This is a genomic window from Vibrio frigidus, from assembly GCF_042465995.1.
Taxonomy (GTDB): Bacteria; Pseudomonadota; Gammaproteobacteria; order Enterobacterales; family Vibrionaceae; genus Vibrio.
Map to the genome: position 1 here is coordinate 230,685 of NZ_JBCDMC010000003.1, position 57,671 is coordinate 288,355.

Here is a 57,671-nt window from a genome sequence, read left to right on the forward strand (position 1 = left end):
TGGGTGAGGAAAGCGTTCGTCTAGATATTCCATAATGATCTTCGAGTCATAAAGTGCTAACTCGCGATCAATTAGAGTTGGTACTGACTTATACGGGTTAAGCTCAATGAGTTCATTAGGCAAATTGGCATCATCAACCAATTCGACTTCAACACTTACCCCTTTTTCAGCTAAAACGATACGAACCTGATGACTATAAAGGTCAGATGCGCTTGAAAAAAGAGTCATTACAGAACGTTTATTGGCAGCTACAGCCATCGAGAACTCCAGTACACTTACAAACAGAAAAAAGAATGGAGACTATTGTCTCCATTACATGAAAATTAGCACGGTATGATAGCACAATTAGTGCACGTCGCGCCAATACTCTTTCTTAAGTAGAACCACGACAATGGTAAACAGAACAAGGAATCCCATCACCCACCAACCTAGAGCTTCACGCTCTAACTTCACTGGGTCACCTGAATATTCAAGGAAATTTACGATGTCGCGTACAGCGCTATCATATTCACTTGTACTCATTTCACCGCTGCCATCTGTCTCGACTCCAACAACAGATGTTTTCTCGACACCATCAATGCTATGCGTCTCAACTATTGCTGTTGGGATCCCTTGAAGCTCTTCAAGTACATGTGGCATACCTACGCTTGGAAAAACAATATTGTTCACGCCAAACGGACGAGATGGATCGGCATAAAACGAACGTAAGTAGGTATACAACCAATCCGCACCACGCACACGAGCAACAAGTGATAGGTCTGGAGGTGGAGCACCAAACCATTTAGCCGCTGAATCATCAGGAATGGCATTCTCCATTAACTGACCTATTTTCGCTTCAGGATCAAACACCATATTTTGTTTCATCAAATCCAATGGAATATCTAGATCTGTAGCAACACGTTGATAACGTTGATATTGTGTTGAGTGACACCCAAAACAGTAATTCATAAATAACTTGGCGCCATTTTGTAGAGACGCTTTATCGCTAATATCGTTATTTGCTTTATCTAAATGAACACTGCCACCGCTCGCTAGAGCCAAAGATGGTAACAATGCAAAAAGTACTACAATCCACTTCTTCATTTGAATGTCACCCTTTCTGGTAATGGTTTCGTTGCTTCACGTTTACTGTAAATGAACAGTAATACAAAGAACATGAAATATCCTAATGAGAATAAGCGAGCCAAGAACGTATACAAATCTGTAACAGGCAACGCACCTAAGACACCAAGGGCTATGAAGCTCACCGTGAATTGAGCGATGTTAAATAAGTGGAACTTACTACGATAGCGATATGAACGCACCTTGCAACGGTCTAACCATGGTAGCAAGAACAACACAATAATAGCGCCACCCATTGCGACAACACCTAATAGCTTGTCAGGTACAGCACGAAGAATCGCGTAGAATGGTGTGAAATACCATACTGGAGCAATATGCTCTGGTGTTTTAAGTGGGTTCGCTGCCTCAAAGTTAGGTGGCTCAAGGAAATAGCCGCCCATTTCAGGGTTAAAGAACAACACATAACAAAACAGGAATAAGAACCCAGCAATACCAATAAAGTCTTTTACTGTCCCATAAGGATGGAATGGAATGGAATCGATAATGTCGTATTTCTTTGTGTAATACTCATGGAATTTAAATGAACTTTCGTAATCGTCGCCCATGGTTCCTTTAGGCAATTTCGTTTCAATGCCATCTGGATTATTTGAACCTACTTCGTGTAGTGCTAAGAGATGCAATACAATCAAGAGAAGAAGAACAATCGGTAGTGCAACAACGTGAAGTGCAAAGAAACGATTCAATGTTACCCCAGAGATCACATAATCTCCGCGAATCCACAATGTTAAATCATCACCTATAATAGGTATCGCGCCAAATAGGGAAATAATGACCTGCGCTCCCCAATAAGACATTTGTCCCCAAGGGAGTAAGTATCCCATAAAGGCTTCTGCCATCAGCACAAGGAAGATTAACATACCGAAGATCCACACTAATTCACGTGGCTTTTGGTATGAACCATAGATAAGTCCGCGGAACATATGCAGATAAATAACAATAAAGAACGCTGAGGCACCGGTAGAGTGCATATAACGCAGCAACCATCCGTAGTCGACATCACGCATGATGTATTCTACAGAAGCGAACGCACCATCACCTGATGGTTCGTAGCTCATTGTTAACCATATACCGGTAACAAGTTGGTTAACCAGCACGAGCATGGCTAATGAACCAAATAAGTACCAGAAGTTAAAGTTTTTCGGCATCGGATATTCTGACAAATGCTTTTTATACGCATTTATTGAAGGCAGACGCTTTTCAAACCATTCAGCTAATCCTTGCATTAGGCTTCTCCCTCTTCATCAACACCGATAATAATTCTGGTATCCGTCAAATACATATGCTTTGGAATAACCAAATTATAGGGTGCAGGTACACCTTGGAATACTCGTCCAGCCATATCAAACTTAGAGCCGTGACATGGGCAGAAAAATCCAGAACTCACCCCTTGAACTTGCTCACTAAAACTGTCAGGTAAATAGGTTGGTGAACAACCAAGGTGGGTACATATTCCAACCGCTATGAAATACTCAGGCTTAATTGAGCGATACTCATTCTGAGCATAAGAAGGTTGTTGCTCTTCGTTTGAAGAAGGATCACTAAGTTGACTGTCAGCATCTTTCAATGCAGACACAACGGATTCAGCTCGACGAACGACCCAAACAGGCTTACCACGCCATTCGACGCGGACCATTTGACCTTCTTCGAGTTTACTTATGTCGACTTCAACGGGCGCACCCGCTGCTTTCGCTTTTTCACTTGGGTTCCAAGATTTAATAAAAGGAACAGCTACGGCTGCAGCTCCCAAACCACCAACAACAGCTGTTGTTGCAGTTAAGAAGCGCCTACGTCCACTGTTTAAAGGCGCATTGCTCATATCCAGCATATCTCCCATTTGCCCAACTTTATCATTATGCTTTGAGTAGGGCATGGCTAACAGAAATTAAAATTATTGTATTTATAACGGTGCATGATAAGTAAATTTACACCTTTTGTTAACATTTATAACAAAAATTCGCTCATTGGTTCACAAAAAACTGAATAGATTCAAGATCTAGCTATGAATTAATATCACGTTAGTGTTTTGTCTCACAGTTGTTCTATTTAACCTGAGCTTTCAATAGTGGGTATTATTCCCCTAAATGAATCAAAGTTGACACTTCAATGCCGAATGTTTTGTCATTATCACGGCACAATTATGAAGTCATCGGGAGTTATCACACACAAACTTAACGCCGAGAAGAATGAAAAGTGCGTGATTGAAATAGGTCGTTTATCCTTTGTCAAGGTTATTGAATTGACCTTTAAATATTGGACCAATAACGTTTTAAACGAATATTTCGTACGAAATAACTGAATTTTTGATACAAAAAAGCTCGGTATAAAACCGAGCTTTTGGTGCCACAATTCGGCCGAAGCCTGACGTAATATCCCGAAGGAAGATTAACGCTTTGAGAACTGTGGGCGACGACGTGCTTTACGTAGACCGACTTTCTTACGCTCAACTTTACGTGCATCACGAGTAACATAACCCGCAGCGCGTAGAGTAGGACGTAATGTTTCATCGAGCTCCATAAGAGCACGAGTAATGCCGTGACGGATCGCGCCAGCTTGACCAGAAATACCACCACCTTTAACAGTGATGTAAAGATCCAGTTTTTCTAACATATCAACTAACTCAAGTGGTTGACGAACAACCATACGAGAAGTTTCACGACCAAAGTAAACATCAAGGCTACGCTTGTTGATTACGATGTTACCACTGCCTGGTTTAATGAAAACGCGAGCAGCTGAGCTTTTGCGACGACCAGTGCCGTAGTATTGATTCTCTGCCATTGTCATAATCCCCGATTAGATGTCTAATACTGTTGGTTGTTGAGCAATATGGTTATGCTCAGTACCAGCGTAAACTTTTAGCTTACGGTACATAGCACGGCCAAGAGGACCACGTGGCAACATACCTTTAACAGCAAGTTCAAGAACCATCTCTGGTTTCTTATCAATCAATTTTTCGAAAGTAATTGATTTTAGACCACCAGGGAACTCAGAGTGACGGTAATACACTTTACCTTTAGCTTTGTTACCAGTTACGGTAACTTTCTCAGCGTTGATAACGATGATGTAATCACCAGTATCTACGTGAGGTGTGTATTCAGCTTTATGCTTGCCACGAAGGCGAGACGCAATTTCACTTGCAAGACGACCAAGAGTTTTACCTTCAGCGTCTACAACATACCAGTCACGTTTTACTGTAGCTGGTTTAGCAACGAAAGTTTTCATGCTAATAATAACCCGTTAATTAAATATTACACACAAGGAGTAGTTATACTCCCACTGTCTAAGAGCCCATATCATCACCCCTTCGAGTGTTGGCACTCTCGGCCATATTTTGGAAAAAATAGACCTGCAGTAACGGTGGGTCGCAGGATTATAGAGAAGTGTGAGGGAAAAATCATCTTTTTTGTGACTAAACATCAAAAAAAGCACAGAACAATCTTAACTGCCTTTTAAGCTAAATGTTCTTTAGCCAAATAATCATGGCTTTGCATCTCAACTAAACGAGATAAACAACGTCTAAATTCGAACGCCAGTTGGCCTGAAGAGTAGAGATTATCCATATCTACCTCAGCAGAGATTATCAGTTTGACGTTTCTTTCATAAAACTCATCCACTAACGCGATAAATCGTCTCGCGGCATCATCAAGTTGAGCATTCATTGGAACCATACCGGACAACAACACGGTGTGATAAATACGTGACATCTCAATATAATCATTCTGACTTCGACTTGTCTGACACAACTGCTCAAACGTAACGAAAAGCACACCATCACAAGCTCGCCTGACCGGGATATTCCTATGATTAATTTCAATTTCAAAAAGGGTATTTTTGCAGTCGGTTGTCAACTGCCCATAATATCTATTCAGATTATTCTCAGCCGCATCATCAAGAGGATAATGGTAGATCTCCGCCTGCTCTAAGGTTCTTAATCGATAATCCACACCACTATCAACGTTCACAATTTGACAATGTTTTTCAATCAAATCAATTGCAGGTAAGAAGCGAGCTCGTTGCAATCCATTTCGGTACAAATCTTGAGGTGGGATATTAGAGGTCGCCACTAAAACAACCCCTCTTTTAAACAACGCCTGAAATAGTGTCCCTAAAATCATCGCATCAGTAATATCTGAAACAAAAAACTCATCGAAACAGATAATATCGGTGTCCGATTTAAATATATCCGCAACCTTCTCAAGTGGATCCGATATTTCAGATAGATTTTTCATCTCATCGTGGACACGTAGCATAAAACGATGAAAATGCACCCTCATTACCCTAGAGTCTGACATTGTCTCGCAAAAAGTATCCATCAAATAGGTTTTTCCTCGACCTACGCCTCCCCACATATAAATACCTTGCGGCAGTGTTGACGGTTCGTTCTTTTTTCCGATTAAACGTTGTAGCCTGCTCAATTGCGGTTTTGGGCTTTCCAAGTAATCTTTATAAAGATGAAAAAGTTGGTCGAGCTGTTGTACTGCGTTGCTTTGCGCAGCATCTTTTTGAAAACCGAACTCTTCAATATCCTTTCTATACTTCTCTATTGGCGTCATCTACTTCACTACCTAAAACTATTACTTGTTATACAAAACCCTATTCTATTACGTATCTTCTTTATCCAATCGCATACTCATAGTAACATGAGAAATAAGCGTGCGTAATTCGTATGTAAACAATATGTTATCCCCGACTATTTAGAAAGGAGCTGTTATGCCTTGGATTTACGGACTTGTAGGCCTTCTCGTAGGGGCGATTTTGGGTATTGTCATTTCGCGAATCAAAACCCCTCAGTACAAAAAACATCAACACATGAAAAAGGAGCTCGCGACAACCAAGTTCGAACTGGAACAGCAACGACAAGAACTGACTGACCATTTTTCACAAACAGCTGAACTACTTGATGTATTAGGAAAAGATTACACCAAGTTGTATCAGCATATGGCGAATACATCTTCGGAATTGCTGGCTAACGTACCTGAGCAAGACCAACCTTTTGCCAATAAGCTCACCCAAACTGTATCGGAGTCAGAACAAGAGACCAATATACAACCTAAAGATTACGCTAAGGGTGCAACGGGGTTACTGACACCAGAGAAGAAAGAAATAATTGAGGCACCAGAGGCAGTCAAAGCGTCTAATTAAACGTCGTCTACTCTTCACGGTAATTTTATTTCGTGTTTAATTTGAACTAGAGTCAAGTTTTTGAGTCATAAACTCCATAACAATAAAGAGGAGTAAACGATGAAAAAATCTATGCTTGCCTTAAGTGTATTGGCTCTAAGTTTAAACACTGTCATCACCCCAGCACCTGCTTTTGCAGCACTTCCCCTCAGTGTAGGGAATGAACAATTACCGAGTCTTGCTCCAATGTTAGAACATGTTACTCCGGCCGTTGTTAGTATTGCTGTGGAAGGAAAACAGACGTCGAAGCAGCAACTACCGGAATCTTTTCGGTTTTTCTTCGGCCCCGACTTCCCGTCAGAGCAACTTCAAGAGCGTCCGTTTAGAGGATTAGGCTCAGGTGTCATTGTTGACGCAAAAAAAGGTTATATCGTAACCAATTACCATGTCATTAATGGCGCTGACGAAATTAAAGTCAAATTGCATGACGGTAGAGAGTATGACGCCGAACTTGTCGGTGGTGACCAGATGTCCGATATCGCACTACTAAAGCTAGAATCAACCAAAAACCTCACGCAGATCAAGGTTGCCGATTCAGATAAACTTCGAGTTGGTGATTTTAGTGTCGCGATAGGTAACCCGTTTGGCCTCGGTCAAACCGTTACATCAGGTATCGTATCGGCTCTTGGTAGAAGCGGATTGAACATTGAAAATTTCGAAAACTTCATTCAAACGGACGCCGCAATTAACAGCGGTAATTCTGGTGGTGCATTGGTTAACCTACGTGGCGAGCTTATCGGTATCAATACGGCCATTTTAGGTCCTAATGGTGGCAATATAGGTATCGGCTTTGCGATTCCTTCCAATATGGTTATTAATCTCACGGATCAAATTCTAGAGTTTGGAGAGGTTAAACGCGGCATGTTGGGCGTTCAAGGTGGGGAAGTAACGTCAGAGTTAGCTGAAGCACTGGGTTATGAGGCGAGCAAAGGCGCATTTATTAGCCAGGTTGTTCCGGATAGTGCCGCCGACAAAGCGGGTTTAGAAGCCGGAGATATCATTGTCAAAATCAATGGCAAAGAAATTAAAACCTTTAGTGGGCTTAGAGCGAAAGTTGCTACGCTTGGGGCAGGAAAAGAGATTACCCTTAGCGTTATTCGCGACGGTAAAGAGAAAAAATTCGACGTAACGCTCGGAGAAGCCTCTGATAGCAAAACCAAGGCAGAAACTTTACACGACGGTCTTAAAGGTGCTGAACTTGCTAACACAACGACAGATGACACGGTTGAAGGCATAAAAGTAAGTTCGGTTGAGAAAGGGTCTTCTGCAGAGGTGTTCCAACTTCAACTGGGTGATATCATTGTTGGTGTAAACCGTCAACGAGTGCACAACCTTGGTGAATTAAGAACTGTATTAGAGAAAAAACCAAACGTACTCGCACTCAACGTTCAACGTGGCGACCGTACCATATACTTAGTCGTTCGATAACGAAGTACTCGTCATCAATCCTAATGGGAAGGTTGCTTTGTAATCTTCCCTTTCTTTTACAAACACCTATCTGTATCCTTATCTTTTACGAGTTATCGTACCTATACTTAAATATCGTGGTTTTGCTTTTACAGCATTAGGGGATACATGCTGAATTTTTTGTTACGTTCTGTTGGTTTAGGCTTAGTAACTGCGTTGATTGTTTTACTCGCCGTACCCTCGCTAAGATCGAATATTATTCCAAAAAATATTGTTGATAACGTTGGTGCTTTTCAAGAGCTTCGAGTTTCATTCAGTGATGCAGTTCTCCGAGCGGCACCTGCTGTCGTCAATATCTATAGCCGAAAATACACGGCGGAAGATCGCTCTACATTAAAAACTCAAGGCCTTGGGTCGGGTGTTATTGTTAGCGACAAAGGCTACATCATTACTAACTTCCACGTGATAGCAAAAGCCGATCAGATTATCGTCGCACTGCAAGATGGCCGAATAGCGAACGCGCAACTTGTTGGCAAAGACCGTCGTACCGATATCGCCATATTGCGTATTGAAATGACAGAGTTACCAACAATACCACTCAATTCAGACTATGACGCACATGTAGGTGATATCGTATTGGCGATAGGTAACCCTTATAATTTGGGTCAAACGACCACCTTCGGTATTATCTCAGCGACTGGACGTTCTTCTATCAGCGCCGATGGTAGACAAGCCTTCATTCAAACCGATGCCGCAATCAACCAAGGTAATTCTGGTGGTGCTTTAGTTAATACCTATGGTGAGTTAGTTGGTATTAATACCGCATCGTTCCAACAGGCAACCGACCTAGAAACCTACGGAATCTCCTTTGCAATCCCTTACGCCTTGGCAGATCGTATCATGCAAAAAATTATAGCTGATGGACGAGTTATTCGAGGTTACATCGGTGCTGATGGCCAGGATGTTAATACGATGACATCACGGTTACTAGGTGGCGATTACGTTGGGGCCATTATAATCTTAGGCATCGCCCCCGAAGGTCCGGCGGCAGATGCAGGTTTATTGAAGAACGATGTTCTTCTGAGTATCAATGAACAAACCATCCATGGTCGTCAAAGTGTAATGGACATCGTGGCCGATCTTCGACCAGGAACCACCGTTAATGTGACCATCCTTAGAGATGGCGAAACACTCTCTGTTCCGATTATAGTTGGCGAGTCAACCGACCCAGAATAAAGGTGTAATACCTATGCGTCGTCATCGTTATCTTCATTAAAAGACACCAACAAAAAGCCCAACTCGTCGAGTTGGGCTTTTTTAATATTCATCTGTTGCTTAAGGGTTATTCTTCAAGGCTAGGCGTTTCTACTGTTGGCCCTATTTCAATTTCGATATTGGTCACCCGTTGAAGGCCTCTTGGCAACAAGTTACCTCTGCGTCCCCTTTCCCCCTTGAAGTTTTCAAGATCGGCAGGTTTCAGACCCAATTTACGTTTCCCAGCATGAAGCGTAACTTTTGCCCCCTGAGGCAAAGCGATTAAATGAGAAACAATCTCTTCTCGTACTTTCGCTTTCGCCGCAGGAATATTGATTATCTTGTTACCTTTACCTTTGCCCAACTGAGGTAGATCTTTGATTGGGAAGATCAACATTCTACCTTGGTTGGTTATTGCCAATATGTCATCTTCATCAAGGTTATTCACAGGTTTAGGCGTCAACACCTCAGAATTTGTCGGCAGACTAACCAATGCCTTACCACTGCGATTCTTAGAAAGTAGATCGGCGCCTTTACAAACAAAGCCATATCCAGCATCGGAACCAACGAGCCAAAGCTGTTCGTTTTCACCCATAATAACCTGACGGATAGATGTCCCTTCAGCGACATTCAAACGCCCTGTAATTGGTTCACCTTGACTTCTAGCCGATGGTAACGAATGTGATTCCAACGAATAACTACGACCATCTGAGCCTAAAAATACCGCCTGTTGACTACTTTTACCACATGCTTGTGCAAGATAACTATCGCCCGATTTATAGTTCAAATTCGAGGCATCAACATCATGGCCTTTCGCATGTCGTATCCAACCTTTGTCAGAAAGAACCACCGTAATAGGTTCACTAGGTACAAGATCTCTTTCTGTTAATGCTTTAGCTTCAGCACGCTCAATCAACGGAGAACGTCTGTCATCACCGTACTTTTCTGCGTCCGCTTGAATCTCTTTTTTAAGCAGAGTGTTCATACGTCGCTCAGAACCGAGTAACAGTTGTAACTTGTCGCGCTCTTTTTCTAGTTCGGATTGCTCACCACGTATCTTCATCTCTTCTAGCTTAGCGAGATTACGAAGTTTTATATCTAAAATAGCGTCGGCTTGAATCTCCGTGATGGAAAAACGTTCCATCAAGACCACTTTAGGGTGGTCTTCAGTACGAATGATATCTATCACTTCATCAAGGTTTAGATAGGCAACCAACAAACCTTCTAGGATGTGCAGTCGAGCAAGAATTTTGTCCAAACGATATTGCAACCTGCGACGCACTGTTAAACGACGAAACTCTATCCATTCAGACAGTATCTGCACTAACCCTTTAACTTGTGGACGATTGTCTAAGCCAATCATATTCAAGTTTACTCGGAAGTTTTTTTCTAGATCTGTTGAGGCGAAAAGGTGGTTCATCAGTTGATCACAATCAACTCGATTTGAGCGAGGTACAATGACGATTCGTGTCGGATTTTCATGGTCAGACTCATCTCTAAGATCATCCACCATTGGCAATTTTTTGGCTCGCATTTGAGCCGCTATTTGTTCCAACAGTTTGGAACCAGAAACTTGATGAGGCAAAGCTGTAATGACAACATCGGACGCTTCTTTATGCCAAACCGCGCGCATCTTAATGCTACCACGGCCTGTCTTATATATTTTTTGAATATCGCTACTAGGAGAGATGATTTCCGCTTCTGTCGGGTAATCAGGTCCTTTTACGTAATCCATTATTTCTGGCAATTCAGCTTTTGGGTTTTCTAATATGTGTATAGCCGCATTGGCTACTTCACGAACGTTATGAGGCGGAATATCTGTCGCCATCCCCACGGCAATACCAGTGATACCATTAAGCAAAATATGTGGTAATCGAGCAGGCAACATTAATGGTTCTTTCATTGTGCCATCAAAGTTTGGCTGCCACTCCACGGTCCCTTGACCTAGCTCACCTAATAAAACTTCTGCGAATTTAGATAATTTTGACTCGGTATAACGCATCGCCGCAAAGGATTTTGGATCATCCGGTGCCCCCCAGTTACCCTGCCCATCAACTAATGGATATCGGTAAGTAAAGGGTTGCGCCATCAATACCATTGCTTCGTAACACGCTGAGTCCCCGTGAGGGTGATACTTACCGAGTACATCACCTACAGTACGAGCTGATTTTTTATATTTGGCGGAAGCAGATAGCCCTAACTCGGACATAGCAAAAATAATACGTCTTTGAACCGGTTTTAATCCATCACCAATATAAGGCAATGCCCGATCCATAATCACGTACATAGAATAATTCAGATACGCATCTTCCGTAAACTTGCGCATCGGCATTTGCTCAATGCCTTCATAGGTTATTTCATTGGACATCGTTCTAAACCTCTGCTAAATCGCCGTTGCTTTGCAACCAAGTACGGCGGTCATCCGCTCTCTTTTTACCTAGTAACATGTCTAACATTTCGTTGGTAAGATCATCATCGTCAATGGTAAGTTGCACCAGACGACGAGTATTAGGATCCATTGTAGTTTCACGAAGTTGCAGCGGGTTCATCTCACCCAAACCTTTAAATCGTTGCACGTTTATCTTCGCTTTTTTCTTACTTAATCGCTCTAAAATGCCCTCTTTTTCTTGCTCATCAAGTGCGTAGAAAACCTCTTTACCACAGTCAATTCGAAACAGTGGAGGCATGGCAACATAAACGTGGCCGTGAGCAACTAAGGACCTAAAATGACGAGTAAACAAGGCACAAAGCAACGTTGCAATATGAAGTCCATCGGAATCCGCATCCGCTAAGATACATACCTTGCCATAGCGCAACGTTTCAAGGCTATCCGTATCCGGGTCTATACCCAACGCTACAGAAATATCGTGAACCTCTTGAGACGCTAAAACCTGATCTGCTGAGACTTCCCACGTATTCAATATTTTGCCTCGAAGCGGCATAATAGCTTGGAACTCACGATCTCTCGCCTGCTTTGCTGAACCACCAGCTGAGTCCCCTTCCACAAAAAATATCTCGGTACGACTTAAATCTTGTACTGAACAATCGGTAAGTTTGCCCGGTAAAGCAGGGCCTGAAGCCACTTTTTTACGTACCACTTTTTTGCTGGCACGCATACGTCGATGCGCATTCGAGATGCACATTTCAGCCATTAATTCAGCTAATTGAGGGCGCTCATTGAGCCATAAACTAAAGGAGTCTTTAACTACACCAGATACAAAAGCAGCACATTGACGAGACGATAAACGCTCTTTTGTTTGCCCTGCAAATTGAGGGTCCTGCATTTTTATTGATAACACATATGAACAGCGGTCAAAAACATCATCACCGGTTAACTTTACGCCACGTGGAAGCAGGTTACGGAATTCACAAAATTCACGCATTGCATCCAACAGCCCTTGGCGTAATCCGTTTACATGAGTACCACCAAGAGGCGTTGGTATCAGGTTCACATAACTTTCTGTGATGAGGTCGCCGCCTTCAGGTTGCCAGATTAAAGCCCAACTCGCCCCTTCTGTTTCTGCTTTAAATTCACCAGTAAGCGGTAATTCAGGTAGTAAGGTATAGCCTTTAACACCTTCAACAAGGTAATCTTTAAGACCATCTTCATACAGCCATTGATGTACGTTGCCGCTAATTTTATCTGTAAATTCAATCTCTAGCCCGGGACAAAGTACTGCCTTAGCACGAAGATTATTAATAAGTCGAGTGGCAGAAAAATTACTAGAATCAAAATATTTTGGTTCAGGCCAAAAATGCACACTAGTACCACTATTTCGACGACCACACGTCCCAGTAACCGCTAGATCAGATACCTTATCACCATGTTCGAAGGCAATTTCGTACACCTGACCATCACGTCTAACGGTAACATCCACTCGCTTAGAGAGTGCATTAACAACCGAGATACCAACACCGTGTAAACCACCGGAGAATTGATAACTTTTGTTAGAAAACTTACCACCTGCGTGAAGCTTACAAAATATCAACTCTACGCCAGATATTTTCTCTTCAGGGTGAATGTCCACAGGCATGCCTCGCCCATCATCAATAACTTCTAATGATTGGTCAGCATGAAGAATAACTTGCACTTTGGATGCATGGCCAGCCAGCGCCTCATCGACACTATTATCGATAACTTCCTGACCTAAGTGGTTAGGGCGCACGGTATCTGTATACATCCCTGGTCGGCGACGTACCGGCTCTAGGCCATTAAGAACTTCAATGGCCCCAGCATTATATTGTTCAGTCATAATACAGAAATAGTCTTATAAGTTTAGGGGTACTTTGTCGTGAAAACACCACGTTTTGAATTCAATTCGTAACAACCCGCTACTAACGGTGTTTTAGATATAAAAACGTTGGGTTCACGCAGAGTAAATACAAGGGAACATAGTCTGGAACAAGGGCTCCGTTGTCAAGCGCATTGCTCACGGGTTAGAAATTTTATGACATTTCCCGCATGAATATAGGTAATTAGAGCTCTAAAAATGCAATTATTTGTTCTGGATATCGGTCAAAGCCAACGAAACTATGATCGCCACCTTTTTCTACTGTTTGCTTGGAGCCAGAAAATTTCTCTACCGCCTGACGAAAATCTAAAACTTCATCATCTTCTTGTTGAAGTAACCAAAATTTTTCTGGTTTCGCAAGTGTTAACACATCTAATTCTCTTAGTTGCTCAACATGCTTTTCTTGCAGTACATATGTCTCGTTTGTATACGGGTTAGTCTGTTCGCCTAAATAGTCTTGCAATAGTTCATAGGGCCTTACTGCAGGGTTTACAACAACGGCGGGAAAACCATAAAGACTATTCAACCAGGTGGACATATACCCACCAAGAGAGCTGCCAACCAAACCAATGCGGTATTCGTCTTTGTATCGTCCAATGAGTTCTAACAACCGTTGTTTAGCCTGTTCAGGGAAACAAGGCATTTGAGGCGTAACGACTTTTATATCTGGTCGATTAACCTCGCAATACTGTTTTATAACATTTGCTTTCAGCGATTGAGGAGAACTATTAAAGCCATGGATATATAGCAATAATGAAGGTTTCATCAATATCCTCCTGCACTGAAATCTGGAATAAATTGACCATTTCGCAGCCGTCCAACCTTCGTTTCTAACGAGCCATCATCGAACAACTCTAATGTTCTCCACCCTGGAGTAAGGGTATCCAGTAAAAAATCTTTAGAATTTGGTTTGAACTGTACACAGGTTGAAGGCGTCGTCATTACTCGAACACCAGAGACTAACTGATTAAAATCTTGATGCACGTGTCCACCCAATATCGCTTTAACATTATTATGTTTAGACACAACGGCCCACAACATATCTGCATCATGTAGCGAATGTTGATCTATCCACTCACTACCGACAAAAACAGGGTGATGGTGAATCAGTATTAATGTATGCAAATGTGCATTATTGGTCAGTTTCTCGTCTAGATATTTTAGCTGTAAATCTGAGAGTCGACCATGGGGAACACCTTCAACTTGGCTATCAAGCAAAACAACTTGCCAATGCTCACCAGCAAGCACATGAGTATCGGCATGAACTTGAGCGGAAGGAATAATACTGTCCATGCTCAACTTATAATCGTGATTACCAGGCAACCAAAAGCAAGGCTTACCTAGATAAGTAATACCTTGTTCGAACCGTTGATATGAACGAATTGAATGATCCTGAGAAATGTCGCCTGTCACCAGTACCGCGTCAAACTCAATATCTTGCGTCTTTATTTCCTCAATAACCGCATGAAAACTGTCAAGAGTATTCACACCTAACAAACACCCGTCTGCTTCAGAAAACAGATGGGTATCAGTAACCTGCAAAAGTTTCATGCTGTTATTTAAGGTTGCTGATATCTTCAAAATAGTAAACCTAACTTCTTTCCTTTGAATTAAACTTTATTCTTGTTAATTATTTATGATTATGAATTAAAACGCTTTTTATTGCCTCTATTTCGTGTGCAAAACCGCGACAAACTTAACACTAAAAAAGAGGAACGCGGCTTATGCCATGTTTTAAACAAAAAGATAGCCAATCGCTTAAAAATTGATTTAACTGAAACTTCTCATCTTTTTGCATCATTTTTAAATTTGGGTAATCATAACGAGCTTGCACTCTAGAAATCTGTTCACTTGCACACACTTCCGCAACTCTAGCATCGTGATATAGCCTTACTGTCATCTTCGGCAATGGAAAAATGGGCTGTTGATCACACTGGCTAACATCAATCAAGGTAGTATACTTGGTTAATTCAATGACTTCTAATTGGTAGATCATCTGAGCCACTTGGTAGGATCGCACATCACCGACACTCGGTTGATTTGGCAACAGAGCGTTCAACTTAGCATAATTTGTTTCGTAAACTCTCATCAACCCAGCTAAGTCTACATGATAAGGTTTCCCTGAGATTACGGTAGCCATTCGATTCTAAGTTTCTCGTGATTAAGTTCTAGCCATTGTAAGGCCACGATCGAGGCACCATTTTCAATTTTGCCTTCGGCTATTAATGCATAGGCATCGCTTCTGTTCATGACCAATGCCCGGATATCTTCATTTTCGTATTCGAGGCCATATACACCTCCAGCACCCAGAGAACTCACCTGACCGACAAATACATCCAGCTTTTCCGAGCATCCACCAGCGGAAGGGTAATAGCTCGCAACCGAGGCAATATTTTTCACCTCTAACCCTGCCTCTTCCATCGCTTCGCGGCGAACAAGTTCTTCTGTCTTTTCATCGGCATCCATTATCCCAGCAACAATCTCTAATTGCCATGGGCTTTCATGCTCCAATGCACCGACTCGAATCTGTTCAATGAGTACAACTTCATCTCTAATAGGATCATAAGGCAACATAGCCGCAGCATGACCGCGCTCAAATAATTCGCGTTCAACGGGCTGACTCCAACCACCATCAAACAACTTGTGCTTAAATGTATACTTAACCATTTGAAAAAAACCTTGAAATAAGGTTTCTTTAGAAATAATTTTTACATCTTTAGAAGTAAATTGTGGCTTCATAAAGTAGTCGGTTCCATAAATTCATTATGCACAGTAATTTAATCATAGAGTAACTTTAGTGCCAATGATATGACTCAACTTTTTTAGTAAAATTTAAATAGTTTTTGAATTTGTCAGAATTTTATTGCACGAGCGTACAATAAGTTGTAAAAAAGCATAAAGATTAGAACAAAATACCTTCAACATAGGTTAAACTCTTGAAGAATCGATCCTTAATTAAGGCAGGAACAAACAAAATGAAAAAGCTGCTTCCTTTATTTATCAGTGCTGCGCTAGGTACTACTTCTACCATCGCTCTTGCTGATGATCTTGCTGAAATCTATAATTTGGCAAAAGACAACGACCCGACACTGCGACGCTCAGCGGCCCAACGTGATGCCGCATTTGAAGCAATCACTTCTAGTCGTGCAACCCTTTTGCCTCAAATCAATTTAACTGCTAGCTACGATATTACACGTAGTGATTATGACAGTGCTGAAAATAACACATTAGCTGCGGGTATTAATTTTTCGCAAGAGCTTTATCAACGCTCAAGCTGGATCACTCTCGATACGGCAGAGAAATCAGCCAGACAAGCGGATGCCGCCTATGCGGCTCAACAACAAAACTTAATTCTACGTGTCTCTACAGCGTACTTTGAAGTACTTCGAGCTCAGGATAGCCTAGAATTTGTTCGTGCCGAAAAAGCAGCGGTCGCAAGACAATTAGAACAAACAAAGCAACGTTTCGAAGTTGGCCTATCAGCTATTACTGACGTTCATGACGCACAAGCAGAATATGATACTGTGCTGGCAAATGAAGTCGTCAGTGAAAATGACCTTGTGAACAGCTATGAAGCACTTCGTGAAATCACAGGTCGTGAGCATACCGATCTTAAGGTTCTTGACACCAAAACGTTCTCAACTAGCGAAACCCAAGAGTCAGCTCTACAACTCATGGAATTAGCACAGACTAAAAACTTGACGCTATTAACGGCAAGAATTTCGCAAGATATCGCTCGTGATTCCATCTCTTTGGCAAGCTCTGGACATCTCCCTTCACTAACACTCGATGGTGGATACGGATATACAGATAAAGGCGAAAGTAACAGTGATTATGATGCAAACACTTTCAATGTTGGCCTGAATCTTTCTGTGCCTCTATATACTGGTGGTGACATTACATCTCAGGTCAAACAAGCCGAGTTTAACTATGTAGCCGCAAGTGAAGATTTGGAAGCGACGTATCGCAGCATTGTCACTACAGTTCGCAGTTCAAGCAACAATATCAATGCAACAATTGGGACTATCCGAGCTTATGAGCAATCGGTAGTGTCGGCTAAATCCGCCCTAGAAGCGACAGAGGCTGGATTCGATGTAGGTACACGTACCATTGTTGATGTATTAGATTCCACTCGCCGTCTTTATGATGCAAACCGTAACCTGTCTGATGCTCGATATAACTACATCATCAGCGTTCTAAATTTACGTGATGCGACTGGCACACTAAGTGAGCAAGAGATCCTAGACATCAATACTGGTCTTAAAGCACCAGAAATCGCTAAAAAGTAAGCTTATCTGGTGGTTAGATAATATAAAAGAGGTTGGCCATGCCAACCTCTTTTTTTAGTCAGTTCCTAAGTTCTAAACAAACCATTTGTTCCATTGTTGCCTAACGCAATCACGCTCTTCAATGAAGCGGCTCTCATCCACATCCGCATCTTGGTTAAGTAAATTTCTGTGGTGCATTTCATCTCTCAGGGTTGTATAGGCTCTGTTTAAAGCTAATGCTTCTTGCTCTTCAATAATACCTTGGCTTGCTAACGACTCGAAAATTCTCACATTATCAGACCAACGAGTTAATGTAGGGTACTCGTTGCTGTAAGAGAGAACCAAATACTGTGCGAGAAATTCGATATCCGTGATGCCCCCTTTATCTTGTTTAAGCATAAATCGTCCCGCTTTCTTTCCACCTAAGTGCCCTCGCATCTTCACTCGCATCTCTGCAACATCTTGCTTCAGTTTTGCCTTATTTCTTTCATTAGAGAGCACGTTATGTCGTATCTCATTGAAGGCCAGTGCTAATGGTTTATCTCCATAGATCAGCCTCGTGCGAACAAGCGCCTGATGTTCCCAAGTCCATGCCTCTGTCTGTTGATACTCTTCGAATGCGTCAGTGGGGCTGGCCAAAAGCCCAGATGCACCAGAAGGTCTCAAACGAGTATCCACTTCATACAAAATACCGGAAGCCGTTCGAGTTGAAAAAATATGGACGATTCTCTGAGCTAATCGTAAGTAAAATTGCCTTCCGTCAATCTCTTTTTTTCCGTCTGTGTACACATTTACAGGGCAGTCATGCATAAAAACGATATCGAGATCAGAGTTATATCCTAGCTCCCAGCCACCCACTTTCCCATAACCGACAACAGCAAACCCTTTGCCCTCTCTCTCTTTTAGATGAGTAGGCTCTCCATATTTTTCAGACAGTTGTAACCATGCTTGATTAATAACTGCTTCTACAATGGCTTCCGCAAGGGAGGTCAAATGATCACTTACCTTCATCACCGGTAGTACATCGGCAATGTCGGCAGCGGCAATTCTTAGGCTGCAAATCTGTTTAAACTGTCGCAGCGCTTCCATCTGCTGCTCCATGTCGTCTTCTGGAATACGTGCTAAGTAATCTCGTAACTCCGTCCTATAAGATTCTAACGGTACTGGATTATACAGTTGGTTTGGGTCTAATAGTTCATCAAGCAAAATAGGGTATCGACTGAGTTGCTCCGAGATCATAGGGCTTGCCGTGCAAAGACGCACTAGTTGGGTAAGAGCGGCAGGGTGCTCATCAAGAAGCTCTAGATAGGTTGTTCGAGTCACTATCTTATGCAAAATATGAAGAACTCTAGACAGACCAAATTCGACATCTTTATGCGCAAATATGGATTGAAAGACCTTAGGCATCAACTTATTTAAAACTTCTCGACCTCTTGGTCCAAGTGTTTTTTTAGCTAAATCATTCTTAAATTGAATGATCACTTGAGCTTCTTTCAGTGGGTTCTCTCTTGAAAGATCTTGTGCTAAAACGTGCTCAATCACTTCTTCGTTATGTGCCATATCCCAAAGCTCAGAGAAGTGTTTTTTCACCGCGGTACTTTCTTCTTCTTCATCACCAATTAATAGCTCAAATATACGATGAACGGATTGCATATGAGTTTGCGTCTCTTGCAATAGCTCTTGCCAGGTTTCTTTGCCCATGGCCCATGCTAATTTCAGTTGATCAGATTCATTTTCAGGTAGGGTTTGAGTTTGCTTGTCTGCCATCGCTTGTAGTAGGTTCTCTTGCTTACGCAAAAAACGATATGAAGCTTCTAGTTGATCAATTTCCGCCACGTCCAACAGATTAAGTGTCTTAATTGCCGCTAAGGTTTCTAATAACCCACGCCCTCTTAAGCTGGGTTCTCTACCACCACGAACCAATTGAAATACCTGTGCGATAAACTCAATTTCACGTATACCACCTGCGCCCAATTTTATATTATTCGCTAAACCTCTGCGCCTGACTTCACTGGATATCATTGACTTCATCCGTCGAAGCGATTGGATGGCACTAAAATCGATATAACGTCTGAATACAAAAGGCCTTAGCATCTGTCGTAACTCTTGATATTCCGGGTACATTTCACTTCCCATGACGCGGGCTTTTATCATGGCATAACGTTCCCAATCTCGTCCCTGCTCTTGATAATAATCTTCGATGGCGGCATAGCTCATCACTAATGGACCACTTTCGCCAAATGGTCGTAGCCGCATATCGACTCGATAACAGAAGCCGTCAAAGGTTTGTTGATCTAATGCTTTAATGATCCGTTGGCCGAGCCGAGTAAAAAACTGGGCGTTGGCGATACTTCTGCGTACGCCCTGTGTCTCTCCGTTTTCAGGATAGGTGAAAATAAGATCGATATCCGATGAGAAATTCAGTTCACCACCACCGAGCTTGCCCATGCCGATTATCAGCATAGGTTGAGGTTCGCCATCCGCGTTGCAGGGCGTTCCCCATTCCGCGCTACAGAGCTGATATTGCCAGCGATAGGTCTCAAAAATCATCGCTTCAGCCAACATAGATAGATGACCGAGGCTTTGGTCAAGGCTCCAGCTATTGGCAAAATCTCGCCACGCAATGTAGACCATCTCCCTTCGTCTAAATTGGCGCAATACCTTAAGCCCACCATTTTCATCGTTGCAGCTATCTAGCAGTGCAGCCAACCGTTCCCGATAGGTATGACACCGTTCCTTTCCAGATAACATTTCAGGTAACGTTCGCACCAATTCATCGTCTTGAGAAAGAGATTCAGAAACAAACTTACTGAGCGATAAGACACGCTTTAGTTCTACCTTGAGAGGCGTTGACCATGTCTCAATACGTCTTTGAGAGTCGTCATTAAGTTGAGAATAGGCGAATTGATAATCCAAAAGAAAGCTATCGGGCAGTTGCATCTGACATCCTTGTTCATTTCCATTTGTTATTGAGACCCTAACCTGAACGGTTCAGATTCACTATACTCTAGCAATAAAAAAGACCTGCTAAAACTGAGCAGGCCTTATATACGCAAGTTACGTGATCTCTGAGGTAACTATATTTGGAAGGATTTGATTTTTCCGTCCAATTCTTCTGCATTACCTTGCATCTCTTCCGACATTTCCAATAGTTCAGAAACCACCACGACCGAGGCTTCAACCAATCCTCTAACATTCGTTAGGTTTTGGTTCATTTCGTCTGCAACACTGCTCTGTTGACCTGCTGCTGTCGCAATATGTACGTTCATATCATTAATGCTGGTGACTTGATCAACGATACCACTGAGCTCATCTCCGGCACTTCTTACTAATTCAGCACCATCTGCCGCTTCAACAACACTTTTTTCCATCATATTAACGGCGGAACTTGCACTATTTTGTAGCTGGGTGATCATCTCTTGTATTTCAACTGTCGCCTTTTGCGTGCTCTGTGCAAGGTTACGTACCTCATCTGCGACTACTGCAAATCCACGACCTGCATCACCCGCTCTAGCCGCTTCTATCGCTGCATTTAGCGCCAGCAAATTGGTCTGTTCAGAGATGTTTTGAATCGTACCTACCACACTGCTTATTGAATCAACTCTAACTTCAACTTGATTCACTGCCTCTGCTGACTGACTGATATCCTTTGATAACTCTCTCATTTTACTGACGCTATCGAGGACAAATTGCTGACCAGTTTGAGCTTGAACCAACGCTTTTTCCGTTACTGAAGAGGCACTCTGCGCATGTTCTGCAACCGTTTGAACCGTTGCACTCATCTCATTCATTGCCGTCGCGAGTTGGTCTATTTCACCAAACTCCTCTTGTGACGACTCTTTTGTTTCTGACATGCTGATGGTCATCACTTCGGTCATGCTTGAGAGCTCTTGAGACGTTTCAACCTGAGCTTTTATGACATCTTGAAGCTGCACTCTGGTTCTTTCAAGCTCTCTCGCTAAATCGCCATATTCATCTTTACAATCTAATTCAATTGGCGTTAAAAGATCTTTTCCTGCCATACCTTTGATTGCTTCTGCAATATAAGTCGTTTGACGCAACATGACATTGGCCGCGCCAAGTAAAATGCCGACAAAAACAATAATCATGATCAATGTTTGCCAGATAACCTGTTTTATATAGGCATCATAATGTTTCTGTGACACATCCGAACTTTGTGATACCACAACAACCCAATTGGCATTGGACAGTTTAATAGCATGCTCAAACCTTTCTCCACCCACTAACTCAATATCTTGGCTGTTAGATAATTGAGAGAGCAGTTGCTTTACCGCATTCCCATCATTTGTGATCGACGTCATCGAATTTAGAGAAGAGAAATCAGGATGGCCAATAACCTTGCCACTATCCCTATCTAAAACATAGGTAAAATGTTTTTTACTGCTGCGGTTGGACATCGCTTTAATCGCCGATTCAGCCGCTTGCGTATCCGAATTATTGGATAAGATAATATCAATGAGGCTTGCTTCAGAATTTGCTTCAATTGCAATCTGTTCTACCTGAATAGAAGTAGAGGAGTCGTAGAATGTCCGAGCATCCCATAATTGCTTAGAAATAATTAAAACCGTGCTAAAAACCATCAGCATACACAGTTTGGGAACTAACCGTATATCGGTTATCACCCTTTCCCATGGTTTAATTGTGATACTTGCCATTCCTAATTCTCCACGTATTCTGGTACTACTTAACTCGTTAGTTAAATAATAAATGTAGTTTCTCTTCCATTTATTATGGCGACACTGAGCATCTTTATAATTAATTTGAGCCTCGAATGAAAAAACATCATATCAAAAATGACGTCAAACCAATGAGCTTAATGTCACTGGTACTATCCTTTTTATCCTTATTTGTGATCTCTGGACTGATATTCTTTAAACCTTCGCCAGATACCTATTCCTTACTTATCGGCATCGACAGCGTAATCTGTAGTCTCTTTTTGTTACAGCTCACAATCGATCTCTTTCGTTCTAAAAACCGACTCGTTTTTTTAAAGGAGCATTGGATAGATTATCTCGCAAGCATACCGTTAATAGAGCCCCTTCGTTATGCCCGAATATTCCAAATATTAAGGGTAATCAGGGTTATTCAATCGGGAAAACACATCTTTCAGCAAATAAATAAAAATAGAAAAGAAGCGACACTTGCCTCTATCTTATTGCTACTGGTTTTTCTACTTACTATTGGCTCAACCGCGATTCTCGCAGCAGAAGGGGGACAACCAGATGCAAACATAAATAATGCTGGGGACGCATTATGGTGGGCCATGGTGACCGTCTCAACGGTGGGTTATGGCGACCACTATCCAACAACAGACATAGGCAAAATTGTTGCCTCAGTAATCTTAATTTGCGGTGTAGGTATATTTGGTATGATTTCAGGTTTAATCACATCGTTGCTCGCCACGCCTAAATTTAATAACCCACATGACCAATCTCTTAAAAATCATCAATTAGCTGAAAACAATCAATTATTAGAAAAGCTCATCTCAAACCAACAAATCCTAGTGGAAAAAATTGAGCTACTAGAACAGTCGATTGACAATAAGTTAAATTCAAAAGAAGAGTAAAACCAATTCGGAAAATTAACTGATCAGCAATCTGGCTGTCATAAGCCGACATCAATGGGTAGGGAGGCCCATTACTAAGCGTACAAGGATGTCTTGAGCCGTCGGCGGAATGACATTCATGTTGATCATAAACAGAGTCTGGTATAACGAAAAGGTGGACAACATTCGTCGGCCACCTTTTCGTTAATAGAGGAATATTATCTCAAGATCTTTTAGCTACTCCAATAAGGTTGAACCTCTATACTCATTGCTCGGGTTTGTTCCATTGCATGTAAAATGGAAGCCTCCTGTCTCGCAAGCCATCTTTCCAGTTGACCTCTGTCTTCTTCATCAAGTTCTTTGTGGTTAATGAGCTCTTCGAGTGGTCTTAACGTAAGTAGATCGTCAATCCCGTGGAGAAGATCATCCCAAGGCATACGGAAATTATTGCGTTGGTCAATGTCGTACACCGACGCAAAACAGATACCAGTATAAAGGTTCCTCATAAGCCCATAGCGTTGTTCTATATATTCATAACGTGTGAGCGCGGTATGAGGTGGAAAGGCTTCGATCAACTCAGCCCATGTTCGATCAAGTTGGTATTGAGAAAAGCGCTTAACTGGGTTTGCCATTTTCTCTTTTGCTTTTTCATCTAAGAACGGGTGCCAGCCTCTTCCCATTAACCAACGACTTAAGTCAAGAAGCAACCCTGTATATCGAGCAGATGTAAATAAGGTAATCATGTCGTCTTGTGTTGGTAGCGCTTCTTTACTCTTGATAAGCTTATTCACCAGTACCTTTCTTGCATCAAGTTTACGAAGAGCATGGCCTTTATCTTCACAAAGATCATCAATATAATCGGCCGTTTTTAACCAGCTAAGCTCTTCATCTAACCACTTCAACTCTTGACGCAATAATGCGCTTGCTCTTCGAGGAACAATGCCACCATACACCGTTAAGATTTGTCTGATAAACGAGATCGAATTGCTGATTTGTGCAAGCACTTGATTCGAAGGGTGTTCAAAATATATCTGTTCGTGAAAATGCCAATGAGATAAAGCATGTTCAAGTGAGTTCACGAAACACACTTCAACGCTGTCCTCGGATTTAGTCTCCACCAAAGCGAGTGGTTTTACTTCGTCTCCCTCATAACCTTGAGCGAGTCGATAACCCCGTGCCGCTTTGCTTAGATTGCCTAAGCGCATCCCCCCCTCTTCACTTAAACTTCTTGCCAAAGTGAAAAGTGAGTCCGCTTGTCCTGACTTAAGCTCGAGTTCCACCTCACAAATCGGTGATTCTTTGTCCCCAGCAACCACAACACCTTGGTCGAATGCCACTTCAATTTGACTGCCGTCAGCCATGCTTACCAGCCATTGTTCTCGGGTGAAATTGGTTGAAAATATAGGAAGGATATCGTGTTGTAATTCGGAAAAGTCTTTACCTGGCGGCCATATATCTTTCGGGTGGAGTGTTAGGTCAGGAGAGTTACTACTATGTTCAGCGTTATATTCGGGTCGTTGATGCAATCCAGCGACCACTCGTCCAGATGTTTTTACAGTCTGAACATAAACCTCATCAAACCGTCGAATACGTAAGCCTATATCGTGCTCACGCAGCCAGTTGTCTTGAGTATCAAAATAGATATTACCTAGTTCTCTACAACTGTTCTGAAGCGTTTTAACCTCCGCAATTTTTCTTCGTAATTTTTCCGAAAAATCCGGTCGTACAAAAAACTTCAGTTCTATCTCGGTTTCCATTTGCTATTTATACCTTTAAAAGTAGTCCTACACAGGATATTGCCTATTTTTGCCTACCGCAAGATCGAAATTTAGCTGAATAGATGATCTAAATCAGTTTAATTGGTCAATTTATTAGGTTACCATGCGCGACTTTATAGCCCTAGGCAACCAATTACTTTTTTTTGGTATATGGTTTATGTAGGTTCTATTTTTTTAGGTTTGATCACTATGCCAGTAAATACAATCATGGGGCTGTTCGCCAAATCCCCAATAAAACCTCTACAAAAACACGTAGCGGTTGTAGATGAATGCTGTTCTCAGCTCATTCCGTTTTTTGAAACCTGCCATCAAGGCGATTGGGAAAAAGCGGAAGAAATTCGAGCACGCATTTCTGAACTAGAGAAGGAAGCCGATGTTTTAAAGCGTGAAATTCGCTTAAAACTACCAAGCGGATTGTTTATGCCTGTCGACCGTACAGACATGTTGGATCTCATAACCCAACAGGACAAACTCGCTAACCTCGCCAAAGATATTTCAGGCCGTGTCATTGGACGCAGACTGAACATACCTGACGCTATCAACGATAACTTTATTGCCTACGTTAAGCGCTGTATTGATTCAGCACATCTTGCGTATAGGGTTGTACAAGAATTCGATGAGCTAATAGAAACTGGATTCAAAGGCCGTGAAGTAAGTTTAGTGGCTGAGATGATCCATCAATTAGACTTGATAGAAGACGACACCGATATATTGCAAATTAAATTACGTCAACAATTAATGGCCATTGAAAATGACTATAACCCAATTGACGTTATGTTTTTGTACAAAATTCTTGAATGGGTAGGCGAAATCGCCGATCAGGCTGAGCGAGTAGGTACTCGTTTAGAACTGATGCTCTCTCGTTCATAATTTTTCAATCACTTTGTAAATTCAGGTTCAATCATTGTGCCTATTAAATGGCATCAAAGTAATGTGCGCTGCGCATAACCCGAGTTTCTTAAATTAAGGTATGACAATGGATACCCTCGCTAATTACGGCACTATCCTTCTTATTATCGCTGCACTATTTGGTTTTTTAATGGCTATTGGTATTGGGGCAAATGATGTTGCCAATGCTATGGGAACGTCTGTTGGTTCTAAAGCTCTAACGGTAAAACAAGCGATTATTATCGCAATGATTTTCGAATTTGCCGGTGCTTACCTAGCGGGTGGCGAAGTTACAGATACCATTCGTAAAGGGGTTATCGATACCTCTTTGTTTGAAAGCCAGCCGGAGATTCTTGTCTTTGGTATGATGTCAGCACTATTAGCCGCTGGTACTTGGCTTTTATTGGCCTCTTTTCGAGGATGGCCAGTATCCACAACGCACTCCATTATAGGTGCCATTATCGGTTTTGCTCTTGTTTCTGTTGGTTCAGAAGCTGTAGATTGGAAATCGGTTCAAGGCATTGTGGGTAGTTGGATAGTCACCCCTCTAATTTCAGGTATTATTGCTTACTATATCTTTGTCACTGCACAGCGTCTCATCTTTGATACCGCCACACCGCTTATCAATGCCAAACGTTTCGTTCCTGTTTATATGTTCATAACCACTCTAGTCATTGCCTTGGTTACGATAAAAAAAGGACTAAAACATATAGGTTTACACCTAACCGGTTTTGAAGCTTGGGGTTGGGCAATAGCCGTATCGGCGTGCGTAATGGTGGGTGGTTACATCTACATTGGCAAGAAATTCGAAGCAAGCAAAGATGACCACAGCTTTGCTGGTGTCGAAAAAATCTTTAGCACCTTAATGGTTATCACGGCATGTGCTATGGCATTTGCTCATGGTTCAAATGATGTTGCGAATGCCATTGGGCCTCTATCTGCTATCGCGGCAACGATTGAAAATATGGGTGAAATCTCATCTAAAAGTGCCATCGCATGGTGGATATTACCGCTTGGTGGTATTGGCATTGTGGTCGGCCTAGCCACCATGGGTCATAAAGTAATGGCGACAGTTGGGACCGGCATAACAGAATTAACACCGAGTCGCGGATTCGCAGCTCAGCTTGCAACCGCTTGTACAGTGGTTTTAGCATCAGGTACCGGTTTACCTATCTCAACAACGCAAACATTGGTTGGTGCCGTGTTAGGCGTCGGTTTTGCCCGTGGTATTGCGGCACTAAACCTCGGAGTTGTTAGGAATATCGTTATCTCTTGGGTTATTACCCTACCTGCTGGTGCTATTTTAGCTGTGATATTTTTCTATATTTTGGAAGCGATATTTATCTAATCAATGTTAGAGCAATGTCATATTTGATTCAAAAGTGAAAAAAGGCACGTTTATACGTGCCTTCTTAGTTGCATGAACAGCATAAAATTCTTACTATTCTCCCACTGGAAAATTCGAATAATGATTAGAACGAAATATGGTAACGATTTTATCGCCATAAATTCGTAAGGAACACACTGTGAAAAAATTGGTTTATGTTGTTTTATTTGTTTGCTTCTCAATACCAAGTGCATTTGCAGCACCGAGGTACATCGCAGATAGTCTATTCACTTATATGCATGCTGGTCCGGGTAATGAATTTCGTATCATCGGCAGTGTCGATGCAGGTGACAAAGTTAACCTTGTCGATGTGAATACCAAGGCTAAATACAGTCAGGTTGTTGACTCTAAGGGTCGAAAAGGTTGGGTAGAAAGCCGGTTTGTAACCCGTCAAGCAAGTATGGCAGAACGTTTACCTAAGCTCGAAGCAGAATTATCCTCGGTTAAAGAACAGCTTTCTAATGCTCGCAAAAACTCAGATGAAGCAAAATCAGGTTTAGTTCAATCTCTTGATTTACGTAACAAACAGATCGCTGAACTAGAGCAGAATCACAGTGACATTAGCCAGCAACTGACGAGTTCTCAAACAGAAATTCGAGAACTACGCGCTAAACTAGATACGCAAAAAGAAGACCTACTGCTTAAGTACTTCATGTATGGCGGTGGTGTAGCGGGTATTGGCTTATTGTTCGGACTCGTTCTTCCGCATATCGTTCCTAGACGTAAAAAAGCACCAAACGGTTGGGCTTAATTCCTACTCTGTTCCGCGATTAGCCTATCTCTATTAAAGAACCTAAAAAGGTCGCAATAATTGCGACCTTTTTCTATTTCCCCAGAGTAGTATGACATCTCTGTCAATCAACCCTGCCATTCATAGAGCGCTGGGATCTCAATAACATCACCATCAAAACCAACGGTGATATATCTTGGAGTAATCGTCAGTAATTGCACTGCAGCACTTATCCAGTCCCCTTCATATAGCTCTACACCGTTAATCTTCACCCAACGATGTTGCACATTGCCGGCATACATATGTGTCTGTAAGTTCATGGCGGGGAGCTTCCCCTCAAACACATACTCATAGTCAACCAATTCAATTTTCTCGACATCGTTAGGCGAGTCGTTGGATGATGGTAATTGAGAAGATACATCACCATTTAACGCGTCTTGTACTCGCTCTGCAAGTTCCGAAGAAAGCCCACTAAGGTCAAGAGACTCAAGTTGAAAGTCATCACTTACCGGTTTTACATTATTGTTTGAATTTTTCGCTTCATCGCTTGTATGTCCCACTAATTTAGCTTTGTTTACTTGGCTCTCTTGCGGTGGCTCGATGGTTCTAAGCTCTGCAAACTCAGGATAAGCCAAAAATTTCACTAGAGGTGATTTTGGCAACCTTTGCTGCTCTTCAAACGCCCGCATTGCCTGTTCAGTTTGTCGCTGCCACGATTGTTCTGCGTTATAGCCAATATAGGCAATAGAGGCGACAGGTGGCAGCAGTATTAATGAGATAATCAACACCAAGTTGTTTTTTCTTTTTGGTTGGCTAAATTGATGTGCTGTGACAGGTGATGGCGTATGAATCGCTTTATAACCTTGTTCTGACTGTGCCAGAGATTTCATTAATTCAGACACGATTAAGAGCCCTCTTCCGTCAAGATAATCTTAGGTGAAAACTCAGTTGTCATTTGATCAAGTAGCTTCAACGTATTGTTTCCTACTACTCCATCTGCCGTGAGCCCTTGCCACGTTTGAAATGCTTTGACTCTATTTTCTAATTTCACATCAAAGATCTGGCTATTCATATTTTCATCGCCTAATACTTTAGACAACATAGCATCCAGTGTTCGGACATCTTCACCTGCACTATTCCGCTTCAGTACTTGAGCAATCTCACTGTACCACAATGTTTGATATTCACCGTTCCAGTTAGAGCGCAACCAATCTGTGGCTAACACGACACGTTGCTGACCATTCAATAGCTCAACTTTGTCTTGATAAACCTTATACAGCACCGCATAAAAAGTCCCCGCCTCGCTCTGTAAGGTCAGCACAACTGGCCTGTTTTCTTCCATGACGTTCAGCAAATTCCCGAAACGACTTTCGCAATGAAATGGCGTACTTTCTGATGAACAATTGGCATCTAATACTGACGCTTTCACACCCCATAAACGATACAGTACTTGCATTACATCGATTTGATTTTGACTTTTTTGTATAAACACATGTAATTCGTCATCAATACTCTGTCGTTTTTCAAGGCTAGATTCCACCATGGGAATAGGCGCAAAATTGGATTGAATGAGGAATTCTATCGGTTGATTAAATTTAAACACCAAACCGACCAGAATAACCGCCAGCATGGTCGCGCTAAACATTGTAGGAAACGCGTTGGTTGTACGGGCCTTAATAGTGGGTGTCAACGGTGCTTGAAATGACATCACGTCCTGACACGCTTTTTCAGCTTGTTCTGCAGTCACTTCTTTTTCACCACTATAAAAAGCATACAGCAGTGCTTTATCGCACACTAAATTAATCAGACGAGGGACACCCTGCGTGTGCTTGGCAATAGTTTTTGACGCCTTAGCACTAAATAATGAATGTTGACTTCCTGCTATGTGTAGACGAAATTCGATGTATTGGATCACTTCTTTATCGGATAACGGCAACAAATGATAACGACCCGTTATACGTTGAGATAGCTGCCGAAGCTCAACAGTTTGCAGCTTAACTTGCAATTCAGGTTGGCCAATTAATAGTACCTTAAGAAGCTTTTGGCTGTCGGTTTCTAGATTCGTCAATAGACGTAGCTGCTCTAAAACCTGAGATGAAAGATGTTGTGCCTCATCGATCAACAATAACGATTGAAACCCATTTGCAAAATTTTCCAGTAAATACTGGTGGATACCTTTGGTTAGCTGCTTAAGCGTGGCTTTCTCGGGGTACTGAACATTAAACTCATCGCATATCGCTTCTAAGAGGTCGGTCTCTGAAAAGGTTGGATTAAGAATTAACCCCGCTTTTACGTCGTCATTTAGAGACGCTAGCATTGCTTTAGATACGGTTGTTTTACCCGTCCCTACCTCTCCAGTCAGCATCGCAAATCCACCGCCATCACCAAGACCGGCTTGAAGATGCACCATTGCCTCTCGATGACGAGAGCTTAGAAACAAGTATCTTGAACTTGGAACTATCGAAAATGGTGCTTCAATAAATCCAAAATAATCCTTATACATTTACTAATCTCTTTTCGTAATAATTCGTTCGCGTTAAATAGACAAAATGTTTTATGCAAAGTACCACTGGCTGATAGAATGTAAAGCCTGACTAAACGTTTTTACCAAGGAGCCTTGTTTGCAAACCTATCTTGTTGGCGGAGCCGTGCGTGACAAACTACTCGACATTCCCAATTACGATAACGATTGGGTTGTCGTCGGTTCTACCGTGGAGCAGATGCTCTCTCTTGGCTTTCAGGGCGTAGGTAAGGACTTTCCTGTTTACCTGCACCCAAAAACTAAAGAAGAGTACGCATTAGCACGGACAGAGCGCAAATCAGGTCACGGATATACAGGTTTTCAATGCCACTTTTCTCCTGATGTATCATTAGAAGAAGATCTTACCCGACGGGATCTTACCATCAATGCAATGGCACAAAATGAGTTCGGAGTCATCATTGACCCATACGGTGGTCAGGATGATCTCAACTCTCGTGTTCTTCGTCATGTATCCGACGCATTCATTGAAGATCCATTGCGAGTACTACGTGTCGCCCGATTTGCAGCCAAACTCGCGCCTTTAGGTTTTACCATTGCGCCTGAAACCATACAGCTCATGAAAAGTATGGTTGATTCTGATGAGCTCAAGCATCTTACGCCTGAAAGAGTATGGCAAGAATGGCATAAATCATTAAAAACTGAGCGGCCCGATATTTTTCTCTCTGTGCTAAAAGAATGCGGAGCGCTTAAGGTTATCATTCCTGAGATCGACCAACTATTTGGTGTCCCTCAACCAGAAAAATGGCATCCGGAGATAGACACAGGAGTCCACACGCTTATGGTGGTAAGACAAGCCACCCTGCTCACGAGTTCTACTGTTGTTCGCTTTGCCGCTCAAGTCCACGACCTTGGCAAGGGGGTAACACCAGAATCTGAGTGGCCTAGCCACAAAATGCATGCTCACACAGGGCTAGCTATCATTAAGGCGCTATGCCATCGGGTAAAAGTGCCTAACGAATACAAAGAAATAGCCCTTGCTGTTTGCGCCCAGCATTCCAATGTACATAGAGCAAATGAACTTAAGCCTGCCACTTTCTTAAAGATACTGAATAAACTAGATGTTTGGCGCAAACCAGACAAACTCAACCTAGTATTGCTCGCATGCGTTGCCGATCACAAAGGAAGGAAAGATCACGAGAACTTACCATACCCACAAAAGTGGATCTTTGAAAATGCTTATAAAAGCGCGTTATCTGTTGATGTACAAGATGTCATTAAAGATGGATTTGAAGGGCAACATGTTCGTGAGGAACTCGACAAGAGACGAATAGAAGCAATTGCGTTTTCTCGACAACGCGAGTGATAGATAATACCCCATCGCAAGCACCTATTTCTGTACTATCGCCGGATATCTTCGATCCCCACTTTCGTGGGGACATCCGGACGTGGCTGGAATCAGCACCAAAGACAATTGAACTAAGAACCAAAAATCAAGAACCCAAACAGACCAAAACCAAGTATCAATCTATAGATAACAAACGGTAGCATTCCCATCTTGGAAATAAGCTTCAAGAAGAAGAAGATACAGATGTAAGCGCTGACGAACGAGGTCATAATTCCTGTCATTAAATAACCTAAATGCACTGGCTCGGTGCTTGTTACTAACTTAAGTCCTAAATACCCACCTGCGAGCATAATGATGGGGATAGACATCAAGAACGAAAAACGCGCAGCGGCTTCACGAGTAAAACCTAAATAAAGTGCCGCTGTAATCGTCGCACCAGATCGTGATGTTCCTGGGATAAGAGCTAAGGCTTGTGCAATACCAATCATCAATGACTTTTTACCATCAGCCTGATATTCGTCATCTTTCAATCGCGCATTGTTATCAACCCACCATAGCAACAATGCAAACACCACGGTTGTTGTCGCGATAATCCAAGGGCTTCTTAAATATAACTCAATAATATCTTTGATAAAGAAACCCAAAATACAGGCTGGAATAGTCGCAAGTATCAGCATCCAAGCTAACTTACTCTCTTTCGAGCGTTCACCCTTGAATATCGATCCAATTAAAGCCGTTAAAAGGATCACTACTTCACTTCTAAAATAGATCATAACCGCGGCAAGAGTACCTACATGCACGGCAACATCAAATGCTAAACCTTGATCATCCCAACCAAGTATTGCAGATGGTAAAATTAGGTGAGCAGAACTAGATATAGGGAGAAACTCGGTAAAACCTTGAACCAAGGCAAGTATAAATGCTTCAAAATACGTCATTGCAATTCCATTAATAAACAAAATCCACTTTCGTTAGGGATTCTAGGTGATCCATTATCTGCCATATCTCTTTCACTCTTCTTCCGTCACTAGGGATAACCAATTCAGGTACTAGATCGAACAGAGGTTGAATGACAAATGGATATTTAAAAATATCGTCTCGGGGTACCGTCGGAGAGTGTGGTGAGACTTCATCACCAAATAGTAAGATATCAAGATCTAGGTTTCTATCTTGACACTTTTTAGCGTCTTCAGGACGGCCCCACTTTAGCTCTATTTTACGAAGTTCGTGTGAAAAATCCGTCAATTTTTTATTCGTGGAAAGCTCTACAACAAAATTGTAGAACGAACTACTATCAAAACCGACAGGCGCACATTCATAAATGGGCGAGACCTTTCTTTGATTATCCAACAAAAAAAGTTCATTAATCGCAGCATGAGTGTGCTTTATTCTATCTACGTTAGTACCAACGCCAACATAAACTATTGTCATTAGGTGTTTCTACTGCCTCTTTCAATCACTACACCGACACCTGCTGCTTGCGGAACGGCACCGGGTTTGGTCAAACGAATATGAATCCAAGGTACATTAAACTGAGCCATAACTAATTCGGCTATTTCTTCGGCAACACGCTCAACCAACAAAAACTGACCATTCTCTATATGTTCGATTATCGCTTTACTTACCTTGGCATAATCCAATGCGTCTTCAACATTATCACTTTTTCCTGCCGGTTTATTATCATGTGCCATTTCAATATCAAGGACCAATTTCTGTTTGATCTCTTGTTCCCAGTCATACACACCAATCGTGGTAATGACCTCTAGTTTTTCAATAAACACTTTATCAACTGACATTTTCTATCCTTTAACATGGTAGGGCAAATCACCGACGTGCCTTACATTATAATAATATTGGTCACCGATTGGTCGTATCCCGCAGGTGCCATTACGCTACGAAATAGTTCAGATGCAAATAATTTAGATGCAAATAGTTTACATGACTAAAAGTACCTAACGAAGCATGGAACCTTTATTTGCGCCATTTTCCTGAACTTTAATTCACTCATTTCCCACGCGGCTTAGTTCGCAAAATTGAACAAACATAACAACTTGTCAACAGGCCGGATACCAAAGAAAGCAAAAACAAAGTATTATTTTCAAACGAGCTATACTAGATGCTCGAAAGAAGAAAATACCGGTTCTATTCTCACGTTTAGCTATTAAGGACACCTATGACACCATTAGCGCTTGGAATGATCATCTTTGCCTATCTGCTAGGATCCATATCTAGTGCGGTGTTAATTTGTCGACTGCTTAAATTACCCGACCCAAGAGAAAATGGCTCAAAGAACCCCGGCGCAACCAATGTATTGAGAATTGGCGGAAAACCAGCCGCAATAACGGTATTGCTACTTGATATGTTAAAAGGCACCATTCCAGTCTGGGTGAGTTACTACTTCACTGTTGAACCTCTGTATCTTGGTTTAATTGGCATTGCAGCATGTTTAGGCCACATCTATCCTATCTTCTTTCATTTTAGAGGCGGCAAAGGTGTTGCTACTGCGATTGGTGCAATAGCACCGATAGGCTGGGGATTAACGGGATTATTAGGCGTTACATGGCTGGTCGCTGCGATTATAACAAGATACTCATCCCTTGCTGCCATTATCACCGCGTTGCTAGCCCCTTTCTATGCTTGGATGTTTAAACCACTCTATACGCTGCCTGTTGCGATGCTATGCTGTCTAATATTGCTTCGACATTACGATAACATTCGCCGCCTTATTGATGGTACAGAGCCAAAAATTGGCTCTGCGTCTTAATCCTTTGAAACCGATTCTTTTTCAAACTGGTTAATGTACGCTAGCGAAGCGAAAACTAATTCGACTTGATAGGTGATAGCTGATCAATTGGCCAACGGGGTTGAGCCTTAACCGATAAATCTGAGGATTCATTATTTTTTAGCCTCTGCATACCAGCATAAGCAATCATCGCTCCATTATCGGTACAAAATTCGGTTCTTGGGTAGTAAACTTCCCCACCTATTTTTTTGGCTAAACCTTCTAAATCCGCTCTTAACTGCTTGTTAGCGCTGACTCCTCCAGCAATCACAATACGCTTCATTCCCGTTTGCTCTAATGCTCGTTTACATTTAATAACTAACGTTGCACAGACCGCTTCTTGAAACGCAAAAGCGATATCTGCTCGGGTTTGGTCGTCACTGTCATTCGCCGCAATGGTGTTAGCTGCAAAAGTCTTCAAGCCAGAAAAACTCATATCCAACCCGGGGCGATTCGTCATCGGTCTAGGGAACTTAAAACGACCCTGAGTGCCTTTTTCCGCCAAACGAGAGAGAAGTGGCCCACCTGGATAATCCAACCCCATCAATTTAGCTGTTTTATCAAAAGCTTCTCCTGCAGCATCATCTATCGATTCACCCAATATTTGATAGTCACCGATAGCTTTCACTTCCACAATCATGGTGTGACCACCAGAGACCAGCAGAGCAACAAATGGGAATGGTGGCGGTGTGTCTTCTAACATAGGGGCAAGAAGGTGGCCTTCCATATGGTGTACAGGAATAGCCGGCACACCCCACGCATAAGCGAGACTGCGACCAATGGTTGCACCAACTAGAATAGCGCCAACCAGACCTGGTCCGGCGGTATACGCAATACCATCGATATCTTTTTCAGATAACTTAGCTTCTTTCATCGCCTCTTTAATGAGAGGAATTGTTTTCTTAACATGGTCTCTTGAGGCTAACTCTGGTACTACACCGCCATAATCGGCATGCAGCTTTACTTGGCTATATAATTGATGTGAAAGTAATCCTTTCTCGTCATCATAAATAGCGACGCCTGTTTCATCACAGGAGGTTTCAATACCTAAAATACGCATGTTTTTCTCATAGAAATCGGAAATTGATGCAATATTACCTAATCTAAGAAAATTTGACCACGATAATACTTTACAAAGGGGCAGTGATCGGATTAAAATTCCGCACCATTTTTGATCTAACTGATTAGTGACCAATCGACTAAGATTTGAGTCCAAAGAATCAGTATTAACGAATAACCCCTGAGGTGAAAGGCATATGCCAATAGTTAAAGTACGTGAAAACGAACCGTTCGACGTTGCATTACGTCGTTTCAAACGCTCTTGCGAAAAAGCAGGTATTCTTTCAGAAGTGCGTCGTCGTGAGCATTATGAAAAACCTACTACCGTTCGCAAACGCGCTAAAGCAGCAGCTCAAAAGCGTCACGCTAAGAAGCTAGCTCGCGAAAACGCTCGTCGCGTACGTCTGTACTAATAACTGAGTCCCAAAAAGGAATCTAGTTATGGCTCTTATTGAACAACTCAAAGAAGAGCAGAAAATTGCGATGAAAGCCAAGGATAAATTACGCCTTGGCACTATTCGTTTAGCCTTATCAGCAATTAAACAACGTGAAGTTGACGAGCGGATCACTCTGACCGACGACGATATCGTAGTAATAATGACTAAGATGGTTAAACAACGTCGCGATTCTGTATCGCAATTTGAAGCAGCAGGTCGTCAAGACTTAGCTGATGCTGAGAAAGCAGAAATTATTGTACTTGGGGATTTCATGCCTCAACCGTTGTCAGAAGAAGAAGTATCAGCACTTGTTGAAAGTGCCATTACCGAATCTGGTGCTGCGGGCATGCAAGACATGGGTAAAGTAATGGGTGTACTTAAGCCGCAAATTCAAGGCCGAGCAGACATGGGTAAAGTAAGCGGTTTAGTTCGTTCTAAATTGGCTTAAATCCCAAATCAATTTAACAAGCCGTGTTATTCTTTTAGAATGCACGGCTTGTTTGTATCTGCACGTCATTGTAATAAATTTATAAACAGTAAGGTTTTATGGCAGGACATATCCCACGACACTTTATAGATGATCTACTTGCTAGAGTGGATATCGTTGATATTGTCGATTCCCGCGTAAAACTTAAGAAGAAAGGCAAAAACTACGGTGCTTGCTGCCCTTTTCACAATGAAAAAACCCCCTCTTTCTCTGTAAGCCAAGAAAAACAGTTCTATCACTGCTTCGGTTGTGGTGTACATGGCAATTCCATCGACTTTGTCATGGAATTTGACCGATTAGACTTTGTTGAAGCGATAGATGAAATAGCCTCTGGCTTAGGCTTAGAAGTTCCTAGAGAACAGAGAAGTGGCGAACAATTTAGCAATACTCCTCGCGCCAATTCACAAGAAAAACGCGACCTCTACGATTTGATGGGGAGCATCGCTCAGTTTTATCGCTCACAACTCAAGGTATCGTCGAACAAGCACGCTATCGACTACCTTAAAGACCGAGGCCTTTCTGGGGAAATCGTACAGAAATTTGGCATTGGCTTTGTAGCCGATGAGTGGGACGCTGTACGCAAAAACTTTGGTCAGCAAAAGTTAACACAAGACATGCTAGTCACTGGTGGCATGCTTATCGAAAACGATAACGGTAACCGTTATGATCGCTTTCGTGGCCGGGTTATGTTTCCGATCCATGATAGACGCGGACGCGTTATCGGCTTTGGTGGTCGAGTCATCGGTGACGGAACACCGAAATACTTAAACTCACCTGAAACGCCTATTTTTCATAAAGGCAAAGAACTTTACGGCCTCTATGAAGTACTGCAAGCCTACAGAGAACCAACGCAAATTCTGGTTGTAGAAGGCTATATGGACGTTGTCGCGTTAGCGCAATATGGTGTTGATTACTCAGTGGCATCATTAGGCACATCAACAACGGGTGATCATCTACAATTACTGTTTAGACAAACCAACACCGTCGTTTGCTGTTATGACGGAGACCGAGCAGGTAAAGAAGCCGCATGGCGTGCACTTGAAAACGCACTCGGGTATCTAAAAAGTGGCAACATTCTTAAGTTCTTATTTTTACCTGATGGGGATGACCCAGACAGCTTTATACGAACACATGGTAAAGAAGCATTTGAAGAGAAAGTGACGAATGCGACACCGTTGTCTGAATATTTGTTTAAAAATCTGACCGATCAGGTTCAGGTTGGTAGTGATGAAGGTAAAGCTGCACTTTCTGCGCTTGCTGTACCACTTATCGAAAAAATACCTGACGAACACCTACAAGCTCAGCTTTTAAAGATCCTAGGACAAAAGACTGGGATTTTCTTAGAGCACCAGTTCAACACAAAGAAAACCGTAAAAAATGAGACAAAAGCACCACAAAAGATAGCAAAAACACCAATGCGCGTAGTTATTGCGCTCTTAGTTCAAAATCCAAGCTATATTGAATATGCGCCAGATTTAACAAGTGTTCGAGAAATAGCCGTACCAGGGTTAGGTTTATTAATAGAAGTGCTTGATAAATGCCGAACAAATCCCCATATAACCACAGGTCAGCTAATAGAGCATTGGCGTAACCATAAAAATGAAATGATGTTATCACGTCTAGCCAGCTGGGATATCCCACTTGGAAAAGATGAAGATAATGAACATGATATATTCATGGATTCACTGGATAAAATTTTAGTCCAGTGTATCGACAAACAGATCGAAGTTTTACAGGCTAAAGCAAGAAGTGTCGGCTTATCAGCCGAAGAAAAAAGGGAGCTTCAAGATTTAATCTTAGGAGCGTAACCCAGAGTAGCCAGTAAAGATTATATTTGCTATAATTGGCGGTTTGCATTTCGCATACTTTCACCATCACTCAAACCTCAAGTTGGATATCGTCTATGGATCAAAATCCGCAGTCACAGCTAAAGTTACTTGTCATTAAGGGTAAGGAACAAGGCTATCTGACGTACGCCGAAGTAAATGATCACCTACCTGCAGAAATCGTAGATTCTGAACAGGTAGAAGATATCATTCAAATGATCAACGACATGGGTATTAAAGTCGTTGAAACTGCACCTGACGCAGATGAAATGTCCATCAATGAAGATAATAATGTCACTGATGAAGACGCTGCTGAAGCTGCCGCTGCTGCACTCTCGAGTGTAGAAAGCGAAATTGGCCGCACTACCGACCCTGTTCGTATGTATATGCGTGAAATGGGCACAGTAGAGCTGTTAACTCGTGAAGGCGAAATTGACATTGCTAAGCGTATTGAAGATGGTATTAACCAAGTTCAATGCTCTGTAGCAGAGTTCCCAGGTACTATCTCTTATGTCCTTGAGCAGTTTGATAAAGTTCAGGCTGAAGAGTTACGCCTAACTGACATCATTTCTGGTTTTGTAGACCCGAATGATGATGGTTCTGCTGCTCCTACCGCGACTCACATCGGCTCTGAACTTACTGGATCTAACTTAGCAGATTCAGACAAAGAAAAAGACGATAAAAGCGACGATGATGAGGACGAGGAAGAAGAAGACACGGGTATTGACCCTGAACTTGCTTTAGAAAAGTTCACTGGTCTTCGAAATACTTATCAAGATATGCAACTCGCCATCAATGAGCATGGCCGCGATAGCAAAATAACAGCTAAAGCAAAAGAAGCGCTACTTGAAGTATTTAGAGAGTTCCGTCTGATCCCAAAACAGTTTGATTACCTAGTAAATGAACTGCGTACTTCAATGGATCGTGTTCGTACACAAGAGCGTTTAATTATTCGCCAATGTGTTGAATACGGAAAAATGCCTAAGAAGACGTTTGTTCAAGCATTTACCGGTAACGAATCTTCTGACGCATGGCTAGATAAAGTACTTGCTTCAGAAAAACCTTATGCGGAAAAGATAAAACGCAATGAAGAAGATATTCGTCGTAGCATATATAAACTGCGAGTTATCGAAAAACAAACTTCGCTGCCAGTTCAAGTCATAAAAGATATTAGCCGTCGTATGTCAATTGGTGAAGCGAAAGCACGCCGAGCGAAGAAAGAGATGGTTGAAGCGAACTTACGTTTGGTTATTTCTATCGCGAAGAAATACACCAACCGTGGCCTACAGTTCTTGGATCTAATCCAAGAAGGTAACATTGGCCTAATGAAAGCGGTAGATAAGTTCGAATATCGCCGTGGTTATAAGTTCTCTACTTACGCAACATGGTGGATCCGTCAGGCAATTACACGTTCTATTGCTGACCAAGCTCGTACCATCCGTATTCCGGTTCACATGATCGAAACGATCAATAAACTGAACCGCATCTCTCGCCAAATGCTGCAAGAGATGGGCCGAGAGCCGCTTCCGGAAGAGCTAGCAGAACGCATGCAAATGCCAGAAGACAAGATCCGCAAGGTACTGAAAATTGCTAAAGAGCCAATCTCTATGGAGACACCTATCGGTGACGACGAAGATTCGCACTTAGGTGACTTTATCGAGGATACCACTTTGGAACTTCCGCTAGATTCTGCTACTTCTGGTAGCCTGAAGGTAGCAACAAAGGATGTTCTAGCTGGCCTAACCCCTCGCGAAGCGAAAGTACTGCGTATGCGTTTTGGTATCGACATGAACACTGACCATACTCTAGAAGAGGTTGGTAAGCAGTTCGATGTTACGCGTGAACGTATTCGTCAGATCGAAGCTAAGGCGTTACGTAAACTTCGTCACCCTAGCCGCTCAGAAACTTTGCGTAGTTTCTTAGACGAGTAAAATGACAGAAACTGATGAAAAGGTGAGCAGTTGCTCATCTTTTTTATCAATTTCGGTCTAAGTGGATAAAAACTAAGCGCAAATGCCCTATAAAGCATCTAGACAGCATTGGTTACATCCCCTATAATCGTCAACCTAATTCGGCCCCTTAGCTCAGTGGTTAGAGCGCTCGACTCATAATCGATCGGTCCGCAGTTCAAGTCTGCGAGGGGCCACCAAATTTAAAGGCGTAGTAGGTTAATACTTACTACGCCTTTTTTGTATCTGTCGAATATAGGTGTAGTTAGAACAAAGCTACATACACAATTTTTAATTAGTATTTTTAGATCAAGCTAGAAATAGACGAAGCAATTAAAAATGCCAAATGCATAGTGACTGGGAATGGAGAGGCGCCATGTTCAGGTATCAAACATCAATCATCCTCTAGCTACGCCAAGAGCTGATTTAAGGGTATGAAATGGAATAATCAATGATAATACCCAATGAACAATTATGAGCGCGCTCATAGAAGCCTTTGACCTATTAGAAGGCGTTTATACTTAAATTAGAAATTATTGCTCGAAAATCACATTTGGACAAAGCGAAATAGGTTTTTCAGGCAGGGATATACCTTCGAATAACTTTTTGTATCTTAAAATGCAGAATAGCACCCTGATAAAGAGTCATTCGAGAGAAGTTCTGAACAATTAGTTTATTACACGATTTGTGTGCATATAAATTCACTGATAAGCATGTATCCCTATGCAATTCCATTTCGAAATCTAGTTCATTTTTCAAAATTTTCATCATTCAAACCGAGTAAATGTTGATAAAGAATAGTGTTTAGTGATAATAATTATCAATATAAATTCACAACTAGCGCTAAAATAATGGACACGATTGATCTGAAGATACTAGAACAACTACAAATTGACACTAAAACCTCTATGGGCAGTTTGGCGGAAAAAGTGGGCCTGTCTGAACCAGCTTGCTATCGGCGGGTAAGACAGCTACGAGCTAACAACCATATAGAGAAAGAAGTTGCTATAGTCAAACCTAAGACCATGGGCTGGCCTTTAAGTATGATGCTTTTGGTTCAGTTAGAACGAGACCACGGTTCTATCGTCAATCAATTTATCGACAGAATAAACAATGCTCCGGAAGTGCTAGATACTTGGTATGTCACTGGTGATTTCGATGTGGTTATGCAGGTAATCGCGACTGATATGGAGGCATTTGACGAATTTACCTTACAGGTTTTGCACAAAGACGATAGTGTAAAAAGTATTAAAACGCTGGTTGTTATGAGGCACTCAAAGATAGTAGGCCCCATACCACCAGTGCTTGACTGAAACGGACTATTTTTTACTCATTTCCTTTGCAAGATGATTAAATGCCTGCTCCAGATCGGCTAGTAGATCCTCACTATCTTCTATTCCAGCAGAGACTCTGACTAATCCTTCCGGAATACCAAGCGCCTTGCGCTCTTCAGGAGTAACTTCGACATGGCTTGTTGTTCTGGCCGGGCCGAAAGTGGTTTCAACTGAGCCCAGATTAGCAGCGCAGTTTGCATATTTTAGTGCTGGTAGAAGAATCGAAACAGATTCCATTCCACCTTTCAATGCAAAACTCAACATTCCACCAAATCCTCGCATTTGTTTTTTAGCAATGTCATGATGAATATGAGTTTCAAGCCCCGGATAATAAACAGCTTCTACCAGTTCATGCTTATCTAAATAGTTTGCTATTTGCATAGCATTTTCCGCCTGTTGCAAAACACGAAGCTTTAGTGTTTTAACGCCTCTCAACAAAAGATAAGCATCCCATGGGGCAAGAGATGCGCCATTTATTTCCCTGTAGTGATAGATTTGTTCTACCAATTCCTTACTGCCGCACACTACCCCACCCAAAGCATCGGCATGCCCACCTAAGAATTTTGTTGCACTATGAAGAACAAGATCAACACCAAGAGTAAGCGGATTCTGATTAACCGGACTAGCAACGGTGTTGTCCGCAATCACCAGAGCACCGACTTCCTTTGCTACTTTCACAATACGTTCGATATCGGTAATTTTTAATGTGGGATTGGTAGGTGTTTCAATATAAACAACCTGACAACCTTTTCTTATCTCTTGTTCAAGAGCCGCGTGATCCCCTGTATCAACCAAAGTAACATCAACATTTATATTTGGGAGGAACTCAGTAAAAATTTTGTTTGTACCACCGTAGGTATCTTTGATTGAAACGACACTATCGCCGGGCCTTAGAAATGTATAAAGGGTATTGCTGATAGCGGCCATCCCTGTAGAGAAGCTTGTAGCGGCCTCTGCTCGCTCTAGAATACGAATTTTGGTCTCAAAAGCTGTTACTGTCGGGTTAGTATTACGTCCGTATATATGACCGGGCTTTTTGCCAATAGCAACGTCATACCACTCATCCATATCATCATAAGTGTAGGCAACACTTACTACGACGGGTACTTGAGTAGCTCGATGTACTCTTTGTTCTCGTTCTCCCGCCCATACGACTTCTGTACCTAAACCTGATTTGTTCATATTCTCATTGATCATTATTTTCTCCATGTTTCCATTCTGACATTGGAGTAAATTTATCATTATGGTCGAATAATTTTGATTATAGTTTGCTACTCAAAGATAAAAATCATCAAATAATCATCGTAGGTGATAAATCTTATCTATTCTTGAATATTGCAGCACTCACATACCGTTTTCTTCAGTTTATAAGGAATAACTATGCAAAAGTAAGGCTATATGAAATTCGTTGCGAAACGGCAGGAATTGGACGTTTTCTATCATCACTTCTCAACTAGCAATCATGAGAAAAAGTACGATGATTACAGTGACAAGATCTGCCACTGACTAATTACGTTAACGTAGAATGGGGCATAAATAATTTACGATAACTGCTCCTCGAAAAATCCTCGGTAGTTCACTATAAAACATTTAAGAGCATTTTTAAGTTAAGAGTTTATTCACAATACAGTTATTCACAGAACTCCAAGTTAAAAAGCATGGCGCTATTGATAAGTATTAGTGATCAGTTCATCACCTTCTGCCAGAATCTGCCGCTTCAATAATTCCCTTAGCAATATCATATAATCCTGAACAGCCTTTAATCTGCGTAGTTCACGCCATACCGTGGCAAAACATCCACCCAATTGTTGAAACTGACGAATCCCCAACAAGCCGCCCAAGCATTCACTCTAGCCGCCGCATCTAGTGGGTCTTCATCCTAAATACCTGTGTCCAGAAGTCAAAGGGAAATAAACCATACAAAACCGAAAGGTAACTAATTAACAATATGAATGTAGTGGAGCAGAGATCAATGGGCAAGGATACTCATTGATAAGCGCACAAGGACGTCTTGAGCAGTCTGCGAAATTATATATATTTATGTTGTTCAAAAACATCACACACTACACTTAAAGCTACAAAAATATTCGAACTGTTGGGCTTAAGCGACACTTTCAATATCTTGATAGTATTTAATAGTTTTGAGCTTCAATTCCTGTTGTGCATATTGGTCGGCAACAATAATAGCGTGCCTGTGTAATTGAAGAGCGGTGACTGTCCATATATGAGTAATGTTCCCTTCAACGGCATGCTGGACAGCAAGCGCTTTGTTGTGACCCGAGGCAAGAATCATCACTTCTTTTGCAGACAATAACGTAGCCACACCGATCGTTAACGCATAATCTGGGACGTTGTTAATATCATTATCAAAGAAGCGTGAGTTCACTTCTTTTGTTGAATGAGTCAGCTTCATCGAACGAGTAAGGGAAGACAAGGACGAGCCGGCCTCGTTGAAAGCAATATGACCATCAACGCCTACACCACCAAGGAAAAGATCGATTCCGCCAAATGATTGAATTTTATCTTCATATGCAGAGCATTCCGCTTCTAGATCAACCGCATTGCCGTTAAGAAGGTGAATATTTTCTTCCTTGATATCAATGTCGTTAAACAAGTTGTTGTACATAAATGAATGATATGACTCGGGGTGTTCTTGTGGCAACCCAACATACTCATCCATGTTAAAGGTAACGACATTTTCAAAACTAATTTCACCCGCTTTAAATAAATCAATGAGGCAACGGTAGGTGGCTAAAGGTGTTCCTCCGGTTGGAAGCCCTAATACAAATGGGCGTTCAGGGGTTGGGCCGAATTCATTGATTTTGTTAATAATATAAAGAGCAGACCATTGAGCAACCTGCTCTTCGCTGTCTAATGGAATAAATCTCATTGTTACGCCTCAATTAAATTTGGTAGAAATGAAGAGCCATATTGTGGCGGTTGAGCATTAAAAAAATCACAGGCGGTAGCGCCAATATCAGCGAGTGTTGTTCGTTCGCCCAAGCTTCTATGATGTAATCCTGATTTATACACGAGCAGTGGCACATATTCACGAGTGTGTTTGGAGTGCCCTATGTACGGGTCATTCCCGTGATCAGCCGTGACAATCAACAGATCATCGTCTGCCATTAGATTGATGATGTCACTTAATCCCGAGTCTGCCCGTTCTAATGTATGCCAATATAAATCTGGATTCTGTTTGTGCCCAGAGAGATCAGTTTCCTGAACGTTGATACAAAAAAAACCCTGCGAATTATTTTGTATCTCCTTGAGACTTGCCGCGAAAACATCGTCAGTATCAACGATCTTGTCATGGCTTATACCATGAGGATTTTGAACTATATCGGCCACTTTTCCGACAAGTGTTGTTTTGATACTTTGTTGATGAAGCATCTCTGGTGCTTGGACCAAATGATCGACACCATAACCAAGATGAACAACCTGAAACCCGTTATCATAGGCGCCAGATTTGGGTGCATTAACGCCGATGCATTGCCCTTTGACTTCGATTGCATTGATTAGATTTTGATTGGAATCTAAATAGCCACCAAACACCACATTTCTAGCAACATAGCTGTTATCTCTAACTATCTTTCCTAATATTTGCAGCGCTTCAAAGCTTATATGATTGAAATTGGCGGTAACGTTATAAACCTGCCCTAACTCTGCTTCCAAATTATCACCGACCGCGACGCAACCATTAATAAGCAGCAATTCAGCTCCCTTTCTAGCGATTCGTTCAACGACGTATCCTTCACAGATGAGTGCTTTCTCAACTTGATCAATTGCATGGAAAAAAGGCTTTACCAAAGGGGATTTCGGTTTCGTCCCCATTAATTCTTGATGGCCAGCGAAGGTGTCACAACCTTCGTGTTTTAGTTGGATTTTCCCTGTATTCGCGCCTTGCGAAAATGGGATAATTGAACGACGACATTGAACTATATTGTTGAGCCCTAGCTTACCCAATGTTGGCAGTTTTTTTGTTGAAAAGGCAGACAACAGTTTATGCGCTGTATTCGCACCAATATCTTGAGGTCTAGACGTTTTGACATCGGGCATCTCACCAATACCAAACCCGTCAAGCACCACCACAATAAACCTACTCATTAATGGGATCTCCCAAAGCTGTGTAGCGTCCAATAATTTTAGGTGAACCCGTTTGGATACCATCAACAAGAACCACATCCGATCGCGTAACAAAGATTTGAGTTCTGAATGCCATGATGACAGGTAAACCAATAGCGTGTTTTCCCGCTAACTTCAGGTGGTAGTCGATTGAGCTTGGTTCATCATTGGAGACCAAAACCTTCTGACCATTTACAAGTGCTTTATTTAAGTGCCCACGGCGATAATACCCACCAGCAAAACAGTATGAATCGTCAACATAGTGATGTGAAACCTCAGACAAATACAACATCGCAATTTTTTCAGGTTGAGAACCGTCTGCATTCGCAGGAAACGTGCCTGTGAGTGCGTGTCCTGGTTCACCGTGTGTCCCGCCAAAGTCATGAATCATGGGAAGCGTTTCACAACACGTTGCTGATGGAATATTCAATTGGTTCAATTGGATAGAGCTAGGCCAGTTTTTCTTCACACTAAGTAGTGTCTTCAAATTATTGGTCGGCTTAACACTTTTACCATCGTGTAAAAAGCAAGGAAAGTGAGTAATGCCTTCTATTATGATCCCTTCCAGTTTGCTTAGTTTGGCAAGAACATCTGACATAGTTGACAATGAGAAGCCAGATTCTTGGTTGATGTACAGCAGGTCATCTTTGTCATAAAACTTAACAAGAATACGTTGCTTAACATTAAGCTCACTCGCAATTTTCGAGATAGATTGCGCTTTTTCCAAGGAATATACGGTGATGACTTCAGGTTGAATGTCACGAATGATTTCCCGCAACATACTCTCTGGGGGTTGGACAAGGTGACCAATATGGCTGATCTTGATTCCAGATTTATGAAGCACTCTTGCTTCCTTAAAATCAACGGCAACCACGCCTTCAAACCCCATATCCTCTAATAACTTAGCCAAGTACGGGTTTCGACCAAACTGTTTTGTCATGCAGTACAGTTTAATGCCCAACGCATCAGCTTGTTGTTTGATTTTTAAAGCATTCTTTCTAAATTGCTCTACATCAATGATGTATGAGTCGGGCAATAATTCGCCGTTAGCGTGCAAAGCAATAGCCGCATTAATTAACGAAGAATTTTGTTTTTCAAGGGCATCTAAAAACATCAGTCACTTACCATTAATTCAATATTTTGAATATTTAAAATGCAAAAAAATAGGCATTTAATTTAATAAAATAGAATAGAGGTTGCTAAGAAAGATGCTCTCACCTCTTTGAAACCAGCAGCAACTACTCTTAATGTTCATGGAACGATACAAGGTACCGTTCCATGACTTATTTACGTTTATGCCGGAATATACAAACCCACAACAAACAAAATATTCAATAAAATACCAGTAAGAATCGCGGCTACCGCAGGTGAGGCAATCTTTAACACTGGACGGCCTAGTACTTCATTTAAATAGTAAAGTATGGCGAATATAGTGAACCCAGTGGTTCCTCCCATTTTCATTACTGCCAAGACACCACCTATTAGTAAGGCAAATTCCATTAATGTATTCATACTGTCACGAATATTGTCCGATGCATTACGAATAGAAGGGAAATGCTCTAGGTAACGACCTATGCTACGGAGTAACATAATCTCCAAACAAATAGTCACCGCACCCAATGCCGCAGCGATTGGAACGTTAGGGGCCAAGTAACCAACAACAAAAACAAAGGTAAACCCAACAACACCATACACACCTGTCGCTAAGGCAGTGGTTGCAATGAGAGGAATAAACCCCAGTCCACGCATAAACTCGGATAGAGCGACTTGGTTTATTGCCTCTTTCTGAGCAATAGCATCATCTAATTTGTATGCATCCGCTAAAGAATAGATAGAGACTTCTGAACCAGCGAAAATACCAGAGGCTGCAGCTGCAGAGATCAATGCTCCTGTCACTGCCAAATACGGCATGTTTTTATAGATACGTTTACTACGTTCTTCAAACAAGCCTCGTATACCACTCATATCTGGAGGCATAATACCATTGGCTTTATCTTTCATATCTTTGCGAATAGCTATTCCAACAAGCAAAACCATACCAACAAAGATTTGAATGGATTCAGGATAGATCCCTGTATATTTTATAATGAATAGGCGAGAGGCCAATATTACGAGAGCGGATATTGCACCAGCTCTCCATCCAAATTGATAGCAAATGGCAAGTAATGGAAAGAGCGCAAATGCAGACATTACTGGTGTTCCAAGTTCACCTAAAGCCCCCAAAGCGTCAATAGGTAGACCAGTCAAGACTGTGTTTACAGCCGCAAGACTCGTTACCACTAATACACCCCAAACAGCACCACCAAGGGCAGCAATAATCCGGCTTCCAACCATCACACCGATAATGTCCGTAGGAAGAAAAAGTAACCAAGGGTTCAATAACCCGGTGGATAGTGTAAAAGATATACCTACTGATGCTACAAAACCGATAGATAAGCCAAAAGCAACAGAACCAGCGTCACGTCGATTCATGTTTCCTTCAATGACTTGTGGCAATATTGGGCGTATACCATCATGAAATACGGCCGCCGACATGTTCGCTAGTAAGGCTGTCATTGCGCACAAAGACGCAATCAAAGCAACATTCATAATGTCCATTTTAAGCCTCTTTCGCTAACAAAGTAACAAGCATAGGAATCGCGTGTTCTACGTGTTCAATTGATACCCCAAATGCCTTTTTCCCTTCACTAAGGAACTGTATGATTTGGTCTTCTTTAGCTCTAAATGCTGGCTTTGCTATTGTGCAGGACTCATTAAAACCAATAAGCGCAATGGCCATGCTTAGAGCTGCACCAGCACCTGTATTACAAGCACCGATGTAATAATCCAACTCTCCAGATTTCACTTTCATAGCTGCGTCCATATCATTTAAAATATGACACTCAAATACACCAGGCACAGTTCGTTCAATTTGTTCTTTTATTTGTTCGCGCTGTAATCCAGCTATCGCAATTTTTTTCATAATAATTTCTCTATGTTTTTGTCATTCATTCACTTGATCTTAAAAAAACGAGCGGGATTATTTTTAAGCATCATTTCAATTTGAGCTTCGCTAACCCCTTGGTCTAATAATTTCGGTACAAATGATTCGATCAAGTAGGCAAAACCTAAACCGTCATTAGCTTTAAGGTGTGAACGTCTAGTGATATCCATCGATAACATCAATTGCTTCACATAACCTCGATTAATAAGTCCTTCAATTACCCCTACTCTTTTGGAGTCAGGGTAATAGGCATTTTTTCCTATCGTATCTATTTGCACATAACATCCTTGTTCAAGCAGCCATATCAGATCATCAAAATTGTCTCTTAAATCACAATGACCAATGGTTACATTACTTAAGTTCACTCCATTTTCTCGTAATAAAATCGCCTGTTGTCGACCCATGGTACTAAAAGAGGTATGAGTCGAAATTGGACATCCTGTCTGCAAATGAGCAAGAGCAGCAGCCTTAAACACCTTTTGCTCTGTTTCAGTAAACACATCTTTACTGCTGCCTATTTCACCAATCAAAGAAGCTTTTAGAGACGAACCATCAATGCCAATTTCAATTTCATCTATCATAGTTTGAGCTATATCTTCGACTGACATCGAACCTAGACACTCTGGGAAAAAACCTTCCATGTAATAGCCTGTTGACACCAATACGTTCATACCAGTGTCTCTAATTAAATCCTCAATAAAATGAGGATTTCTTCCCATAAAAAAATTAGTTACTTCAATAATGTTACAAACCCCAATTTTTTTAAGTTCTAATAATTCCTGTTTAATCAGTTCATATTGATCCAACTTACAATCGATATCTTGTTTTTGTACTGATAGGTCTATATGCAAATGCTCATGGCAATATGTAAAACCATTACTATTATCTGGCATCATTACACCTCATTTCGTCTAATTTCACGAAGTGACGCTAAATTAAAAATGAAAAAGCCGTTTTCCTCGATTGGTACATTCTCTAATTTCATGAGTGCACAAACTTTGTTATTCATATCGACAATCTCTAAGTAATTCTCACTTGCCTTGATTTCAGCTATGAACTCTTCATCTAAACCTTGTGTCACTGATTCACTTGACCTTATTCTGTCTGCTGCTCTTACTAAGTGAGTCATCGCGATTTGATATTGGTCATCCTCTGGATTCAAGCCCCATTTTTTATTCAAAAGTGCTACAACAGACTGCACCCCGTCATATGCATCTTGCGAAATTACATTTGAATTTAACAAGATTAGCATCCTTTCTTTCATTGCATTCCCTCAATAAGTTGGCACTACTTTTCCTGAGATTACTTGATTTTGGTGATCTAATATCTCAGGAATATTAATAATACTGGTTAGCATCGTTTTTAAATAACGTGAATTTTTCCGAACCATAAGTACCCCTATAGATGCCTTAGAAAAATCAGTTTCTTTATCTAAAGGGGCTTCACATAATCCAAGAGATTCAATTGAATCTTGTCTTGATGCATACCAAATAGCTGCATCTATCTCACCATCTGAGATCTTTTTAAGACATTCATTATACGGAGTCGAAACCACTTCTATATCATCGTTCTGATAGTACATTTCTGTTAATAACTTCTGATCGGGAGATTCAGGGTCAACTCCAACACGTCTAATTGTGCTTTTCTCTCCTTGTCGATATATCAATCGATGCTCAGGAACATAACTATGAATACCTAGCTCAATGGCAATGTCCAGTTCTCCCTCAGCTATATACTTCTCAGAAGCTAACTTAGACATGATTGCAATGTCATAAACACCATTTTTTAAACATTCAGCTCTAACACCCGCTCCTCTCATATGAGCGAAATAGAGTGGCACTATCTGTATCTGTTGCTTTAACCCTGACGCAAGGCCTTCATAATGTTTTGTATAAGGCAATGGCATCGCACAAACGATATTTCCAATATCTGAAAGTTCAACTAAACACTTATAATCTAGAGCAGAAATAATAGTACCATTGCGCCCTTGCCTGCTTAGGTGTACGGCTTTTTCATTTTCAATGTGCTTTATTGCTTTTGTTACGTAACCAACCGAACAACCAATCTCCTCAGATAGTTCATCGATCGTTTTTAATCTATCACTGACTTTTGTAGTAAGCAGGTAACGAGCAATTTGAATTATCGCTGTCCCATTTTTTTTTATATAATTAGTCGTCATTTTTAATATTCATTTTTTTGAGGATTTAATCCTAATTGAAATGTTGAGTGAAAAAAGTATGGTTGATCACATTTACTACATTTTAAAAATGTGTAATTAGCGAACAACAGAATTCAAATAAATAACATTAAAGTTTGCCATAGAAAATGGATGACATAATTACTAAGAAATGCTGCATAAGCACGACTTATTTTTGTTGTTTATAGGGGCAACTATAAGTAGTGTGAATCCAATTTCCATAATTGATACAAGGAAGAGCATGCGCAAATCATTAAGAAATAGGGTCATCACTATATGCAACAAAAAAATTGAGCAGAAAGGCGATGTTGTGGGTGTTTCATTTTATGCTTTCTTTGCCAATAAAAATGATGACCCCGAGTTACTTATGGAAGCGGCTACATGGTGGATTAAAACTCATAAACTGAACCATTTCGAAAAAGCCAAAAAAATCATTGCGATGGTTGAATTCGATCAATAATGATCTTTGGTTTTCAATGTATGCATAATTCAATACAATATGTTTGATATTATTAGAAAAATTCAGAATCTGGAAGAAAATGAAACACAAACAAGGTTTTACACTCATAGAACTTGTCGTCGTGATAGTCATACTCGGTATCCTTGCCGTTGTCGCCGCACCAAGATTTTTAAATCTGCAAACTGAAGCACGAATAGCTAGCGTACAGGGGTTAACTGGCGCATTGAATTCAGGCGCTTCATTAGTCCATTCCAAAGCGGCGGTAGATGGTTTAGATACAGGTAATGCCGAACTTGATGTAAATGGTGACGGTACAGAAGACATTTCGTTGCGAGCAGGGTATCCAAGAGTAAAATCAGATTGCGCGAATTTCATCGAGGACATGGGATATTGGGTTTCACTGGATTTTAGCCTCAGTTGTAATACCGATGACGACTCAGATTGGTATGGCTACGCGAGTCAGAATATATTCTATTTTCTACCCAGTGGGTTTTCTAGTATCGATGAACAGTGTTACGTGACGTACACAACTGCTTCTGAATATGACAGCACGTCCGGAACATGGATAGATACGAGTTCTGCCACTATTATATCCACTACTGATGGTTGCTAGGCATTCATATACAAAAAAGCCAACAGACCGGAATCTATTGGCTTTTCAACGTTTAAAACAATATGAGATTAGTCGTTTCTGCCTTCGCGAGAATCAAAATGGTAATCAACATTCACGATAGCGCGATATGAGATTTCACCGCGAGCTTCAGAAAACTCTTCAATATTAACAACCGTGTCATCTATTTTAAGGTTAGTAATTTTGCTTTCTCCGATTGGTGCTAATTTAAAATGCAATTCAGAATGGGATGCGGTTTCTAATGCATCGACAGTATCAAAACCCGCTTCATACGCAGCCGCTTTAGTCTCAAAACCCGCTGTTAATAGGTTTGTTTCGCTATAAACCGTTTGATTGCCGGCAAATGCTGATGCGCTCATTAATACAGTTGCTGCTAAAATAGTTAAATTTTTCATCTTATTTACCCTCAAAGTGTCTGTTAAAATGAGTGACTGCTTGTTGGGGTGAAAGCCCCTCCCACTCGGTGAAGCTATTACACACTATTTTCATGTGACGTACATCACACAAAACCACCATTCATCATGGGTGATTTAGCATCAATAAAATGAAAGTTTTTCCGAATTCCATATTTGGACAATAAGGTACGCCATAAATAGGTGTAATAACGTACCCGCTTTCCAACAATGGTATTTACCTTATAAGCGTTTTTGGCCTCGCTATTTAGCTTCTACACGCTCTAAAATACGTTGTAATCTAGGCCGACTTATCTTCAATACCTCGCAAGCTTTGCCTTTATGACCATCGACATCATCGAGAACTTTTTGTACATGATCTCGTTCGATGTCTTCCAAGCTTAACGACCTAGAATGTTGTGTTTGTTCTGTTGTTTTATCTACCTCTACACTGCGAATATCCTCGAACAATTCAACTGTTAAAATATCACCTGGGCACAGTGCTACCGCTTTAGTCAGCGTATTTTCAAGTTCTCTTACGTTACCTGGCCAATCATACTGTCGCAGCATATCCATTGCTTCAATGGCTACCTTAGTCACCTTTGTTCCAAGCTCTTTATTTGCCCTTGCAAGTAAGCTCGGTATCAAATCATCGAGATCTTCTCTTCTTTCTCGTAATGATGGTAAGTGCACTCGAACAACCTGCAATCGGTAAAAAAGATCTTCTCTGAACTGCTTTTGACTTATTTTGGTCTCGAAATCAATATTGGTCGCCGAGATAATTCTCGCACTGCTTTTAACGGACTGTTTGCTGCCTATTGGAACAAATTCTTTTTCTTGTAGCACTCTAAGCAGCTTAGCTTGGATTGTCGGTGATAGCTCCCCTACTTCATCAAGAAAAAGTGTCCCACCATTGGCCATTTCAAACTTACCAATTTGATCCGATATCGCACCAGTAAATGCGCCTTTTTTGTGTCCAAACATCTCCGATTCCAACAAGCTTTCGACTAAAGCAGCGCAGTTAAGAGCAACAAATGGCGCATCTTTCACTGTACCTGCATTGTGCATCGCTCTGGCAACCATCTCTTTGCCTGTCCCTGATTCTCCGGTAATCATGACGGATGCATTGGTATGAGCAACCCTGCCAATGGTTTTATATATCTGTTTCATCGCATTAGATGAACCAACCATAGAGTTACCGTAGGTATCTGGTATCAGTACGGCGTTTTGATGGCTTGATGCTTGATATTCAATCGCTACCGTTACCGCGCTGTCCAATTCATCTATATCTATTGGTTTGTGAATGTATTCATCCGCGCCTTGTTGCATCGCTTCAATGGTACTATCCATATCGTGAAAAGCAGTAATCATTATCACTCTGGCGTTTTTGCAGCATTGTTTAAATTCTGGTAATCCTTCAAGTCCAGATTTACCTTCCATTCTTATATCGAGAATGATGATGTCTGGTTGAAACCGTTTTGCCACTGCAACACCTGCATCTACACAGTTTGCAACTTGGACATCAAACGATAAAGATTGGTAGTGGAGCTGGAGCGTACGGCTTATTCCATTATCATCATCAACAATTAACATCTTATTCATTGAATCGTATTTCCTTCGTTCGGCATCTGCTTTGGTGCAGTGGGTAACCGGATGCGGGTCATTGTTCCCATTGGGAGCATTGGCGAAATCTGAATCTGACCTTCATGGCTATCTATTATTCTTTTTACTATTGAAAGCCCCAGTCCCGTTCCTTTTGCTTTCGTCGTAAAGAACGGTTCAAACACCTTATCAGACATACAAGGGTCGATAGGTTCACCATTATTTTCAATACTAATGATCAGCTCTGTATTTGATTCTGTAATCAGGATATTAGACAGAACTTTGACCTTCCCTCCCTCAATACCCGTCGCCGCTTGGATAGAGTTTATCAATATATTTTGAATCGCTTGGCGCATTTTTATTGGATCGATATAGGCCGTAGGTAAGTTCGGTAGCAATGCTACGTCAATTGAAACACACGCCTCTTTTGCCAATTTCTGTTGGCTCGCGACCGTCGTATCGATTATTTTATTTATATCTAACCACAGTGGTTGTATCTGATCTGGCCGAGAATAAGCGAGTAACTCTTCCAATATCGCTTCCATATACCTGACTTGTTCAAGAGATATTTCAAACATTTCATTTTTGTTCTTTCTTTCTTGTATCTGAAGTACCATTTTTATTGAGCTAAGTGGATTTCTCAGGTCATGCGCTATCATATTGACCACTTTGCCAATTTCCGCTAATTTCTCGTGTTGAATACGCTCATTCGTCTGCCTTTCAACCTCTTTAGCTAACCGCTTTTCTTCGGTGATATCTTGCTTAACGGCAACATAATAAAGCGTTCTATTCTCAATATCTTTTACCGGAGATATACGGGCGCGCTCCCAGAATAGGTCACCATTTTTTTTCCGATTGTGGAATTCACCACGCCACTCTTTACCCGCTTTTAGTATCGACCATAGGTTATTGTACTCATCTGATTCCATTTCGCCCGATTGAAGAAATTTGGGTGCTCTTCCCACCACTTCTTCTCTACTGTATCCAGAAAGCTCACAAAAAACCGGATTTACGTAAACTATCTTACCTTCCAAATCCGTGATCATAACTGAGCTTTGACTGCTCTCAACGGCGTGGCTGAGTTGTTGCAACTGATCCTGCGCCATTTTCTGCTCAGTAACATCTTCACCTAGAAGCGTTAAGGTTACCGCTTTCTCTTTAGATTCCGTAAAGGTGGATGTCCACGAGACCAAATGAACCTCACCAGATTTACTCAGTACAACGCTTTCACTTTGAGGTTGATGCGTTTGTTGGCGGATAGTTTCGTCCAACGCATCTTGAGCTTGAGATTGTAATTCATTAGGAATAAACCGCTTTATCCACGAGTGTCCTATAACCTCGGCTCTTTGATAGCCGACCAGAGACAAAAAATAATCATTACAAAAAGTAATGATTCCCGACCGATTGATGCTAACAGCCGCTAATTGAATGTTCTCCAAAGTATGTCGGAATTGCTGCTCGTACTGCTGTTGATAGGTTAAATATCGGGTTTGAACCCGATATCGACTAAAAATGAACGCCACAATACCCACGACAACAAAGAAAACCGCATAAATGAACGTATATTTTTCACCAAATGCCACTCGAGAGAGATTAAATCGACTCTCTGGAAACTCAGAAATAATTGTCCATTTACCATTATTCGGTGCCAATACTTGTGCAAACGTATAAAAATTTTCGTGGTCTAATAGTTGCCCTTTATCTAAGGTGCTTAACTGGTCAAGTACACAAGATGGGATGTCATTTTTTGTATCGATGGCATAACTCACATCCCCACTGTCCGTTGGGTGAATAACAGCAACACCTTGTGGATTGAATAGATAAACGTGATTAATAAAGCTCGGCGCAACAGTAAACAATTTATTGATTAACTGTGTACCTTTATAATTAAGAATAATCACCCCGATCCGACGACCTTTGGTTGTAAATACAGGCGTTCCAACTCGGATAGTAGGATTTAAGGGCTTTTGAATTACCCCGCCCTCTACGTTCAGATCCATAGGCGAGATATATACCTGCCCTTTCGCTAACTGATTAGAATATTGCCAGTAATATCGATGTGCTTTGTTTTGCAGTTCTTTGGAGCCGACAATGGAAACATCGCCATTAATATTATTTACTCGAAGGCGCTCCCATCCGTCAATGTCCACATAACGTATCTGGTCATAGTTTTGGTTGTTTGTGCTCATCTGAATAAAGTATTGTTCGAGATCTTGCAGAGGCTCTGGGTGTCTAGAAACGATCTGACTAGACACATAAGAGAGATTTTTTGCATCAGCTGTCATGCGCGTCAGTGTTTCACCTAACACCTCTTCTATTAAATCGACGATGACTCTTTCATTATGTAGCGCATACTGCTCATCATTATCGATGCTAAGAATATAGTGAGTGCTCATCACGATGGCTAAAGCCAGATAAGCAGGCAATAACCACAACAGCAATTCCGTTGTAAAAACTCGTTTTCCTGGAAGAATGTTCTCGTTTTCCATAAGAATCGCTAATTACTTTTTATTAACAAGAATAACAATATAAACCAAGTTACAGCAAATCGTCTGTGCGTTTCATCGTACAAAAACAAAATGATACGTACAGACCCTAGTCATTTACACCATCAAAGCGCCCATCAATTTAATCGCATTCGGTTGATGATGGTCTCTGAGTGAGAGTAACCGACTCGCTAAAATATCAATCGCTTCTGCATTACATTCATCTTCTGACAATACAACTTCCGCCGCTTTAAGGCACGCCTCATCGTTTATGGCCACCTCTATCAACGTGGTGAGCGAAATGTCTACTTTATTGCTATTAAGTGCCGCAAGTTTAAGTGCCTGCTTTTTCACTCCAGAAGAGGGATCCATTAGGCATTTATTGATCACAAATGAAACGGCTTCTCTCTGGTTTTGTTTCACCTTGGACATATGAGCTTCCAAAGAGGTGAGGCTACAGAGGCGAACGTGTTCATTTTTATCTGTCAAAGCGTACAGCAGCAATGGAATCGCTTTGCTTGCAGGCATATTTGCCAACAAACTAATGGCAGATTGCTTGGTTAAGTCATCACCATGATAGACACTGTTCCCTGCGGCTCCTAACCCATTGTTGACTTCTTTACTCTCTGGGCGTGCCATTTTAATTCGTTTAAGCGACTGAAATATTTCTCTTAACTCATTAGGTTGTGCACCAAGAACCGAGTCAACAAGCCATTGCGCGCTTTCTTCGGAGTTTGATAACCCTAAAGATTTAAGTGCCAATATCTTATTTGATAACGAAGGCAACTTGGCTATTTTTCGACGATTCAGATCAAGCTTCTCTGCACTATCAAAGTTATCTTTGACCAACTGCGCATACTCTTCTAATTCAGAATCCAACCCTTCAACCATTTCGACAATGCGTTGCTGCTGCTCTGGTTCATCTTTATCTGGGGTAAGTTCTGACTCAATATTGGCTTGCTGAATAGCCCCCAATGTAGAGTTTGGTGTGTTCACAACATTGAGTGGCGTATCAATTTTTGCTTCGTATTGACTCAGCAATGACGCCAACTCTACTTCAGATTGCGTTTCTTCGAGAACATCAAGTTCATCGGGTGATTCGACTACCTCAACATCAATCGGATTCGCGTAGGCATCAACGCCAAATAGCGCGTTTTTGATTAACTGTTTACAAGCAGGGTATTCGGAACCGGCAAGCGCATCATAAGCAGCTTGTCTAATACT

50 protein-coding genes, 1 tRNA gene and 3 pseudogenes (2 of these 54 cut by a window edge) are annotated in these 57,671 nt (G+C 41.5%); 19 read left to right on the top strand and 35 right to left on the bottom strand.

What is annotated here, in order from left to right:
* The 7 genes from sspA to zapE all read right to left on the bottom strand — a co-directional run.
* On the bottom strand, window positions 1-258 hold the 5' portion of the coding sequence (sspA, locus tag AACW90_RS06720) for a stringent starvation protein SspA (protein WP_195704317.1). It extends 378 nt beyond the left edge of the window; only the first 258 of its 636 coding nucleotides appear in the window; the start codon lies at window positions 256-258; its stop codon lies beyond the left edge, outside the window.
* Window positions 259-345: 87 nt separating this feature from the next.
* Window positions 346-1,083: a cytochrome c1 gene (locus AACW90_RS06725; RefSeq protein WP_275134794.1), complete on the bottom strand. Its 738-nt coding sequence runs from the start codon at window positions 1,081-1,083 to the stop codon at window positions 346-348.
* Entirely contained in the window at window positions 1,080-2,345 is a 1,266-nt protein-coding gene (locus AACW90_RS06730) for a cytochrome b (RefSeq protein WP_390232540.1), read from the bottom strand. The genes AACW90_RS06725 and AACW90_RS06730 overlap by 4 nt, the downstream gene beginning before the upstream one ends.
* A complete protein-coding gene (gene petA, locus AACW90_RS06735) occupies window positions 2,345-2,938 on the bottom strand; it encodes a ubiquinol-cytochrome c reductase iron-sulfur subunit (protein ID WP_195705127.1) in 594 nt (197 codons plus the stop codon). Before petA ends, AACW90_RS06730 begins: the two co-directional genes overlap by 1 nt.
* 566 nt (window positions 2,939-3,504) lie before the next feature.
* The gene (rpsI, locus tag AACW90_RS06740) at window positions 3,505-3,897 is read right to left on the bottom strand and encodes a 30S ribosomal protein S9 (protein ID WP_195704320.1); all 393 of its coding nucleotides are present in this window, start codon (window positions 3,895-3,897) and stop codon (window positions 3,505-3,507) included.
* Between the two features lie 15 nt (window positions 3,898-3,912).
* The gene (gene rplM, locus AACW90_RS06745; protein WP_390232544.1) at window positions 3,913-4,341 is read right to left on the bottom strand and encodes a 50S ribosomal protein L13; all 429 of its coding nucleotides are present in this window, start codon (window positions 4,339-4,341) and stop codon (window positions 3,913-3,915) included.
* A gap of 227 nt (window positions 4,342-4,568) precedes the next feature.
* On the bottom strand, window positions 4,569-5,672 hold the full coding sequence (zapE, locus tag AACW90_RS06750; protein WP_390232547.1) for a cell division protein ZapE: 1,104 nt from the start codon (window positions 5,670-5,672) through the stop codon (window positions 4,569-4,571).
* A gap of 157 nt (window positions 5,673-5,829) precedes the next feature.
* On the opposite strand from zapE, the gene zapG reads away from it, so the two are divergent.
* The 3 genes from zapG (at window position 5,830) to degS (ending at window position 8,943) form a co-directional block, all read left to right on the top strand.
* Window positions 5,830-6,261, top strand: a complete 432-nt coding sequence (gene zapG / locus AACW90_RS06755) for a Z-ring associated protein ZapG (protein ID WP_390232550.1) — start codon at window positions 5,830-5,832, stop codon at window positions 6,259-6,261.
* A gap of 99 nt (window positions 6,262-6,360) precedes the next feature.
* Window positions 6,361-7,728 (top strand): DegQ family serine endoprotease, encoded by a 1,368-nt coding sequence (locus tag AACW90_RS06760; RefSeq protein WP_390232553.1) that lies wholly within the window; start codon window positions 6,361-6,363, stop codon window positions 7,726-7,728.
* 147 nt (window positions 7,729-7,875) lie between these two features.
* Entirely contained in the window at window positions 7,876-8,943 is a 1,068-nt protein-coding gene (gene degS, locus AACW90_RS06765) for an outer membrane-stress sensor serine endopeptidase DegS (protein WP_390232557.1), read from the top strand.
* A gap of 106 nt (window positions 8,944-9,049) precedes the next feature.
* Here the strand turns inward: degS and parC are convergent, their stop codons facing one another.
* The 6 genes from parC to nudF all read right to left on the bottom strand — a co-directional run bounded on the left by parC (window position 9,050) and on the right by nudF (window position 15,992).
* Entirely contained in the window at window positions 9,050-11,329 is a 2,280-nt protein-coding gene (gene parC / locus AACW90_RS06770; protein ID WP_390232560.1) for a DNA topoisomerase IV subunit A, read from the bottom strand.
* Between the two features lie 4 nt (window positions 11,330-11,333).
* Window positions 11,334-13,214 (bottom strand): DNA topoisomerase IV subunit B, encoded by a 1,881-nt coding sequence (gene parE, locus AACW90_RS06775; protein WP_390232563.1) that lies wholly within the window; start codon window positions 13,212-13,214, stop codon window positions 11,334-11,336.
* Window positions 13,215-13,437: 223 nt separating this feature from the next.
* Complete coding sequence (gene yqiA, locus AACW90_RS06780; RefSeq protein WP_390232566.1) at window positions 13,438-14,022, bottom strand: esterase YqiA; 585 nt, start codon at window positions 14,020-14,022, stop codon at window positions 13,438-13,440.
* Window positions 14,019-14,834, bottom strand: a complete 816-nt coding sequence (gene cpdA, locus AACW90_RS06785; protein ID WP_390232568.1) for a 3',5'-cyclic-AMP phosphodiesterase — start codon at window positions 14,832-14,834, stop codon at window positions 14,019-14,021. The genes yqiA and cpdA overlap by 4 nt, the downstream gene beginning before the upstream one ends.
* A gap of 121 nt (window positions 14,835-14,955) precedes the next feature.
* A complete protein-coding gene (locus tag AACW90_RS06790) occupies window positions 14,956-15,393 on the bottom strand; it encodes a DUF1249 family protein (RefSeq protein ID WP_195704331.1) in 438 nt (145 codons plus the stop codon).
* Window positions 15,381-15,992 (bottom strand): ADP-ribose diphosphatase, encoded by a 612-nt coding sequence (gene nudF / locus AACW90_RS06795; RefSeq protein WP_390232572.1) that lies wholly within the window; start codon window positions 15,990-15,992, stop codon window positions 15,381-15,383. Before nudF ends, AACW90_RS06790 begins: the two co-directional genes overlap by 13 nt.
* A gap of 236 nt (window positions 15,993-16,228) precedes the next feature.
* Here nudF and tolC point away from each other — a divergent pair, with 236 nt between their 5' ends.
* Complete coding sequence (gene tolC / locus AACW90_RS06800) at window positions 16,229-17,542, top strand: outer membrane channel protein TolC (RefSeq protein ID WP_390232574.1); 1,314 nt, start codon at window positions 16,229-16,231, stop codon at window positions 17,540-17,542.
* A 72-nt stretch (window positions 17,543-17,614) separates the two neighbouring features.
* Here tolC and glnE read toward each other — a convergent pair whose 3' ends face one another.
* Window positions 17,615-20,461: a bifunctional [glutamate--ammonia ligase]-adenylyl-L-tyrosine phosphorylase/[glutamate--ammonia-ligase] adenylyltransferase gene (glnE, locus tag AACW90_RS06805; RefSeq protein ID WP_390232577.1), complete on the bottom strand. Its 2,847-nt coding sequence runs from the start codon at window positions 20,459-20,461 to the stop codon at window positions 17,615-17,617.
* Window positions 20,462-20,598: 137 nt separating this feature from the next.
* Window positions 20,599-22,197, bottom strand: a complete 1,599-nt coding sequence (locus tag AACW90_RS06810) for a methyl-accepting chemotaxis protein (protein WP_390232580.1) — start codon at window positions 22,195-22,197, stop codon at window positions 20,599-20,601.
* Between the two features lie 116 nt (window positions 22,198-22,313).
* On the opposite strand from AACW90_RS06810, the gene AACW90_RS06815 reads away from it, so the two are divergent.
* Window positions 22,314-23,108 carry a potassium channel family protein gene (locus AACW90_RS06815; RefSeq protein ID WP_390232582.1) on the top strand — a complete coding sequence of 265 codons (795 nt, stop codon included), beginning with the start codon at window positions 22,314-22,316 and terminating at the stop codon, window positions 23,106-23,108.
* Window positions 23,109-23,320: 212 nt separating this feature from the next.
* Here AACW90_RS06815 and AACW90_RS06820 read toward each other — a convergent pair whose 3' ends face one another.
* Complete coding sequence (locus AACW90_RS06820; protein WP_390232585.1) at window positions 23,321-24,844, bottom strand: CYTH and CHAD domain-containing protein; 1,524 nt, start codon at window positions 24,842-24,844, stop codon at window positions 23,321-23,323.
* A 210-nt stretch (window positions 24,845-25,054) separates the two neighbouring features.
* On the opposite strand from AACW90_RS06820, the gene AACW90_RS06825 reads away from it, so the two are divergent.
* The 3 genes from AACW90_RS06825 to AACW90_RS06835 all read left to right on the top strand — a co-directional run bounded on the left by AACW90_RS06825 (window position 25,055) and on the right by AACW90_RS06835 (window position 27,891).
* Entirely contained in the window at window positions 25,055-25,735 is a 681-nt protein-coding gene (locus tag AACW90_RS06825) for a TIGR00153 family protein (RefSeq protein WP_195704338.1), read from the top strand.
* 106 nt (window positions 25,736-25,841) lie between these two features.
* Window positions 25,842-27,101, top strand: a complete 1,260-nt coding sequence (locus AACW90_RS06830) for an inorganic phosphate transporter (RefSeq protein ID WP_390232588.1) — start codon at window positions 25,842-25,844, stop codon at window positions 27,099-27,101.
* A 178-nt stretch (window positions 27,102-27,279) separates the two neighbouring features.
* On the top strand, window positions 27,280-27,891 hold the full coding sequence (locus tag AACW90_RS06835) for a TIGR04211 family SH3 domain-containing protein (protein ID WP_195704340.1): 612 nt from the start codon (window positions 27,280-27,282) through the stop codon (window positions 27,889-27,891).
* Window positions 27,892-27,998: 107 nt separating this feature from the next.
* Here the strand turns inward: AACW90_RS06835 and AACW90_RS06840 are convergent, their stop codons facing one another.
* Window positions 27,999-28,772 (bottom strand): general secretion pathway protein GspB, encoded by a 774-nt coding sequence (locus tag AACW90_RS06840; RefSeq protein WP_390232592.1) that lies wholly within the window; start codon window positions 28,770-28,772, stop codon window positions 27,999-28,001.
* 2 nt (window positions 28,773-28,774) lie between these two features.
* Entirely contained in the window at window positions 28,775-30,373 is a 1,599-nt protein-coding gene (locus AACW90_RS06845; protein WP_390232594.1) for an AAA family ATPase, read from the bottom strand.
* A 106-nt stretch (window positions 30,374-30,479) separates the two neighbouring features.
* On the opposite strand from AACW90_RS06845, the pseudogene AACW90_RS06850 reads away from it, so the two are divergent.
* Window positions 30,480-31,715: pseudogene (locus AACW90_RS06850) on the top strand (multifunctional CCA addition/repair protein); the annotation flags it as partial.
* Window positions 31,716-31,828: 113 nt separating this feature from the next.
* Here the strand turns inward: AACW90_RS06850 and AACW90_RS06855 are convergent.
* The 3 genes from AACW90_RS06855 to folB are packed head-to-tail and all read right to left on the bottom strand — an operon-like array spanning window position 31,829 to window position 33,493.
* Window positions 31,829-32,635, bottom strand: coding sequence for an undecaprenyl-diphosphate phosphatase (locus tag AACW90_RS06855; RefSeq protein ID WP_390232596.1), 807 nt, complete (start codon window positions 32,633-32,635; stop codon window positions 31,829-31,831).
* A 10-nt stretch (window positions 32,636-32,645) separates the two neighbouring features.
* Window positions 32,646-33,128, bottom strand: a complete 483-nt coding sequence (folK, locus tag AACW90_RS06860) for a 2-amino-4-hydroxy-6-hydroxymethyldihydropteridine diphosphokinase (protein WP_390232599.1) — start codon at window positions 33,126-33,128, stop codon at window positions 32,646-32,648.
* Entirely contained in the window at window positions 33,128-33,493 is a 366-nt protein-coding gene (gene folB, locus AACW90_RS06865; protein ID WP_390232602.1) for a dihydroneopterin aldolase, read from the bottom strand. The genes folK and folB overlap by 1 nt, the downstream gene beginning before the upstream one ends.
* Before the next feature lie 377 nt (window positions 33,494-33,870).
* Here folB and plsY point away from each other — a divergent pair, with 377 nt between their 5' ends.
* Complete coding sequence (gene plsY, locus AACW90_RS06870) at window positions 33,871-34,461, top strand: glycerol-3-phosphate 1-O-acyltransferase PlsY (protein ID WP_390232605.1); 591 nt, start codon at window positions 33,871-33,873, stop codon at window positions 34,459-34,461.
* A gap of 55 nt (window positions 34,462-34,516) precedes the next feature.
* Here plsY and tsaD read toward each other — a convergent pair whose 3' ends face one another.
* Window positions 34,517-35,539, bottom strand: a complete 1,023-nt coding sequence (tsaD, locus tag AACW90_RS06875) for a tRNA (adenosine(37)-N6)-threonylcarbamoyltransferase complex transferase subunit TsaD (protein WP_390232608.1) — start codon at window positions 35,537-35,539, stop codon at window positions 34,517-34,519.
* 196 nt (window positions 35,540-35,735) lie between these two features.
* Between tsaD and rpsU the strand changes: the two genes are divergently transcribed.
* The 7 genes and pseudogenes from rpsU (at window position 35,736) to AACW90_RS06910 (ending at window position 41,550) form a co-directional block, all read left to right on the top strand.
* Complete coding sequence (gene rpsU, locus AACW90_RS06880; protein ID WP_004396009.1) at window positions 35,736-35,951, top strand: 30S ribosomal protein S21; 216 nt, start codon at window positions 35,736-35,738, stop codon at window positions 35,949-35,951.
* Between the two features lie 28 nt (window positions 35,952-35,979).
* The gene (locus AACW90_RS06885) at window positions 35,980-36,423 is read left to right on the top strand and encodes a GatB/YqeY domain-containing protein (RefSeq protein WP_390232610.1); all 444 of its coding nucleotides are present in this window, start codon (window positions 35,980-35,982) and stop codon (window positions 36,421-36,423) included.
* 98 nt (window positions 36,424-36,521) lie between these two features.
* Window positions 36,522-37,755: pseudogene (gene dnaG, locus AACW90_RS06890) on the top strand (DNA primase); the annotation flags it as partial.
* Between the two features lie 107 nt (window positions 37,756-37,862).
* Window positions 37,863-38,270, top strand: a pseudogene (dnaG, locus tag AACW90_RS06895) (DNA primase); the annotation flags it as partial.
* Between the two features lie 86 nt (window positions 38,271-38,356).
* A complete protein-coding gene (gene rpoD, locus AACW90_RS06900; protein WP_390232892.1) occupies window positions 38,357-40,219 on the top strand; it encodes an RNA polymerase sigma factor RpoD in 1,863 nt (620 codons plus the stop codon).
* A 142-nt stretch (window positions 40,220-40,361) separates the two neighbouring features.
* Window positions 40,362-40,437 (top strand) — tRNA-Ile (locus tag AACW90_RS06905).
* Between the two features lie 651 nt (window positions 40,438-41,088).
* Window positions 41,089-41,550, top strand: a complete 462-nt coding sequence (locus tag AACW90_RS06910; protein ID WP_390232612.1) for an Lrp/AsnC family transcriptional regulator — start codon at window positions 41,089-41,091, stop codon at window positions 41,548-41,550.
* Between the two features lie 6 nt (window positions 41,551-41,556).
* Here the strand turns inward: AACW90_RS06910 and AACW90_RS06915 are convergent, their stop codons facing one another.
* The 9 genes from AACW90_RS06915 to yhfZ all read right to left on the bottom strand — a co-directional run bounded on the left by AACW90_RS06915 (window position 41,557) and on the right by yhfZ (window position 50,858).
* Window positions 41,557-42,768, bottom strand: a complete 1,212-nt coding sequence (locus AACW90_RS06915) for a cystathionine gamma-synthase family protein (RefSeq protein WP_390232614.1) — start codon at window positions 42,766-42,768, stop codon at window positions 41,557-41,559.
* Window positions 42,769-43,672: 904 nt separating this feature from the next.
* Window positions 43,673-44,461, bottom strand: a complete 789-nt coding sequence (gene nagB, locus AACW90_RS06920) for a glucosamine-6-phosphate deaminase (protein ID WP_390232618.1) — start codon at window positions 44,459-44,461, stop codon at window positions 43,673-43,675.
* A 2-nt stretch (window positions 44,462-44,463) separates the two neighbouring features.
* The gene (locus AACW90_RS06925; RefSeq protein ID WP_390232620.1) at window positions 44,464-45,678 is read right to left on the bottom strand and encodes a phosphopentomutase; all 1,215 of its coding nucleotides are present in this window, start codon (window positions 45,676-45,678) and stop codon (window positions 44,464-44,466) included.
* A complete protein-coding gene (locus tag AACW90_RS06930; protein WP_390232622.1) occupies window positions 45,671-46,810 on the bottom strand; it encodes a YhfX family PLP-dependent enzyme in 1,140 nt (379 codons plus the stop codon). Before AACW90_RS06930 ends, AACW90_RS06925 begins: the two co-directional genes overlap by 8 nt.
* A gap of 179 nt (window positions 46,811-46,989) precedes the next feature.
* On the bottom strand, window positions 46,990-48,294 hold the full coding sequence (locus AACW90_RS06935) for a YhfT family protein (protein ID WP_390232625.1): 1,305 nt from the start codon (window positions 48,292-48,294) through the stop codon (window positions 46,990-46,992).
* Between the two features lies 1 nt (window position 48,295).
* A complete protein-coding gene (locus AACW90_RS06940; RefSeq protein ID WP_195704361.1) occupies window positions 48,296-48,658 on the bottom strand; it encodes a DUF2620 domain-containing protein in 363 nt (120 codons plus the stop codon).
* Between the two features lie 29 nt (window positions 48,659-48,687).
* Window positions 48,688-49,575, bottom strand: coding sequence for a phosphotriesterase family protein (locus AACW90_RS06945; protein WP_390232628.1), 888 nt, complete (start codon window positions 49,573-49,575; stop codon window positions 48,688-48,690).
* Window positions 49,575-49,943, bottom strand: coding sequence for a hypothetical protein (locus AACW90_RS06950; protein ID WP_390232631.1), 369 nt, complete (start codon window positions 49,941-49,943; stop codon window positions 49,575-49,577). The genes AACW90_RS06945 and AACW90_RS06950 overlap by 1 nt, the downstream gene beginning before the upstream one ends.
* 9 nt (window positions 49,944-49,952) lie before the next feature.
* Window positions 49,953-50,858 carry a GntR family transcriptional regulator YhfZ gene (yhfZ, locus tag AACW90_RS06955; RefSeq protein WP_390232633.1) on the bottom strand — a complete coding sequence of 302 codons (906 nt, stop codon included), beginning with the start codon at window positions 50,856-50,858 and terminating at the stop codon, window positions 49,953-49,955.
* Window positions 50,859-51,117: 259 nt separating this feature from the next.
* Between yhfZ and AACW90_RS06960 the strand changes: the two genes are divergently transcribed.
* Together AACW90_RS06960 and AACW90_RS06965 are read left to right on the top strand one after the other, a co-directional pair.
* Window positions 51,118-51,336 carry a DUF6500 family protein gene (locus tag AACW90_RS06960; protein WP_390232635.1) on the top strand — a complete coding sequence of 73 codons (219 nt, stop codon included), beginning with the start codon at window positions 51,118-51,120 and terminating at the stop codon, window positions 51,334-51,336.
* A 79-nt stretch (window positions 51,337-51,415) separates the two neighbouring features.
* Window positions 51,416-51,949 carry a prepilin-type N-terminal cleavage/methylation domain-containing protein gene (locus AACW90_RS06965; protein WP_390232637.1) on the top strand — a complete coding sequence of 178 codons (534 nt, stop codon included), beginning with the start codon at window positions 51,416-51,418 and terminating at the stop codon, window positions 51,947-51,949.
* A 68-nt stretch (window positions 51,950-52,017) separates the two neighbouring features.
* Here the strand turns inward: AACW90_RS06965 and AACW90_RS06970 are convergent, their stop codons facing one another.
* The 4 genes from AACW90_RS06970 to AACW90_RS06985 all read right to left on the bottom strand — a co-directional run.
* Complete coding sequence (locus AACW90_RS06970) at window positions 52,018-52,362, bottom strand: DUF3316 domain-containing protein (protein WP_390232639.1); 345 nt, start codon at window positions 52,360-52,362, stop codon at window positions 52,018-52,020.
* 261 nt (window positions 52,363-52,623) lie between these two features.
* The gene (locus AACW90_RS06975; RefSeq protein ID WP_390232641.1) at window positions 52,624-53,961 is read right to left on the bottom strand and encodes a sigma-54-dependent transcriptional regulator; all 1,338 of its coding nucleotides are present in this window, start codon (window positions 53,959-53,961) and stop codon (window positions 52,624-52,626) included.
* Window positions 53,958-56,450 (bottom strand): PAS domain S-box protein, encoded by a 2,493-nt coding sequence (locus AACW90_RS06980; protein ID WP_390232643.1) that lies wholly within the window; start codon window positions 56,448-56,450, stop codon window positions 53,958-53,960. Before AACW90_RS06980 ends, AACW90_RS06975 begins: the two co-directional genes overlap by 4 nt.
* Before the next feature lie 114 nt (window positions 56,451-56,564).
* Window positions 56,565-57,671, bottom strand: partial view of a HEAT repeat domain-containing protein gene (locus AACW90_RS06985; RefSeq protein ID WP_390232644.1) — the final stretch only. Its footprint extends 1,242 nt past the window's final position; 1,107 of the gene's 2,349 nt are visible here — the last part of the coding sequence; its start codon lies off the right edge, out of view; it ends in the stop codon at window positions 56,565-56,567.

What these genes read in the sequence shown, in the direction of transcription:
- AACW90_RS06725 (WP_275134794.1), bottom strand. Translation starts at nt 1,083, where the DNA reads ATGAAGAAGTGGATTGTAGTACTTTTTGCATTGTTACCATCTTTGGCT.
- AACW90_RS06730 (WP_390232540.1), bottom strand. Translation starts at nt 2,345, where the DNA reads ATGCAAGGATTAGCTGAATGGTTTGAAAAGCGTCTGCCTTCAATAAAT.
- petA (WP_195705127.1), bottom strand. Translation starts at nt 2,938, where the DNA reads ATGAGCAATGCGCCTTTAAACAGTGGACGTAGGCGCTTCTTAACTGCA.
- rpsI (WP_195704320.1), bottom strand. Translation starts at nt 3,897, where the DNA reads ATGGCAGAGAATCAATACTACGGCACTGGTCGTCGCAAAAGCTCAGCT.
- rplM (WP_390232544.1), bottom strand. Translation starts at nt 4,341, where the DNA reads ATGAAAACTTTCGTTGCTAAACCAGCTACAGTAAAACGTGACTGGTAT.
- zapE (WP_390232547.1), bottom strand. Translation starts at nt 5,672, where the DNA reads ATGACGCCAATAGAGAAGTATAGAAAGGATATTGAAGAGTTCGGTTTT.
- zapG (WP_390232550.1), top strand. Translation starts at nt 5,830, where the DNA reads ATGCCTTGGATTTACGGACTTGTAGGCCTTCTCGTAGGGGCGATTTTG.
- AACW90_RS06760 (WP_390232553.1), top strand. Translation starts at nt 6,361, where the DNA reads ATGAAAAAATCTATGCTTGCCTTAAGTGTATTGGCTCTAAGTTTAAAC.
- degS (WP_390232557.1), top strand. Translation starts at nt 7,876, where the DNA reads ATGCTGAATTTTTTGTTACGTTCTGTTGGTTTAGGCTTAGTAACTGCG.
- parC (WP_390232560.1), bottom strand. Translation starts at nt 11,329, where the DNA reads ATGTCCAATGAAATAACCTATGAAGGCATTGAGCAAATGCCGATGCGC.
- parE (WP_390232563.1), bottom strand. Translation starts at nt 13,214, where the DNA reads ATGACTGAACAATATAATGCTGGGGCCATTGAAGTTCTTAATGGCCTA.
- AACW90_RS06790 (WP_195704331.1), bottom strand. Translation starts at nt 15,393, where the DNA reads ATGGCTACCGTAATCTCAGGGAAACCTTATCATGTAGACTTAGCTGGG.
- nudF (WP_390232572.1), bottom strand. Translation starts at nt 15,992, where the DNA reads ATGAAGCCACAATTTACTTCTAAAGATGTAAAAATTATTTCTAAAGAA.
- tolC (WP_390232574.1), top strand. Translation starts at nt 16,229, where the DNA reads ATGAAAAAGCTGCTTCCTTTATTTATCAGTGCTGCGCTAGGTACTACT.
- glnE (WP_390232577.1), bottom strand. Translation starts at nt 20,461, where the DNA reads ATGCAACTGCCCGATAGCTTTCTTTTGGATTATCAATTCGCCTATTCT.
- AACW90_RS06810 (WP_390232580.1), bottom strand. Translation starts at nt 22,197, where the DNA reads ATGGCAAGTATCACAATTAAACCATGGGAAAGGGTGATAACCGATATA.
- AACW90_RS06815 (WP_390232582.1), top strand. Translation starts at nt 22,314, where the DNA reads ATGAAAAAACATCATATCAAAAATGACGTCAAACCAATGAGCTTAATG.
- AACW90_RS06820 (WP_390232585.1), bottom strand. Translation starts at nt 24,844, where the DNA reads ATGGAAACCGAGATAGAACTGAAGTTTTTTGTACGACCGGATTTTTCG.
- AACW90_RS06825 (WP_195704338.1), top strand. Translation starts at nt 25,055, where the DNA reads ATGCCAGTAAATACAATCATGGGGCTGTTCGCCAAATCCCCAATAAAA.
- AACW90_RS06830 (WP_390232588.1), top strand. Translation starts at nt 25,842, where the DNA reads ATGGATACCCTCGCTAATTACGGCACTATCCTTCTTATTATCGCTGCA.
- AACW90_RS06845 (WP_390232594.1), bottom strand. Translation starts at nt 30,373, where the DNA reads ATGTATAAGGATTATTTTGGATTTATTGAAGCACCATTTTCGATAGTT.
- AACW90_RS06855 (WP_390232596.1), bottom strand. Translation starts at nt 32,635, where the DNA reads ATGACGTATTTTGAAGCATTTATACTTGCCTTGGTTCAAGGTTTTACC.
- folK (WP_390232599.1), bottom strand. Translation starts at nt 33,128, where the DNA reads ATGACAATAGTTTATGTTGGCGTTGGTACTAACGTAGATAGAATAAAG.
- folB (WP_390232602.1), bottom strand. Translation starts at nt 33,493, where the DNA reads ATGTCAGTTGATAAAGTGTTTATTGAAAAACTAGAGGTCATTACCACG.
- plsY (WP_390232605.1), top strand. Translation starts at nt 33,871, where the DNA reads ATGACACCATTAGCGCTTGGAATGATCATCTTTGCCTATCTGCTAGGA.
- tsaD (WP_390232608.1), bottom strand. Translation starts at nt 35,539, where the DNA reads ATGCGTATTTTAGGTATTGAAACCTCCTGTGATGAAACAGGCGTCGCT.
- rpsU (WP_004396009.1), top strand. Translation starts at nt 35,736, where the DNA reads ATGCCAATAGTTAAAGTACGTGAAAACGAACCGTTCGACGTTGCATTA.
- AACW90_RS06885 (WP_390232610.1), top strand. Translation starts at nt 35,980, where the DNA reads ATGGCTCTTATTGAACAACTCAAAGAAGAGCAGAAAATTGCGATGAAA.
- AACW90_RS06910 (WP_390232612.1), top strand. Translation starts at nt 41,089, where the DNA reads ATGGACACGATTGATCTGAAGATACTAGAACAACTACAAATTGACACT.
- AACW90_RS06915 (WP_390232614.1), bottom strand. Translation starts at nt 42,768, where the DNA reads ATGATCAATGAGAATATGAACAAATCAGGTTTAGGTACAGAAGTCGTA.
- nagB (WP_390232618.1), bottom strand. Translation starts at nt 44,461, where the DNA reads ATGAGATTTATTCCATTAGACAGCGAAGAGCAGGTTGCTCAATGGTCT.
- AACW90_RS06925 (WP_390232620.1), bottom strand. Translation starts at nt 45,678, where the DNA reads ATGAGTAGGTTTATTGTGGTGGTGCTTGACGGGTTTGGTATTGGTGAG.
- AACW90_RS06930 (WP_390232622.1), bottom strand. Translation starts at nt 46,810, where the DNA reads ATGTTTTTAGATGCCCTTGAAAAACAAAATTCTTCGTTAATTAATGCG.
- AACW90_RS06935 (WP_390232625.1), bottom strand. Translation starts at nt 48,294, where the DNA reads ATGGACATTATGAATGTTGCTTTGATTGCGTCTTTGTGCGCAATGACA.
- AACW90_RS06940 (WP_195704361.1), bottom strand. Translation starts at nt 48,658, where the DNA reads ATGAAAAAAATTGCGATAGCTGGATTACAGCGCGAACAAATAAAAGAA.
- AACW90_RS06945 (WP_390232628.1), bottom strand. Translation starts at nt 49,575, where the DNA reads ATGATGCCAGATAATAGTAATGGTTTTACATATTGCCATGAGCATTTG.
- AACW90_RS06950 (WP_390232631.1), bottom strand. Translation starts at nt 49,943, where the DNA reads ATGAAAGAAAGGATGCTAATCTTGTTAAATTCAAATGTAATTTCGCAA.
- yhfZ (WP_390232633.1), bottom strand. Translation starts at nt 50,858, where the DNA reads ATGACGACTAATTATATAAAAAAAAATGGGACAGCGATAATTCAAATT.
- AACW90_RS06960 (WP_390232635.1), top strand. Translation starts at nt 51,118, where the DNA reads ATGCGCAAATCATTAAGAAATAGGGTCATCACTATATGCAACAAAAAA.
- AACW90_RS06965 (WP_390232637.1), top strand. Translation starts at nt 51,416, where the DNA reads ATGAAACACAAACAAGGTTTTACACTCATAGAACTTGTCGTCGTGATA.
- AACW90_RS06970 (WP_390232639.1), bottom strand. Translation starts at nt 52,362, where the DNA reads ATGAAAAATTTAACTATTTTAGCAGCAACTGTATTAATGAGCGCATCA.
- AACW90_RS06975 (WP_390232641.1), bottom strand. Translation starts at nt 53,961, where the DNA reads ATGAATAAGATGTTAATTGTTGATGATGATAATGGAATAAGCCGTACG.
- AACW90_RS06980 (WP_390232643.1), bottom strand. Translation starts at nt 56,450, where the DNA reads ATGGAAAACGAGAACATTCTTCCAGGAAAACGAGTTTTTACAACGGAA.